Origin of the sequence: Rhizobium sp. AG207R, assembly GCF_027109195.1 — a bacterium.
Lineage (GTDB): Bacteria > Pseudomonadota > Alphaproteobacteria > Rhizobiales > Rhizobiaceae > Rhizobium > Rhizobium dioscoreae.
On sequence record NZ_JAEPVT010000019.1, the window covers coordinates 54759 to 100107 of the forward strand.

Genomic DNA, 45349 nt, shown 5'->3' on the forward strand with positions numbered 1-45349 from the left:
ATCCTGCCGAAGGCGGAATTCGTCGATGAGGCGGCTGCGGCGCTGCATCTGCTCTCCGGGCGCGGCCATGTCGTCTATACCGGCATCTGCCTGATCACGCCGGACCGCAAGGCCCGCCAGAAGGTGGTGGAAACCAAGGTGCGTTTCAAGCGGCTTTCCAGCCGGGATATCGACATGTATCTCGCCTCCGGCCAGTGGCGGGGCAAGGCGGGGGCCTATGGCATTCAGGGGCTTGCCGGCTCCTTCGTGCAGAAGCTTGTCGGTTCCTACACCAATGTCGTCGGATTGCCGCTTTATGAAACCATGCTGCTGCTGGCAGGCGAGGGCTTCGATGTCCACGCCGGATGGCAGGAAGGATAGTTATCATGACGAAAGCTGAAGAGATCAAGGTTGGTTCGAAGGTCGAGCCGCTGCGAAAGACGCGTCCCTGCCCGGAATGCGGCCGTCCTTCGCTGCGTGAACATTATCCCTTCTGCTCGGATCGCTGCCGCTCCGTCGATCTCTCGCGGTGGCTCAACGGCTCCTACGCCATCCCTGTCACCGAGGACGAGACGAAGGCCGACGGCTCCGACCAGGACTGAGTGCATTTTCCAAAGGGGTTCTGCGTCGTGAACCCCTTCATTTTGTTTGCGAATTGGCAAAATTCGATTTCCTGTCAAAAAAGAGTCATTTGCGGCTGGACATGGCCGAACAAGATGCTATAACCCCGCTCGCTTCCGGGGCGAACCAACCGCCCAGCGCCTGCTAAGGCTCTTCCTTTGACGCGAAGCTCGGATGCCCAGATAGCTCAGTTGGTAGAGCAGCGGATTGAAAATCCGCGTGTCGCTGGTTCGATTCCGGCTCTGGGCACCATCTTTTCTCCCCAATCATGCGGACAATGAAGCTTGACGCTGGCTTCGATCAATTCTTCGCCGAGATCGTGTATTTGCAAAAATATGCGGCAATAGGCCGGTTGAGGTTGCATAACCACTGCGTGCGTTGTATTGCTGCAACAATCCTTTGGTTGCGTTTCATTAATTCGGTGCATGACCCCATCAAGATATTGATGACATTTGGAATCAAGCGTACGAATTATTGACAGATCACCTATTGATTCGTAGCGAGTCATACCGCACTTTAGATACAGCGGGATAAAGTGATCTCGTAAAAGCCGGCGTTAATTGCAATAGCAAGCTACCGAGGCGCCATGTTAAACAACGATGTTCTGTTCAACACGTTCGCCCGTACTTTTGAAGCACGGCGCGAAGTCGAGATGTCATTCTCAGAATACCTGGAAGCGTGCCGGGATGATCCGCTCATGTACGCAAATGCGGCTGAGCGGCTACTGGCAGCCATGGGCGAACCACTGCTGATCGATACGGCCAAGGATACAAGGCTTGGGCGTATTTTCATGAACCGGACCATCCGGACTTATCCGGCTTTTTCGGGCTTTTTCGGCATGGAAGAGACGATCGAACGCATCGTCGCCTTCTTCCGCCATGCGGCCCAGGGGCTGGAGGAGCGCAAGCAGATCCTCTATCTGCTCGGGCCTGTCGGCGGCGGCAAGTCATCCCTCGCCGAGCGGCTGAAATCATTGATGGAAGTTCATCCCATCTATGTGCTCAAGGCCGGAAACGAGCTTAGCCCGGTCTTCGAAAGCCCGCTCAGCCTGTTCGATCCCGTCACCATGGGGCCGATGATCGAGGAGCGCTATGGCATTCCGCGCCGGCGCCTGACCGGGCTCATGAGTCCCTGGTGCCTCAAGCGGCTGGAAGAGTTCGAAGGCGATATTTCCCGCTTCCGTGTCGTCAGGATGCAGCCCTCAAGGCTGCGGCAAATTGCCGTCGCCAAGACGGAACCGGGCGACGAGAACAACCAGGACATTTCCTCGCTGGTCGGCAAGGTGGATATCCGCAAGCTCGAAAGCCTCGCGCAGAACGATCCGGATGCCTACAGCTACTCCGGTGCATTGAACCGTGCCAACCAGGGCATTCTCGAATTCGTCGAAATGTTCAAGGCACCGATCAAGATGCTGCATCCGCTGCTGACGGCGACGCAGGAAGGCAATTACATCGGTACGGAAAATATCGGTGCGATACCCTTCTCCGGCATCATCCTGGCGCACTCAAACGAGTCGGAATGGCAGACATTCAAGGCCAACAAGAACAATGAGGCATTCATCGACCGGATCTGCGTGGTGAAAGTGCCTTATTGCCTGCGGGTCACCGAAGAGCAGAAGATCTATGAGAAGCTGATCGAGGAATCCGAGCTCAGCGACGCGCCCTGCGCGCCGTCGACATTGGAGACGCTCGCCCGCTTCACGGTTCTGACGCGGCTTTCTAAGCACGAGAATTCGACCGCCTTCTCCAAGCTTCGGGTCTATGACGGCGAGAGCCTGAAGGAGACTGATCCGAGAGCGCGCAGCGTGCAGGAATATCGTGACTCGGCCGGTGTCGACGAAGGCATGGATGGAGCCTCCACCCGTTTTGCCTTCAAAGTGCTGGCGGCGACCTTCAACTACGATACGACAGAAGTCGGTGCCGATCCGGTGCATCTGATGTACATGCTGGAGCAGGCAATCCGCCGCGAACAGCTGCCGCTTGAAACCGAAAAGCTGTATATCGAGTTTATCAAGAGCGAACTGGCGCCGCGCTATGCGGAGTTCATCGGCAACGAGATCCAGAAGGCCTATCTGGAATCCTATGCGGATTACGGACAGAATCTCTTCGATCGCTATGTCGACTATGCCGACGCCTGGATCGAGGATGTCGATTTCAAGGATCCGGATACCGGCCAGCTTCTCGACCGCGAGCTTTTGAACCAGGAGCTCACCAAGATCGAAAAGCCGGCCGGTATCGCCAATCCGAAGGACTTCCGCAACGAGGTGGTCAAGTTCTGCCTGCGGGCACGGGCGAGCCACGGCGGCAAGAACCCGTCCTGGACCAGCTATGAGAAGATCCGTGAAGTCATCGAAAAGCGGATGTTCTCTCAAGTCGAGGACCTTCTGCCCGTCATCTCGTTCGGCTCCAAGAAGGATGGCGAGACGGAGAAGAAACATGGCGAATTCGTCGAGCGGATGGTCGCGCGGGGTTACACCGAACGGCAGGTTCGGCGGCTTGTGGAATGGTACATGCGTGTGAAACAGGCGGGATGAGCCACCAAGGAAGAAGGAATGCACATTGTTGACAGACGCCTGAACCCAGGCGGAAAAAGTCTGGAAAATCGTCAACGGTTTTTGCGAAGAGCAAAAGCGCTGGTGCAGAGAGCGGTCTATGAATCCTCTCAAAATCGCGACATTCAGGATATTCTGAAGGGTGGCGAAATCAGCATTCCCCTGGATGGAACCGAGGAACCTCGGTTCCATCGCGGCCCGGAGGGCCTGAAGGAACATATTCTTCCCGGTAACAAGGACTTCATCGAAGGCGATATGCTTCCCCGCCCCGAGGGCGGTAGCGGCAAGTCGCGGGCCGGCGGCGATGGAACCGGCGAGGATGCCTTCCGCTTCATCTTGACGCGGGACGAATTCCTCGATCTCTTCCTCGACGATCTCGAATTGCCCGATCTAGCCAAGCGCCGCCTGATGTCGGCGGACCAGATCAATCCGGTGCGCTCGGGCTATTCGGTTACGGGATCACCTGCCAATCTTGCCATCAACCGCACGATGCGGCTTGCCATGATGCGCCGTGTCGCGCTGCATCGCCCGAAGCCGGAAACGGTCGAAAAGCTCATCGAGGAGGCCGAGGAGTGCACGGACGAGAAGCGCCGCGCACAGCTCGAAGACGAGATCAAAAGACTGGAATCGAAGGTCCGGCGCATTCCCTATATCGACCCGATCGATATCCGCTATCGCCGTTTCGAGAACGAGCCGAAGCCGGTGGCGCAAGCCGTCATGTTCTGCCTGATGGACGTCTCCGGCTCGATGACGGAGCACATGAAGGATCTCGCCAAGCGCTTCTACATGCTGCTCTACATTTTCCTGACCCGGCAGTATCGCCGCGTCGAGATCGTCTTCATCCGCCATACCGACGTAGCGGAAGAGGTGGACGAGGAGACCTTCTTCCGCAGCCCGGCAACCGGCGGCACCCAGGTTTCGAGCGCGCTCGAGGCCATGCGGCGGATCGTGCGGGACCGCTTCCCGGCATCCGACTGGAACATCTACGCCGCGCAAGCATCGGATGGTGATAACGCCTATTCCGACAATGCGACGACGGCAGCGCTGATGACGAGCGAGATCCTGCCCGTCTGCCAATATTTCGCCTATCTCGAAGTGGGGGAATCACGCAGCGTCGCGATCTCGTCCGGCTCGGCGATCTGGTCGCTCTACGAGCGGATGCAAGTGGGATGGCCGGTGCTTTCCATGCGGCGTGTCAGCGATCGCAGCCAGATCTATCCGGTTTTCCACGATCTCTTCCAGCGCCGGACGGCGGAAACAAGGAGCGGATAATGGCAAAAAAGGCATCGATGGAGCGGCTTTTCGAAGGCGCGGACTGGGATTTCGCCACCATCCAGCGAATTCACGATGCCTGCGAGAAGATTGCCGTCGGCGAGCTCGGGCTCGATGTTTACCCCAATCAGATCGAGATCATCACCGCCGAGCAGATGCTCGACGTCTATTCCTCGATCGGCATGCCGCTCTTTTACAAGCACTGGTCCTTCGGAAAGCATTTCGCCCATCATGAGGCCTTCTACCGCAAGGGCCTGCGCGGCCTTGCCTATGAGATCGTCATCAACAGCTCGCCCTGCATCTCCTATCTGATGGAGGAGAATAGTGCGACGATGCAGGCTCTCGTCATCGCGCATGCCGCCTTCGGCCACAATCACTTCTTCAAGAACAATTATCTCTTCAAGCTCTGGACCGATGCCGAAGGCATTCTCGACTATCTCAACTTCGCCAAGAGCTATGTGGCACGCTGTGAGGAGCGCTATGGCCATGCCGCCGTCGAGCGCACGCTGGATGCAGCGCATGCGCTGATGTCGCACGGCGTGCATCGCTATGCCGGCAAGAAGACGCCGGACCTGCGCGACGAGGAGAAGCGCGAGCGCGAGCGGCGCGAATATGACGAGAAGATCTTCAACGATCTATGGCGCACGGTGCCGGCCGGATCGGGCAAGAAAACACAGGATCTCGATCTGGAGCGGCGGCGCTCGCTGGCGGGCCTGCCGCAGGAGAATATCCTCTATTTCCTGGAAAAGATGGCGCCGCGTCTGAAGCCCTGGCAGCGCGAGATCATCCGCATCGTGCGGCATGTCGCCCAATATTTCTATCCGCAGAGTCAGACCAAGGTGATGAACGAGGGCACGGCAACCTACGTGCACTATCGCATCATGACCCGGCTGCACGAACTCGGTGGCATCGGCGACGGCGATTTTCTGGAATTCCTGAAATCGCATACCAATGTGGTTTTCCAACCGACCTTCAACGATCCCCGCTATTCCGGCCTCAACCCCTACGCGATCGGCTTTGCCATGATGCAGGATATCGAGCGCATCGTGACGAAGCCGGAGGAAGAGGATCGCCAATGGTTCCCGGAAATCGCCGGCACTGGCGATGCAATGGCGGTGCTGCGCGATCTCTGGGCCAATTATCGCGACGAGAGTTTTGTCGCGCAGTTCTTGAGCCCGCATCTGATGCGCAAGATGCGCATGTTCCAGCTGACGGATGATCCGGAGGAGGAAGAGGGGCTGAGGGTTGCCGCCATTCATGATGAGCGTGGCTACCGGCGCATCCGCCGTGAATTGTCACGGCAATATGATGTCGGCTGGATCGATCCGCATATCGAGATCGTCGATGTCGATCTTGCCGGCGACAGGCGGCTGCTGGTCAAGCATACGGTGCTGAACGGCGCGATGCTCGACGATATGGATGCCAAGCGCGTATTGCAGCATCTGGCTGATCTGTGGAGCTACGACGTGCTGATGCAGGAAGTCGACCGCTCCGGCGCGGTACTTCGCGATCATCTCGTCCATCCGCGCGCCTCGGCGCTTGCGGCATAAGCCTTACGGCTGCTTTTTCGATTGCCGCTGATGGCCGCTCACTTGCGCGCCGTCTTCCGGCCGCAGCTTGAGAAAGCCGGGTATGCCGAGCAGCGGGATCACGGCCATCAGCAAAAATGCAATATGGAATTTCTCCGGCGTCAGCGGCGATCCATCCAAAGTCACCAGACCCAGCAGCATGGCGGCGACGGAGACGCCGAAGCTGACGCTCAATTGCTGCAGCACACCGCCGAGACTGGTCGCGCGGCTGAGTTGAGCCGCCGGAGTATCGGAATAGGATAGCGTATTGGACGTCATGAACTGTCCGGCCCGCGCCAGCCCGAAGATGAAGACATAGACGATGATGAACCAGTGCGGCGTATCGGGTGTGATCAGCGCGAAGCCGGCGACGACGGCGGCACCGAATATGGCGCTCCAGGTCAACATGCGATCGAAGCCATAGAGCTTCAGCAGTTTCGCCGAGACCGGCCGAACGGCGAGGGCGCTCAGGGCGCTGACGAAGGTCAGCGTGCCCGAGACGATCGGGCTCAAGCCGAAGCCGACCTGCAGCATCAGCGGCAGCAGGAAGGGCACGCCATTCAGCCCGACACGACAGATGCCGCCGGCAAGCGTGCCGATGCGGAACGTGCGCAGCTTGAACAGGGTGAGATCCACGGCCGGAGATACCGCCGTTCTGGCATAGCGGATGAAGCCGACCAGCAGCAGGCCGGCGGCGGCAAGCGTCAGGACAATAGCCCATACGGGGATCGTCGGGCGGCCGATATTCTCGATGCCGTATTGCAGCAGCACGCAGCCGAGGCCGACCATGACGAAGCCGGGAAAGTCGAATTTGATGGTCTCGTCGCGTTCGGTATCCTCGACATAGCGCAGCGCCATGGCCATGCCGATCAGGCCGAAGGGCAGGTTCACCCAGAAGATCCAGCGCCAGGACAGATAGGTTGTCAGGAAGCCGCCGAGCACCGGCCCGATGACGGGCCCGATGACGGCGGGCAGGGTCATGTAGGTCATGGCAGTCACGAGCTGGCTGCGGGGGAAACTGCGGATGAGGATGAGGCGCCCGACCGGCGTCATCATTGCGCCGCCAAAGCCCTGCAGTGCGCGCGTGGCGATAAGCATCGGCAGGCTGGTCGTCAGGCCGCAGAGGATCGAGCCGATGGTGAAGATGAAGAGGGAAAGCGTGAAGATGCGCCGGGCGCCGAAGCGATCGGCAAACCAGCCACTCACCGGAATGAACATGGCAAGCGTCAGAATATAGGTCGTGACCGCCAGATTCATGCGCAGCGGCGTCGTATCGAGGCTCTTGGCGATATCGGGAACGGCGGTGACGAGGATGGTCGAATCCAGCTGTTCCATCAGGAAGGCGACGGCGACCACCGCGGGGATGATGTAGCGCAGGCGGGGATTGCGTTCGACCGCAAAAGTCTGGCCCTGCGGATTGGGAGCTATCGAATCCATGAAATGAAATGGCTTTCCAACGTCCGGCTGGGGACCGGCGCGTTTGACGATTTGCATGAATCCCTTCGGAAACCGCCTCGTGTGCTCTCGGGAAACATGGTGCTGGCGGCCGGTGATCCGCCGACCTTCGGAATCGTTGCCTATATGAGCACTACCGATGGCGCAGTGCAACAAAAACCGACGCGCATGAATATTTGACACCGTTTGTAAAATCGGGCGTCCATCCTGGATACGCCCTGCTGCACTGTGCCAACGGCAGTTGTGATCGGACGCTTCGCGGTATGGACCGCGGATTCATTTCTTGCAGTCCCACCTTCGCGACTCAAACATTGTCATCGACCCTCGGTGAAGGCGACGCTTGCAAATCAAAATCCAAACTTCGGACAGCCATGTACCAGAAAGCATAGCCTGCGATACCGCCGCTTATGGTGAGCATAATGACATCAAACCTATTGGAGCTGCTTTGAAAGCCCCATGAATGAGCTGTCCAGTATCCAGCAATAGCTCCAGCTATCGGATAATAATAGGAGGGTCGCCCGAGCAATTCGCCGACGCCGATCGCCACTAGAGCGGCCTTCCACGTGATCAGGAGAGCCATCGGTACCACAGCGAAGCTAATGATGACCAATGCCAGCGGCACAGATATTCCCTCGGCGATTGAGTTAAAATTAGAGGCGAATGAAATCAAAGAATACGAAACGATAGCGAAATATTCAGCAACCAGCAGAGCGAAGATATTCATGAAAATCATCTTCTTGATGTTTGATTTGGTTGCTTTTGGCTCCATCTCTATCTCCGTTTCATCCCATGATGGCGAGTAGCCCGCTGAGCGCTTGCTTATTGGTTGTATTCGTAACATACACCATGAAAGAGCGGCAAATACGTGCATGCCCCGAGATCTAATTGGTCGAGGAGGGCGAGGGGAGGGTCCAGCGTGCCTTGTCGAAGACGATCGCGGTTCGGAGCTGCTCCGGCGAGGTTCTGCGCAATTCCAGTTGCAGGTTGAAATTGTTGTCGCTCTGGAATTCCTTGAAAAAGGCAAGCTTGGCGCCGAAGGCTTGCAGCGTCACGTCCTGCAGCTTGCCCACCGCCTCGAGTGCGGCCTGAAAGTCCAGCCAATGTGTCTCGTTCAGCAATAGGACGACAGTATCGACAAAGGTGCCGGCAACGGCCTTTCCGTCGTCATTGTCAGGCATGATGACCTTGATGCGGATGGTATCGATTTCGCCTGATGGCTTGCCCCTGGCGATGATGAAGAAGGAAGCTGCCCTGGGATCGCCATAGGCGCCCTTCTGGACGGCATAGCTGCACTCCGAAGTGCCGGTGCCCAGTTCGCTTTGCCGCCATTCGCCTACGGACAGGCCGAACTTCTGGAGATCGGCGCAAAGCGTCTGGCCCGATATCCGCCAGCTGCGCACGAAGGCACTCAGCAGCGCGTCGACAGGCTCATCCAGCAGATGGGATCTTTTCTTGACGGATGGCTTGGCGGTGACCGTCGCCGGCTTGACACGGACGCTTGTAGCCGCCGCGGCTAATGTCTTCGGCGCTGCCGCCGCAGGCGTAGCCGCATGGGCCGGCTGCTGTTCTTGCGCAGGCGCGGCGGGCGCTGCTGCATGTTGTTCCGGTTTTGGAAAGAGATTGAGATGATAGCGATCATCCAGCGCCCGCAGATTGCGCATATCGTTGGCAAGGAGCGCGGTTGCCAGGATGATCGAACCGATGACAACGGCGGCAATCCAAAAGACAGCCCTGCTTTTCTTGCGAGGTGGCGCCACCGACATGGTTCAGATCACAGCTACTCCCGAGGAAACTTACCTTGCTGCAATAACTGTATGTTGCGCAGCCATGTTCATGGCTACAGCATATGCGTTTATGAACGATTGATCATTCTAATGTTTCTTTGTCAATTCATGATGTTGCTTAAAGCAGATCGCGACCTTCCGCATCCGGTTCCCGTGTTCCCCGCGTCCGGCTTTTTGCACGTTCTTGGAGCAGTCCGCTCTAGGCGAAATACGCCTTAAGTGCCCTGACGGTGGCGGCATCCGTGCGGCGGACCGATGGCAGAGAGAAGCCGAGAGCGATGACACGCTCATCCGTCTCCGAGGCGGTTGCGGAGCAGGAGGCGTGGATCTCGCTGATCTGCAGGCGCGGCCATAGCTGGCCGACCGTTGCAAGCGTCACGCCGGAGCCGGGCATGATGGAGATGCGGCCGGCGGCGGCTGCAATCGCCTGCTCAAGCATGGCAACGCCTTCGGCCGCAGTCCTTGCGCCGCCGGAGGTCAGAATGCGTTCGAAGCCGAGGGAGATAGCGACATGGACGGCTTCCTCGACATCGGGCACCAGATCGAAGGCGCGGTGCAGCGTCTTGCCGAGACCTTCCGCTTGGGCGGTGAGCGCCTTGAGCGTGTCAACATCAAGTCGCCCATCCGGCAGGGAAGCGCCGAGCACGACTCCCGGCAAACCGGCAGCTCGTGCGGCATCGATGTCGCGCTTCATGACGTCAAGTTCATCCGCCGAATAGACGAAGCTGCCGGCGCGCGGACGGATAATGGCGTATGCAGGGATAGGTATCTTCGCTGCGGCGGCCATCAGCCCGGCACTCGGCGTCAGCCCGCCGAGAGGAAGCGCGCTGCAAAGCTCGATACGGTCGCCGCCACCCTCGACGGCCGCCTTGAGGCCGGCAATATCCTCGACACAGACCTCAAGCAGCATGGGTGCGCTCTCCGGTATATTGCAGGCCCAGCAGGGCGGCGCCGATGAGGCCCGGTTCCAGCTTGCACTCGCTCGGCACGACGAGCGGCCGGCCGAACTTGCGCAGGGTGCGGGCGCGCACCGCCTCGTCCAAACGTGCCAGGAGCGGTTCGACGTTGGAAAGGCCACCGCCGACCGGCACGATCGTCGCGCCAGTTATGTTGACGGTGAGGGCAAGCGGCGAGGCGACCAGATCCACCATGACGTCAATCGTGCGTTCGGCACGGTCTTCGCCCCTGAGCCACTGGCCGATGATCTCCTCGCTGGAAAGTTCCAGCCCGTGAAGCGTCTTGTGCAGGCGTTCGATGCCGCGTGCGCCGCCGACGGTGTCGACGCAGCCCTTCTGGCCACAGCCGCAGACATAGGCGGGAATAGCGACTGGTGGATTGCCGGCGGCGGACGCGATGATGGGGCCGTGGCCCCATTCCCCGGCAAAGCCGCCGGCAGCATTGACCAGTCGGCCATCCGCGACAAGGCCGCCGCCGACGCCGGTACCGAGAATGGCGCCGAAGACGATGCGATGGCCACGGCCCGCTCCGGACATGGCCTCCGCCATGGCGAAGCAATCGGCATCATTGGCGATCAGCACGGGATAGCCGAGTTCCGCCTCCAGATCGGCGGCAAGATGCCGGCCGTGAATGCAGGGAATATTGGCGCAGGTGAGTGTCTGCGTATCAGGATCGACGACGCCGGCGATGGAGAAGGAGAGGCAATCCGGCCTCTCGCCGGCTTCGGCAATCACCTCACGCAAGGCATTGACGAATTCGGCGAAATCGTGCCTGGGCGTCGGGCGCCGCGCCAGCGGCACGATGTCCGTCACGGAGCGGGCAATGCCGCCTTTGATGGCGCTGCCGCCAATGTCGAAGGAAACGATCATGGATACCGACCCGCTGGAAACATGGCGCACTTGCTCGCACCCTTTGCCGGTCTTTGCAAGATCAATCCTCTATGAGGCCAATCCCTGACAGTTAGAGCGTCATCAGCCGGACGGCAGGGTGATCCTGGCTTCAAAGCCATCGGTCCTGCCGGTCGCCGGCGACAGTAGATCGAGATGGCCGCCGATCTGGCCGACGATGCGCTCGACGATCGAAAGTCCAAGGCCGGAGCCTGCTGCTTTCGTCTTGCCGCGCCAGAAGCGCTTCTTCAGGCCGGCGAGATCATGTGCGGAAAGCACGGCGCCGCCGTTGATGACGCGGACGGTGCGGTCGTCGATCCGGACGGTCACTTCATCATCCACCGGCCCATGGATCAAGGCGTTTTCGATGAGATTGCGCATGACGATCGCAAATGCGTCAATATCGACGTTGCGCATCAGTTTCTCCGCCGTTTCATTCTCCAGGAGGACACGGCCTGCCGTTCCCGTATCGCGGTCGTAATCGCCTATGACGGTTTCGATGATGGCCACGAGATCGGCGGGTTTGTCACCCGTGCCGATCCCGGCCTGGGCGCGGGAAAGCTGCAGCAGCTTTTCCGCGAGCCGGCCGAGATTGGAAAGCGATGTCTCGATGCGGCCGGCGCGTTCCGTCAATTGCCCCTGCGGCAGTTCGGCGATCAGCCTCTGGGTCTGCGCAAGAGCGCCTGCAATCGGGGTGCGCAGCTCATGGGCGCTATTGGCGGTGAATTCGCGCTCGGCTTCCAGGGCCAGGCGCAGGCGCTCCAGCAGCAGATTGACGGAGCGGGCGATCGGTTGCAGCTCGAGCGGCAGCGTCTCGCTCACGAGCGGCGCCATGTTGCCGCCGTCTTTGGTGGCGATCTCCGAGCGCAAGCGGTCGATCGGCCGCAGCGATCGGCCGACGATGACGCCGATGGCGATGATGCTGGCGGGAATGAGGGCCAGTAGCGGCCAGAGCAGGGCAACGCCACTTTCGCGCGATGCCTCGCGGCGATTCTTGAAGGCGTCGGCGACGTGCAGGAAGATCGTGCCGTCGGCCGAGGATTCGGTATAGATCCGGTATCGCGATGTATTGTGGAAGCCGATCTTCAGCGGCACGTCATAGGCGGTTGGAGGGGCATCGTGGGAGTGCAGGATGACCTTGCCGTTCCCATCGAGTACCTGATAGGTCAGATATTCGCGGTTCAGCCCCTTGTTGAGTTCTTCCAGGCTCTGAGGATCGCCGGAATGGTCGCGGTTGGCGAGATCGTCGAGCACCAGCGGCAGAAGACGCTCGGCGGTTTCCTGCAATGCGCCATCGAATGTTTCCGAGAGTTCCTTGTTGACGACATAGACACCGATGCCGACCGCAATCAGCCAGAAGACGACGACAGTGCCGGTCAGCGCAGTGATCAGGCGCCGGGTGATGCTGGCGCGGCTGGGCTCCTTGTGTTCGGTCATCGCTCACCCAGGCAATAGCCGACGCCGCGGGCCGTCCTTATGCGGTCCTTGCCGATCTTCTTGCGCAGGCGGCTGACATAGACCTCCACCGTGTTGCTCTCGATTTCGGATCCGAAGGCGTAGAGCGCCTCTTCTATCTTGTCCTTGGAGACGATCGCGCCCGGCCGCGTGATCAGCAGGTCGAGCACGGCCCATTCTCGTCCCGTCAGGATCACGTCCTTGCCCGCCAGCTTGACGCGGCGCTGCGGCTGGTCGATTTCGAGGTCGTCAAACCGGAGGGTCGGCTGCGGACTGCCGGCATAACGCCGGGCGACCGCCAGGATACGGGCCGTCAATTCGCCAAGGTTGAACGGCTTGACGAGATAATCATCGGCGCCGCTGTTCAGGCCTTCGATACGGTCGGAGATCTGATCGCGAGCTGTCAGGATGATGACGGGCGTTTCGTCAGGCTTGCGGCGCAGCCGCTTCAAGAAATCGATGCCGCTGCCATCGGGAAGCTGCAGATCCAGCAGGATGAGGCCGTATTGCACCGCACTGGTGACCTCCTCCGCATCGGTCAGGTTCTTGACCCAATCCACGGCATGAGGGCCTGCCGCGATATGGTCGCGAACCGCGCCGCCGATCGTGTCGTCGTCCTCCACCACAAGAATGCGCACATGCACCTCTCAACCGTTGAACGTACCTCAGTTAATGCCGACGAACCTATCGGGTCAATAACGGCTGAAATAAGCCGCGGCGGGATGCACAGTTCATGGCCAGAGCGGTTCAGTTTTTCACGGAATCTCTGAGCCGCTCTATCCCTTTGCTTTCACGCAATCCCGAACGGAAAACCGCTGCGCACTTTTCCTGGAATTGCTGCAGGCTACCCGCCGAAAACGTTCCCGGCGCCTATGGACAGACAGGAACGCGATGGTTACTTGTTTGCGCGGAGAACAAAGCGGCCGCGAAGTGGCCGCCACAGGCTATCGGAGGAACGTTCATGCTGAAGGGAATTTCGCCGCTGTTGAATGCGGACGTGCTCTATGCGCTGAAATCGATGGGGCATGGCGACATGCTCGTCGTCGTCGACACGAATTTCCCGGCGGAGGCCATTGCGAGCCAGACGGTCCTGGGCGAGCTGCTGCGCATCGACAATGTGCCCGCTGCCGATGCCGTCGCGGCGATATTGTCGCTGATGCCGCTCGATACCTTCATTGATGACGCCGCGACGCGCATGGAAGTTGTGGGTTCTCCAGAGGAGGTGCCGCAGGTCCAGCGGGAGGTTCAGGCGGTGATCGACAAGGCCGAGGGCAAGCATTGGCCGTTGATGCCGGTCGAGCGTTATGCCTTCTACGAGCGTGCCAAGGATGCCTTTTGCGTCATTCAGACCGGCGAGCGCCGCTTCTACGGCTGTTTCACCTTGACCAAGGGCGTCATCCCGCCGGAGACTGCATGATCCGCCACGGATAGTCTGGATCATCCCGAGCAAGGACGCTGTTTCGGTAAAGGAAGGCGATGGCGAAGAAGCTGGATTCCCAGGGGCGGCTTGACGATGCGGCGCGGGCCGGATGGCTCTACTACGTCGCCGGCCGCACGCAGGATGAAATCGCCGTTGCGATGGGAATATCCCGGCAGTCGGCGCAGCGTCTGGTGTCGCTGGCCGTTGCCGAACGGCTGATCAAGGTTCGGCTGGATCACCCGATCGCCGCCTGTCTGGAATATGCGGCGGAGCTCAAGAAGAAGTTCGGCCTGCGCCATGTCGATATCGTGCCGAGCGATCCCGACAGCACATCTTCGACCATTGGCATCGCCGAGGCCGGTGCTGCCGAAATCGAGCGCTGGCTGCGGCGAGCCGACCCCATCGTGCTGGCGATCGGCACGGGCCGCACGTTGAAGGCTGCAGTCGACCAGCTGCCGGCGATCGAATGTCTGCAGCATCGGGTGGTGTCGCTGACGGGCAATATCGGTCCCGACGGTTCCGCTGCCTATTACAACGTCATCTTCAGCATGGCCGACGTCGTCAAGGCGCGGCACTTTCCGATGCCGCTGCCGGTGCTGGTGTCGTCGGCCGAGGAGCGGGAGCTCCTGCATGCGCAGGCACTGGTGCGCTCGACGCTCGATATTAGCGCTCAGGCCGACGTGACTTTCGTCGGTATCGGGGAGATGGGCGTGGAAGCGCCGCTCTGTCTCGACGGCTTTCTCGAGAGGGACGAGATGCTGGCGTTGATGGATCGGGGCGCTGCCGGCGAGATCTGCGGCTGGGTTTTCGATGGCAATGGCAACCTCATGCCCGATGATGTCAATGAGCGCGTCGCCAGTGCGCCCTTGCCGTCGCGCGATACCTGCAGCGTCATCGGAATCGCAAAGGGTCGGCGCAAATTCCAGGCGATCAAGGCGGCCGTTGTCGGTCAGCAGATCAATGGTTTGATTACCGACGAGGCAGTTGCCGAATTTTTGCTCAAGGTTTGAGCAAAAAATTTAACTCATAAAAACAAAAGGATAGGTTGCTTGCTCGGCAATGCAGCAACGAATCTGCATTGACATTTTGTCGCAAGAAGTGAGTAATTGCCCACGAGCAAAGCGAATGCTCATTTTTAATCTTCTGGGAGGAAGATATGAAATTGAAAACTTTACTGCTGGGCGCCTGCTCGGCTCTGATGTTTGCCGGCCTGGCGTCTGCCGAAACCCTCACGATTGCAACCGTCAACAACGGCGACATGGTCCGTATGCAGAAGCTTACGGACGATTTCAAAGCCAAGAACCCCGGTATCGACCTGCAGTGGGTCACGCTTGAAGAAAACGTATTGCGCCAGAAGGTTACGACCGACATCGCTACCAAGGCGGGCCAGTACGACGTGCTGACCATCGGCACCTATGAAGTACCGATCTGGAGCAAGCTCGGCTGGCTTGCCTCGCTCGACAAGCTTTCCGCCGACAAGAACTATGATGTGGATGACCTTCTCCCGGCCATTCGCAGCGGTCTGACGACCGACGGCAAGCTCTATGCAGCGCCGTTCTACGGCGAAAGCTCGATGGTGATGTACCGCAAGGACCTGTTCGACAAGGCCGGCCTGAAAATGCCGGATGCGCCGACTTGGGACTTTGTTGCCGATGCAGCCCGCAAAATCACCGACAAGGACCATGAAGTCTATGGCATCTGCCTTCGTGGCAAGGCGGGCTGGGGCGAAAACATGGCGTTCCTGACGGCGATGTCGAATTCGTTCGGCGCCCGCTGGTTCGATGAAAAGTGGAAGGCACAGTTCGACCAGCCGGAATGGAAGGACACGCTCGACTTCTACGTCAAGCTGATGAAGGATGCCGGACCTCCGGGTGCATCGTCCAACGGTTTCAACGAGAACCTGGCCCTGTTCCAGTCCGGCAAGTGCGGCATGTGGATCGACGCCACCGTTGCTGCTTCCTTCGTTTCCGATCCGAAGGAATCGAAGGTTGCCGACAAGGTCGGCTTCGCTCTGGCTCCGGATAAGGGCCTCGGCAAGCGCGGCAACTGGCTCTGGGCATGGAACCTCGCCATCCCGGCTTCCTCGAAGAAGACCGAAGCGGCGGAAAAGTTCATTTCCTGGGCCACCAGCAAGGACTACACCAACCTGGTCGCACAGAAGGAAGGCTGGCTGAATGCACCTCCCGGCACCCGCACCTCGCTCTATGCGAATGCGGATTACCAGAAGGCAGCGCCTTTCGCCAAGATGACGCTCGACTCGATCAATTCGGCTGATCCGACGCATCCGACTGTCAAGCCGGTTCCCTATGTCGGCGTTCAGTTCGTCGCCATTCCTGAATTCCAGGGCATCGGCACGGCTGTCGGCCAGCAGTTTTCGGCTGCTCTCGCCGGCCAGATTTCGGTCGATCAGGCTCTGAAGGCTGCCCAGCAGCTGACGGAACGCGAAATGAAGAAGGCCGGCTATCCGAAGTAACGGCCTTCGAAGCTAAGGAAAGCAGCGCCCCCTCTCGAGCGTTGCTTTCCCCTAGGCCGCCGAGCGCCGAACTGCCCTTGGCGGCCCTTTTGTTTCAGCCGGTCCGCGGCCACCCCCTCCTTTAAAGATAGGTCGGTACTTGCCATGGCAACGTTGCACACCCGTTCCACCGCACGCGTCATGATGGCGCCTTCGGTTCTGCTTCTCTTTGCGTGGATGATCGTCCCGCTCGTAATGACGATCTATTTCTCGACGCTGAACTACAATCTTCTGAACCCCGGCACGCATGATTTCCTCGGGTTTCTCAACTACGAATATTTCATCACCGATCCGGCCTTCCTCAGCTCGCTGATCGTGACGCTGCTGCTTGTCGGTGGTGCGTTGCTGATCACCGTCATTGGCGGTATTGCGCTGGCTCTCCTTCTTGATCAGCCGATCTTCGGCCAGGGCATCGTGCGCATGCTGGTGCTTGCGCCCTTCTTCGTGATGCCGACGGTCGCCGCCCTCATCTGGAAGCACATGTTCATGAACCCAGTGAACGGGCTCCTGGCACATCTCTTCCGTTTTTTCGGGCTCGATCCGCTGACCTGGCTGGAGACGGTTCCGCTTCTGTCGATCATCATCATCATTGCCTGGCAGTGGCTGCCCTTCGCCACGCTCATCCTGCTGACAGCCCTGCAGTCGCTGGATGAGGAACAGAAGGAAGCCGCCGAGATGGATGGCGCGGGACCGGTTTCGAAATTCATCTACATCATCCTGCCGCATCTGGCGCGCGCCATCACCGTCGTCATCCTGATCGAGACGATCTTCATGCTGTCGGCCTTCGCCGAGATCCTCGTCACCACCAATGGCGGTCCGGGTACGGCGACGACGAACCTCACCTATCTCGTCTATTCGCAGATCGTTCTGTCGCAGGATGTCGGCGGCGCATCGGCGGGCGGCATCATCGCCGTCATCCTCGCCAATATCGTCGCGATCTTCCTGATGCGCGCAGTCGGCAAGAATCTGGAGGCTTGAGATGGCACGCAAAATCACCACACAACGCAAGATCGTTGTATCGGTCGCCGCCTGGGTCGTGGCGCTCCTCATCTTCTTCCCGATCCTGTGGACGATCCTGACGAGCTTCAAGACGGAAGGCGATGCGATTGCCTCGCCGCCGCAATTCCTCTTCTTCCACTGGACGCTGGAGAATTATTTCGAGGTGCAGTCGCGCTCGGATTATTTCCTCCACTTCGGCAATTCGGTCATCATCGCTTTCGGTTCGACCATTCTCGGTCTGCTCATTGCGGTGCCTGCCGCCTGGGCCATGGCATTCTCGCCGACCAAGCGCACCAAGGACGTCCTGATGTGGATGCTGTCGACGAAGATGATGCCGCCGGTCGGCGCCTTCATTCCGATCTATCTGCTGTTCCAGAGCTTCGGCCTCCTGAACAACCAGTTCGCCAGCCGGGTGGGCATGGTCGTCGTGCTGATGCTCATCAACCTGCCGATCATCGTCTGGATGCTCTATACCTACTTCAAGGAAATTCCCGGCGAGATCCTCGAGGCGGCCCGCATGGATGGGGCGACGCTTGCCAAGGAGATCATTTACGTGCTGACGCCGATGGCGATCCCCGGCCTTGCCTCGACAATGCTGCTCAACATCATCCTCGCCTGGAACGAGGCCTTCTGGACGCTCAATCTCTCCGCGGTGGACGCGGCGCCGCTGAGCACCTTCATCGCCTCCTATTCCAGCCCGGAAGGCCTGTTCTATGCCAAGCTTTCAGCGGCATCGACCATGGCGATCGCTCCGATCCTGATCCTCGGCTGGTTCAGCCAGAAGCAACTCGTTCGCGGCCTGACCTTCGGCGCGGTTAAGTAAGGAAGAGAAACATGGGTAGCATTGTTCTCAAACAAGTCTCCAAGGTCTTCGGCGAAGCCAAGGTCATCCCTTCCATCGATCTTGAGATCGACAATGGCGAGTTCGTCGTTTTCGTCGGCCCTTCGGGTTGCGGCAAGTCCACGCTGCTGCGCCTGATCGCCGGCCTCGAAGATGTCTCCGGCGGCCAGATCATGATCGACGGTAAGGATGGCACCAATCTTAAGCCGTCCGAGCGCGGCCTTGCCATGGTGTTTCAGTCCTACGCGCTCTATCCGCATATGAGTGTGCGCAAGAACATCGCCTTTCCGCTGAAGATGGCGAACATGCCGCAGGCGGAAATCGACAAGAAGGTGGCGGATGCCGCACGCGTCCTGAACCTGACGGATTATCTGGAGCGCAAGCCGCGCCAGCTTTCCGGCGGTCAGCGCCAGCGCGTCGCGATCGGTCGCGCCATCGTGCGTCAGCCGGCAGCCTTCCTCTTCGACGAGCCCTTATCGAACCTGGACGCGGCACTGCGCGTTAACATGCGCCTCGAGATCAGCGAGCTGCATCAGCAGTTGAAGACGACGATGATCTATGTGACGCACGATCAGGTCGAGGCCATGACCATGGCTGACAAGATCGTCGTGCTCAACCGCGGCAATATCGAGCAGGTTGGCTCGCCACTGGAGCTTTATCGCAGCCCGCGCAATCTTTTCGTCGCTGGCTTCATCGGCTCGCCGAAGATGAATTTCGTCAAGGGCGCTTATGCGCAGACCTTTGGCGCCGACACGATCGGCGTCAGGCCGGAACACGTGCTGCTGTCGACCACGTCGGGCGATTGGCAGGGCAAGGTTCTCGTTGCTGAGCATCTCGGCTCCGACACCTTCCTGCATATCGATGTCGACGGGATCGGCACGGTGACCGCTCGCGGCTCGGGTGATTTTCCAGCCCGGGCCGGCGATACCGTCTACCTGACACCGGACAAGGCCCATATTCACCGGTTCAACGCCGAAGGGCTGGCGATTTCAGCCTGAAAGCCAAGGCCGTGTGCGCTTGAGCGGGCACGGCCAATGCATCTGTTCCGGTTCGCATCCATCGATCTGCGTGGACCGGTCAAGCATACCAGCCGGTGCGGCGTTCCCGAGCCGTCCGGAGCCAGAGACCTTCAAAAGGACCAGAGACATGACGTGCAAATTATCGCTCGCAACTCTTAAGCAGGCGGCTGCAAAGGCGGCTATTCCTGCTTATGACCGGAAGTCGCTTTCGGCTGGTATCGTGCATTTCGGTGTCGGCAATTTCCATCGTGCCCATCAGGCTGTTTATCTCGACGATCTTTTCAATTCGGGAGAAGCCCATGACTGGGCGATCATCGGCGCCGGCGTGCTGCCGTCGGATGCGGCTATGCGCGAGAAGCTGGCTGCCCAGGATTTTCTGACGACAGTGGTCGAGCAGGACAATAATCGCACGGCCGCGCGCGTGACTGCGCCGATGATCGACATCCTGCCGGTCGGCGATGCCAAGGCAATCGTTGCCAAGCTTGCCGATCCCGCGATCCGCATCGTTTCGATGACGATTACCGAGGGTGGGTACTTCATCGATGCCTCCGGCAAGTTCAATCCCGCCCATCCGGCGATCGTGGCCGATGGGCAGAACCCGGATGCGCCGAAGACGGTGTTCGGCCTGATCGTGGCTGGTCTCAAGGCGCGGCGTGCGGCCGGCCTGCAGCCTTTCACCGTCATGTCCTGCGACAACATTCCCCACAATGGCGGCGTCACCAAAGCTGCTGTCGTCGGCACGGCGCGGCTTTCCGATCCGGCCTTTGCCGACTGGATCGCTGCGCATGTCGCCTTTCCGAATGGCATGGTCGATCGCATCACGCCGGCGACGGGTGCGCGTGAAATCGACTTGCTCAAAGAAGCTTTCGATATCGAGGACAACTGGCCCGTCTATTGCGAAGAGTTCAAGCAATGGGTGCTGGAAGACAATTTCCCCGCAGGCCGCCCACCGTTGGAAAAGGTCGGCGTGACCTTCGTGCCCGACGTGACGCCCTATGAGCACATGAAGATCCGCATCCTCAACGGCGGCCATGCGGCGATCGCCTACCCGGCGGCGCTGATGGACATTCACTTCGTGCATGAAGCCATGGAAGAGCCGCTGATCCGCGCCTTCCTCGCCAAGCTCGAAAATGATGAGATCATCCCCGTCATCCCGCCGGTGCCGAACACAGTGCTTGCGGATTATTTTAAGCTGATCGAGCGGCGCTTCTCCAATCCGAAGATCGCCGATACCATCCCGCGCCTGGCGCAGGACGGCTCCAACCGCCAGCCGAAGTTCATTCTGCCGTCGACGGCCGACCGCCTTCGTCGCGGCGAGGATATTGTCGGCCTATCGCTCGTCTCGGCGCTGTGGTGCCGCTACTTTGCCGGCAAGAGCGACAGTGGCAAGGAGATCGTCTTCAACGATGCCAGCGCCGATCGGCTGCATGAAGCGGCGCTCAAGGCGAAGGACGATCCGAACGCCTTCCTGGTGTTCGATGATATTTTCGGAGATGTCGCCAAATCCGATCTTTTCCGAAAGCGCTTCGCGCATGCACTGAAAACGCTGTGGGAAAAGGGTACCCGCGTCACCCTGCAGCTATACTTGGACAACAAACTCGCGGAGTAATTTTCAAGCGGCCGGACCTCTCCTGTTCCGGCCGTTTTCCATTGCCATGCCGGGTTTCCGGCTGGCGGGACAGCAACAAAATTCAGGTTGGATCTGTGATGGCGGATGCGGGAACAGGGCTCGTAATCTTCGATTGCGACGGCGTGCTTGTCGACAGCGAGCCGCTGTCGGTCGGCGTGCTCATCCAGGCGATGCATGATGTCGGCGTCGAGATGAGCGAGGAGGATGTCTACAGCCGCTTCCTCGGCAAGAGCCTGGCGACGCTCGTCGATACGATGCAGACGGAATTCGACGTCTTCATCGACCAGGCATTTCTCGACCGTATCCGCAACGATCTCTATGAGCGCTTCAAACATGAGCTGAAGCCGATCGATGGCATCAGTGCAACGCTGGATGCGCTTTCGCTGCCGCGCTGCGTTGCCTCGTCGAGCCAGCTTGAGCGCATCCGTCTCTCTCTCGGCGTGACCGGTCTGCTCGACAGGCTAGAACCCAATATCTTCAGCGCCAGCATGGTCAAGCGTGGCAAGCCTGCGCCGGATCTCTTTCTCTATGCGGCGGAAAAAATGGGCGTACCGCCGAAGGAATGCATTGTCGTCGAGGATAGTCCTGCGGGGATCACGGCAGCGCGCGCGGCCGGCATGACGGTCTTTGCCTTCACCGGTGGTTCGCATGCTCATTCGCCGAGTTATCGGGCTGAATTGGAGCAGCTTTCCCCGGAAGTCGTGTTTGACGCGATGCCGGAATTGATACAACTTGTCCGCAACAAGAGATAAGTGGGCGGGACCTCTTTTGCATGCGTGATCACGTGGTTGCGGTCGATATCGGCACAGGCAGCGCACGCGCTGGTGTCTTCACCGCGGGCGGTTCACTGCTGGGTAAAAGTGAACATCCGATCCTGATGAACCGCCCGCGCGAGAACCACGCCGAGCATGATTCCGAAGATATATGGACTGCCGTCTGCACCGCCGTTCGCGGAGCCGTGAAGGCATCCGGCGTTGCCGCATCCGCTATCGGTGCTATCGGCTTCGATGCGACCTGCTCGCTGGTTGTGCGCGATCGCGATGGCGAACAGCTCACCGTGTCCACCGGGGGCGAGAAAAGGTTCGACACCATCGTCTGGCTCGATCATCGAGCGCTGGCCGAAGCGGATTACTGTACGGCGACGAAGCACGCGGTTCTTGAATATTCCGGCGAGTTCATGTCGCCGGAAATGGAAATGCCGAAATTGATGTGGCTGAAGGAGAACCTTCCGGAAAGCTGGGCCGAGGCCGGCTACTTTTTCGACCTTGCCGATTTCATGACCTGGAAGGCGACCGGTTCGCTTGCGCGGTCGCGCTCCACGCTGGTGGCGAAATGGAATTATCTGGCGCACCGCCAACCGGGCTGGCAGGCCGATTTTCTCAACGTGATCGGCCTTGGCGATCTGCGCGAGCGCGGCAGTTTGCCCGACGAAAGTGTTGCAGTCGGTCGATCCATCGGCACACTGACGGCCGAGGCGGCGGAAGCGCTGGGTCTCGACCGTGAATGCCATGTCGGTGCGGGCTTGATCGATGCCTATGCGGGCGCGCTCGGCGCGCTTGCCGGCCATGCCGGCGATGCCGACATGCTGGAGCATCAACTGGCGTTGATTGCGGGAACTTCAAGCTGCGTGGTTTCCTTTGCGCGGGAGCGCAAGCGCAGCACCGGCATGTGGGGCCCCTATTACGAAGCAGTCTTTCCGGGCATGTGGCTTGCCGAAGCCGGACAATCTGCCACCGGTGCGCTCCTCGACCATATCGTCAGCATGCATGCAGCCGGCGGACATCCAACAGCGGCACTGCATGACCGCATCGTCCGGCGGATCGCGGAATTGCGGCTGGAGGAGGGTGCTTCCTTCGGCGGGCGTATCCATGTGCTGCCCGATTTTCACGGCAATCGCTCGCCGCTTGCCGATCCGCATGCATTGGGCGTCATCAGCGGCATGACGCTGGACGCCTCCTTCGATGGTCTTTGCAGGCTGTACTGGCGCACCAGCGTCGGCATTGCACTCGGCATTCGTCATATCCTGGAGCGAATGCGGGATTACGGCTACGTGCCCGACACGCTGCATGTCGCCGGTGGCCATGTGAAGAATTCGGTGCTGATGGAGCTCTATTCCGACGTGACCGGCTGCAAGGTCGTTATCCCGAAGATGAACGAGACGGTCTTGCTCGGCACCGCAATCGCCGCCTCGGTCGCCTGCGGGATTCACGAAAGCCTCGGAGTTGCCGGCGCCGCCATGTATCCGGGCGGTCATGAACGGCTGCCGAATGCCGAAAAGAAGGAACTCTACGATCGCGATTACCGGCGCTTCCTCGCCATGTACCGCCACCGCGCAGAACTGGACGCCATGGAATAGGCGGCTTACCGGAGCGGCGCCTGGGCGAATATACCTTGAAGTTCTTCTATGCGGCGCGTTCTCATTTCCGCCGCTTCACCTGCGGCGTGAGCGACTGAAATCGCGAGATATTCCATCAACGCCATTATGGCTGAAAGGCTTTCGCGGCTATTGGCTCGTTGTGGCGGCAAGGACAGCGTGATGTTTGCGAATTCATGCGCCCATTCCGTGAATTGACCGGTTACCAGCAATACCTTGCAGCCCGCGCGACGAGCCGAGCGCGCCAGAAGACGCGATGTGACGAAACCCGGGGAATCGATGACAACGAGCAGCGCATCCTCGGATGGCTTGCCGAACAGCTCGATATAGCTGCCATTGGCGCCGTCGAGGAAAAGGACTTGATCACGGGCAAAGGTCAGGCGGTCGCGGAAATAGTGGCCGATCCCCGCGAGACTGGGATGGGAGGTGATGAAGACATTGCCGGAGGACAGAATTGTCGCAACCGCGTCGCGCCATTGCGGCTGGCCGGCGAGGTTGTAGATATGCTGCAGCATCTCGACCTGTTCGGCAATTTGCGTTGCGAGCGGGCGACCTTCGCTTGCGTCCTTCTGAAGCTGTTCGAGGATATTGGGCAATTGCGACGTGAGGCTCGGTGCATTTTCTCTGAGATGCACCTTTATCCCATCCAGACCGTGATAGCCGAGCGACCGCAGAAACCGTCCTACCGTCATCGGGCTCAGTTCCAGCCTGTCGGCAACGGAGGAAGCCGTCTCGAACGGTAGTTCATTCAGATGCTCGGAGAAATACTTAGCAATTCTTCGTTCGGCCGGAGTGCCGATCTTTATATATTGTCTAAGTTTCTGACTGAGGTCTTCCAAGTTTTGCGCCCCTTTGGTGGTCTTTTCGATGTTCTGTTGCGTCAATTTCTATGTCAATCAGCCATTCAATTTCGATCGGGTCGCCGATCTTGTTGCGGTTGTTGTTCTTAATGTGGCGTACAGGATATATTAGTGCAAACTGTATTACAATAATTCAAATTTTTAATTGGCACATTCATATATCTGCACGGGATATTGATATCGATGCAACCGCTTCTTAAGTGTCCAACTGCCACCAAAAGAGGTAGACCGAATGATTGGCCTTGCTGCCCGCCTCTCCCTGGAAAATCTCTTTGCGCCGGAGACGCGCAAGGTTTTCTGGAAGGTTCTGGGTCTCACATTGCTGGCGCTTCTCGTGCTCTGGTTCGTCCTGCGAGGCGCCTTCAATTCTTTCGTATTGCCTTGGCTGCAGGGCTTTATGCCGTCCACCTCGGATTGGACGGGTTGGCTTACGCTCTTCCTCGCCATCTTCGCCGGCATCGCATTGGCATTGGCCATGGCGCTGCTGATTTCGCCGGTCACAGCCCTGATTGCCGGACTCTTTCTCGATGATGTCGCCGAAGTTGTAGAAAAGCGCGACTATCCAGGCGATGCGCCCGGAACGGCGATGCCGATCGTCGCGGCGATGAAAAGCTCGGTGCGGTTTCTCGGCGTCGTCATCGTCGGCAATATCGTGGCGCTGTTCCTGCTGTTCATTCCGGGCGTCAACCTGATCGCCTTCTTTCTGGTGAACGGCTATCTGCTCGGACGCGAATTCTTCGAGTTCGCCGCCATGCGCTTCCGCTCACCGGACGAGGCGCGGCAATTCCGCGTCAAACACGCCTTCACGGTCTTTCTGGCAGGCCTGGTCATCGCAGCCTTTCTGGCAATTCCGCTTCTCAATCTGCTGACGCCGCTCTTTGCCGCCGGCATGATGGTGCATCTGCACAAGCTGATTTCGCACAAGGAAGCGAACCCGCGCCTTCGATAGGTTCAGCCTGCCGCTTCAGCCTCGATGATCTGCGCCGGAAGTTCGACCAGGGGAGCGGGGATGTCCCAGGTCTTTTCCGGCGAGCGACAGAGGTCTGCGATCACGCAGCGCTCGCATTCGGGCTTGCGCGCCTTACAGACATAGCGGCCATGCAGGATCAGCCAATGGTGGGCATGGTAGAGATACTGATCGGGGATGATCTTCATCAGCCGCTGCTCGACTTCGTCGGGCGTCTTGCCGGGGGCGAGCAGCAGCCGGTTGGCGATGCGGAAAATGTGCGTGTCGACCGCCATCGTCGCCTGGCCGAAGGCCATGGACAGGACAACGTTCGCGGTCTTGCGGCCGACGCCGGGCAGGGTTATCAGCTCCTCCCGCGTCCGCGGCACCTCGCCGCCGAAATCGGTGATCAGCCTTTCCGAAAGTGCTACGACATTCTTCGCCTTGTTTCGGTAGAGGCCGATCGTCTTGATATATTCGCGGATGCGCTCCTCGCCGAGATCGAGCATCTTCTGCGGCGTGTCGGCAACGGCAAAGAGGGCGCGCGTCGCCTTATTGACGCCGGCATCCGTCGCCTGTGCTGAAAGCGCGACAGCGACGACGAGCGTGAAAGGGTTGACGTGCTCCAGCTCGCCCTTCGGTTCCGGCCGCTGGATGGAGAAGCGGCGGAAGATTTCTTCCAGGTCCGCCTTGGAATAGAGGCTTTTGGCCGCCGGCTTGCGGCCTGCGGTCGCATTTGACTTTTTCACGGTTTGGGCGCTGGATTTGATCTTTGGATTTGCCATAAACGACCTATACTCAAGTCCTATGACGGAACGCAACGCCGATACGGCTGCAGACGGCAACAGGCCGGTTTTTGCCGCCGAATTGTTTCCCCATCGCTCGCTGCCGCGAAAGGGGTTCAGGGTCATGCTGGCCTTGGCGGGCGGCTTCTGTCTCATCTACAGTGTTCTCTTCGTCACGCGAGGCGCCTGGCCGATCGGGATTTTCTTCGGCGCCGATTTCCTCCTGCTCTATGGCGCCTTCTGGCTGAATTATCGATCGGGCCGTGTGCGCGAAGAGGTGACGATATCGCGCACCAATGTTTCCATCCGCAAATTCTCGCCGACGGGCCGCATGGTGGAACATGATTTCAATCCGTTCTGGACGCGCTTCCTCGTTCGCCGCCACCGCGAGATCGGGGTCGTGTCGATGCATGTCCGCGACAGGAGCCACGACACCGATGTCGGCTCCTTCCTCAATCCGGAGGATCGCGAGAGTTTCGCCAAAGCCTTCAAGCGGGCATTGGCGACCGTGACACAACGGATATGAGCGGTCTTCCCAACCCGGCGGTATCACATTTTTGCAGAGAGACCACTTACGCAAGAAACGGGTGGTTTTAGCCCTCTTGCCGTGGTTTTCTCCTTTTCAAGGAGAAAGATCATGAATGCGATTGCACAGCTGAAGAAAGACATCACCCCGGAAGGTCAGGACTACGACACCGTCCGGGAGGTCATCGAGCTCATCACCGAGGAATATCGCGACCAGCCATCGCTGGAGATGCTCGCCGAGAGGCTCGGCCAGTCGCCGACACAATTGCAGAAGACATTCACGCGCTGGGCCGGACTGTCGCCCAAGGCCTTCCTGCAGGCCGTCACGCTCGATCATGCCAAACGCCTTTTGCGCAAGGAGGATCTACCGCTGCTCGAAACGTCCTTCGAGGTCGGCTTGTCCGGCCCCAGTCGACTGCACGATCTTTTCGTCACACATGAGGCGATGTCGCCTGGCGAATGGAAAGCAAGGGGCAGCGGCCTGGTGATGCGCTATGCGTTTCACATCTCGCCCTTCGGCCTCGCTTTGATCATGGTCACGGATCGCGGCCTTGCCGGTCTCGCCTTCAGCGATTCCGGCAATGAGAAGGCTTGCCTCGCCGACATGACCTGCCGCTGGCCGAATGCCGAGTTCATCGAGGATCCGAATGCGACGGCACCTTATGCGGCCCGCATCTTCGAGCGCTCGAACTGGTCAAGCGACCAGCCGCTGCGCGTCGTGCTGATCGGCTCGGATTTCCAGCTTCGCGTCTGGGAAAGCCTGTTGAAGATCCCGATGGGCCGTGCCGTGACCTATTCCGACATCGCAAGGGATATCGGTCAGCCGACGGCCATGCGGGCCGTAGGTGCTGCCGTCGGCCGCAACCCGATCTCCTTCGTCGTGCCCTGCCACCGAGCGCTCGGCAAGAACGGGCAGCTAACGGGCTATCACTGGGGGCTTACGCGCAAACGGGCGATGCTGGGGTGGGAAGCGGGGGATGCTTGAGGGGTGTTCGAAAGTTTTGAGATCGTTGAGGCTCTGATACCCCCTCTGTCCCTGTTGGGACATCTCCCCCACAAGGGGGGAGATCGTTAGGAGTTTGCTGCTCGCCCAAATGAATGTTTAGCTGCTGTAATTTCAGCATGATCGATGTTTACTTTGAAGTGAGAGATTGCTGCGCATTACCAATCTCCCCACTTGTGGGGGAGATGTCGCGAAAGCGACAGAGGGGGGTACGCACCTTCGACCCGCTCGGAACTGGCAGCCGAAACGCCCTCACGCCGCCTTGGCCATGGCCATCTGCAGCAGCGCCTTGGCAGCGCTTTCATCCGTAATCAAAGTATTGCAGCCGATGCGTTTGATGGTGGCGCTGATCGCCTGGGCGCGGTGAGCGCCGCCGGACGAGATCACGATGTGCTTTGCCTTTTTCAGCGTATCGAGATCGACCGACATGACGCGCTTGTTGATCGGGTGATCGACCGAATTGCCGTCGGCATCGAGGAAATTGAACATGGTGTCGCAGACGCAACCCATGTCGATCAATTCTTCCAGCTCGCGCTTCGAGATGAAGCCCTCCGATAGCGAGGTTGATTGCGGGCCGATATCGCCGCAGCTGACGATGGCGAGATCGAGGTTTTCCGCCAGCCGGTAGATGGCTTCAAGACCGCACTTTTCGATGAGATTGCGCTTGGTCTCGACGGAGTCGACCAGAAGCGGCGCCAGGAACATGTAGCATTCGGCACCGAGCTGGCTTGCCAGGCGCCAGGTATAGTCGATCGGGTTTGTCTGGTGGACGGCGACGATGCCGCCGAGCAGGGAGACCACCTTGCAATTGTCGCGGCGGGTCGGGCGGAAGCTCGCGAGCGAAGCGGTCATCGTCCGGCCCCAGCCGACGCCGATCGTATAATTGTCGGGGATGGCCTCCGTCAGGAACTGGCCGAGCGCCAGGCCGACGCTCTTTGCCTGGGCGTTGACATTGCCACCGGCCGGCTCGGGAACGACGATCGCCTCGTCGAGCCCATAGGTGCGCTCGAGCTTGATCGCCAGTTCCACGCAGTCGTCGATGCCTTCGGTGATCCAGATCTGCACCTCGGCGCGGCGCATGGCCTCGTCCAGCAGGCGGATGACCGTGGTGCGGCTGATGCCGAGCTGCTCGGCAACATCCTTCTGCGTCAGGCCCTGATTGTAATAGAGCCAGGCGGCGCGAAGCCTCAGGGAGGAGGTCTCCGAATAGGCGGTATGGGTTCCGCGTCTCAGTTTGGCCACAGGTCCTCCGGCAAGATTGTCGCATGCGCCGTTTAACGTCATGATCCACCTGAGATGCGAAACGGAATGATGACGGATGACAGGAGCAGGCGAGATCGGCTCTTCTGCTGCCGATATTCTATGACATGAAACTTATGTCAATCGAATTGCACAAATGTCCTTGACTTTTCCGTGCGAGATTGCTGATAGTCAGCACTGAGGAATTCGGTCTTGTCCAGTCGAGGAGGACAATGTGCGAGTGCTGCCGCGAGCAAGTGCCAGGCCGGACGGGGAGCCATATAGGGCGCCCGATGCCGGCGGAAAGCTTGTTTTCGGAAGGTTGTCTCCTCATCGCTCGGCCGTTCACCGGAAATGGAACTTTCGCTGTTTTTATCCCGTTACCAAAACATAGGAGAAGGAAGGCCGCACTCCCCTGACGCCTTCGGTCCCGCCCGGCGCAAGACCGGATTTGCCGCCCGATATCTCCCATTCCAATGGGCCTCATTCAACAAGGATACCTGTTATGACTTCCAAGCTTGATCAACTCCGCGCCATGACGACGGTCGTGGCCGATACCGGCGATATCGAGGCAGTCGCTCGCCTGAAGCCGGTGGATTGCACCACCAACCCGACCATCGTGCTGAAGGCGCTCGGCACGCCGATGTTCGCCGATGCGATCAAGGAAGCCGTTGCCTGGGGCAAGAAGCAGGGTGGTGCCTCCGAAGCCGTCGTTGCCGCCGTTGCCGACCGTCTGGCAATCTCCGTCGGCGCAGCGCTCTCCGGTCTCGTTCCCGGCCGTGTCTCGACGGAAGTTGATGCTGATCTCTCCTTCAACACCGAAGCTTCGCTTGCCAAGGCCCGCGCCATCATCGCTGCCTACAAGGAGCGCGGCATCGAGCGCGACCGCATCCTGATCAAGCTCGCCTCCACCTGGGAAGGCATCCGCGCCGCCGAAGTGCTGCAGAAGGAAGGCATCGACTGCAACCTGACGCTGCTCTTCAGCAAGGCCCAGGCGATTGCTTGCGCCGATGCCAAGGCATTCCTGATCTCGCCCTTCGTCGGCCGCATCCTCGATTGGTACAAGAAGTCGACCGGCAAGGACTACACGGCTGAGGAAGATCCGGGCGTCATCTCGGTGCGCGATATCTACCACTATTACAAGGCCAACGACATCAAGACGATCGTCATGGGCGCCTCCTTCCGCAACACCGGCGAAATCGAAGCGCTGGCCGGCTGCGATCGCCTGACGATCAGCCCGAACCTGCTCGACGAACTTTCCAAGGACGAAGGCAAGCTGGAGCGCAAGCTCTCGCCGGAGCCCAAGGGCTCGGTCGAAAAGATCGCCGTCGACGAAAAGACCTTCCGCTGGATGATGAACGAAGACGCAATGGCAACCGAGAAGCTTTCCGAAGGCATCCGCGCCTTCGCCAAGGATCTCGGCACGCTGCGCGCCATGGTCAGCAAGGAACTGCAGCTCGCTGCGGCTTGAAAATGAGATTGGCTCTCTCTTTGGGGAGCTATGATTTGAGAGGGGTGTCGCGGGGATGCGGCGCCCTTTTTATTTGGGTGATAGGTTGAGGCTTTGAGTTTGACGCGCTTACGATACCCGTCTCTGTCCCTTTCGGGACATCTCCCCCACAAGGGGGAGATCGTTAGGGCGCATCGCTAGTTCTACAAAATGAGGCGCGATCGTATCAGCGGATACGAGGCTTATTATCTTTCGATGACGGTGCCGCAGGTTACCAATCTCCCCCCTTGTGGCAGGGCTATCGCATATGGAGGCGGACGAGCACCATAAGCTCCTTCTCCCCGCTGGGGAGAAGGTGGCCCGAAGGGTCGGATGAGGGGGTTATCGATTTGAATTCATGGATTTTTGTGGTCTTGGCGGGCACCCCCTCATCCGCCTGGCGGCACCTTCTCCCCGCTGGGGAGAAGGGGGACAGCGGCGATCTCCGCTCATATGCGATACCCCTGCCCCTTGTGGGGGAGATGTCACGAAGTGACAGAGGGGGGTATCACGGGTGTTGCGTAGAGAACCTAGCAAAGAAACTCCGCCCTGATCTTCTCCGACTGCCCGCCGATCGTCGGCGCCGCCATATCATTCTTGGCTCGAACACCATTCACCCGGATCGGGCTTGCCGTCGTGCGTACCGAGGCGACGTCATCGCGGGTTACCGTCTGCAGCATATCGAGCTTACGGAAAGCCGCGCTTTGCAGCAGTTTCGGCCAGTCAAGCACTTCGGCCGCCCAGATGTCTGCGGGTTCCAGGAGATCGAGCCACTCGCGAACCGTCTTCTCCTGCAGGCGGCTGGCGATCATGGTCTTGATCTCGTCCCGATGCTGGAAGGCATCATCCGGCGTGTAACCGGCAAGAGCGGGCAGATCGAGCAGCGGCGCGAGTTTTTCCAGCGGCATCATCGCCAGTGCCAGCCAGCCATCGGCACAGCGATAGACGCCATACGGCGCCGCGAGATAGGCGTGTGCATTGCGCACGGCGGATTTCTTCGGCAGTCGGCCGCCGTCGTTCAGATGGGTGGTTAGCACTTCGAACTGGAAATCGACCAGCGCCTCCAGCAAGCTCGTCTCCACATGCACGCCGTGGCCGGTGACGCCGCGGCGCACCAGTCCGGCAAGGATGGCCTGAACCAGGAGATTACCGGCCAGCATGTCGGCGACGGCGAGCCCAAAAGGCACCGGCCCGTCATCCGCCTCGCCATTCAGCCACATGACGCCGGAGCGGGCCTGGGCCAGGAGATCCTGCCCGGGGAAATGGCGCCATTCATTGTCGGGGCCATATCCGGTGATGCTGCCATAGACGATGCGGGGATTGATAGCGGCAACGGCGGCATAGTCGAGGCCAAGCCTTTCGATGACGCCGGGGCGGAAATTCTGGATGACCACGTCGGCCTTGGCGATCAGCGCGCGCAGTTCCTGCAGGTCGCCTTCATCCTTCATATTGACGGCAAAGCTCTCCTTGCCGCGGTTGATGGCATGAAACAGCGTGGAGTCGCCGCCGATCTCGGTGTCGCTGAGATAGAGCCGGCGGCAGAGATCACCGCCATCGGGCCGCTCGATCTTGATGATCCTCGCGCCGAGATCGCCGAGCCGTAGCGCCGCCATCGGGCCGGCAAGAAACTGGCTCATATCCAGCACGATGATGCCGGAGAGCAGGCCCTCTTCGTTATCCTTGGTCATGTCGGACTTTCAGCGGCGGCGCGTCCGCGGGCCGGCCGTTCCTGTAGCGCACGGTCTGGATATGCTCGCAATAGAGCACCAATTCGCCTTCGCCCTTGAAGACTTCGTAGGAAGAGCGGATCAGGCCGAGCTCGGCATATTTCGGCTGCTTATCGAGATTTGTGCGGATGGTGTAGATCGTCTCGCCGATGAAGGTAGGCTTGATGAAGCGCAACTTGTCGTATCCATAGGAAAAGGCGTTGACGCAATTGGTGGCGACGAGCCCAAGCCCGGCGGAAAAGACGAAGGCGCCGGCAACGAGCCGCTTGCCGAACAGGCCCTCGGTTTCCGCAAAAATCTGGTCGCTAACGTAAGGATGCATGTCGAGCACCAGCGCGTTGAACTGCTGGGATTCGCCTTCTGAGATCGTGCGACGCAGCGAGCGGATCCTGTGGCCGATTTCGAAATCTTCGTAGAACCAGTTTTCCGCATTCCAGACAGGAATCTCGGCGTGATCGGCCGGCATGGTCTTCGGACAGGTGCTGGATATGCCGACGGTGGCGGTCATGGCATGTCTTTCGATGGAAAACCTCTGATCTCAAAGAGACCAGAGGCGCTTGGCATTGAGGTGATAGAGCCGGCTGCGTTCGTCGGTGCTTACGCCTTGCATCAGCGCGTGAGTGGCTGCGATCCAGGTGGAAAGACTGCCGCCGAGCGTACAGACTGGCCAGTCGCTGCCCCAGATGACGCGGTCCCAGCCGAAGCTTGCGATGCAATGTTCGATGAAGGGACGCAGCGTTTCCGGCGTCCAGCTGTCTGGATCGGCATAGGCGACGACGCCGGAAATCTTAACGGTGACATTCGGGCGCTTCGCCGTTTCCGTGATCCCCGCCGCCCAGCTTTCGCTGAAGCCATCCTTCACCGCCGGTACGCCGCAATGGTCGAGGATGAAGCGGATATTGGGATTGAGGTCGATGAGCGCGAGCGCCTTGGACATCTGATGCGCTAGGACACAGAGGTCGAAGGTGAGCCGCGTGCCGCCGAGCCGCTTCAGGTTCTCGCGGAAGAGGGCGCCCTCGGAGACGTCATCTGGCACGACATGCAGTACACGGCGGAAACCTTTGACGAAGGGATCGGCAAGTACGCGTTCGAGATAGGCGGGGAAGTTCGTGCTCTCAGGACGGCAGGCGGCGATGGCACCCCTGAGGAGGCTACCGGGCTCACGGCTCAGGCCTTTGACGTAATCTGTTTCCCGCTCGATATCATCCTCGGCGACGTCGACCTCCATGTGAAGCGTATCGGCGATCCCAAGCCGCTTGGCCTCGCGCGCATAGTCTTCGTAGAGGCTGTCGCGATTGAGCGCGCCGGCGCCGGCCAGCCAGGGATAGGCGAGACGTTTCCGGTCGACGATGTGCAGATGGCTGTCGAAAAGCATGGCGTTCCTCCCATACCTGCTTGCTCAACATATACTCACAGAAGAATAGTTTATTCAAATAAAAATTATAACTCGGCCTTGTCCACCGTGCCGGCCACGGTTTCGGAGATTTGCTTGGCGGCTTCCCGGACATATTCGACCACCTGCTCGCGCGTAGGTGCCTTCGGGTTCACTGGCTCAATATAGGGGCAGGTGAGGGCGGCAAGGGCGTTGCCGTCCATCGCCAGCACGGGCGCGGAAATATTGTGTACGCCGCTCGTCTGCAGGCTGCTCATGGTTTCGAAGCCCTTTTCACGAATTGCTGCGAGCTTTTCCTCGAGATCGGCAGGCGGCTCCTCCGGATCCTGTTCCTGGCGTCTCTGCTCGTTGATCATCATCTGGCGCTGCTTTGCATCCCGGAATGCCAGAAGAATATGGCCGGAGCCGGTATTATAGAGATTGATCTGCGCGCCGACGCGGATGGAGATGCCCCAATAGGTCGGCGAATCCTGCTGCGCGATGACGACGACGGAGCCGCGATCATAGATCGCCAGATGGCAGGCCTGCTCGGCACGGTTGGAGAATTCGCGCATCAGCGGTGTGGCGAAGGAGACGAGGCGGCGCACCGGCGCATGATAATGCGCAAGGCCGAAGAGCTTCAGCGTCAGATAGAAACGATCGCCATCCTGCCGCTGCACATAGCCGCGCCGTACGAGACGATCGAGCATGCGGTAGAATTCGTTGGGGCTCTTGTTGAGCGCCTTGGCAATCTCGGCCTGCGTCAAGCCGCCGTCGATCGTTGCCAGCAGCTCCAAAATGTCAAGCCCCTTGTCCAGCGCCGGTGCGCGGTAGCGATCACTGTCGTCTTCTATGCTCATCAACAAGTCCCCCATGCGAAGAAACATGAATCATCATTCATATATGAATGAAGGCATTTTACAAGCGCGCGATCGCGGCTTGACGGCCAATGAATAAGATGTTTACTTATAAATCATTGATCCATATTTGGGTCGAGAGGGCAATCGGGCAAGGGGTCCGATCTTAAGGGAGGAAGTTCGATGAGGAATTGGAAGGCCGGTCTTGCTGCCGGCACGATGGCATTGCTTGCCGGCACAGCGGTCTTCGCCGCCGATCTGCCAGGCAAATTTCCGGGCGTGACGATCGACGCCAAACTCATCGGCGGTCAGCAATACGAACCGCTTTACGCGCGCATCGCCGAGTGGGAGAAGGAGACGGGCGCCAAGGTCAACATTCTCTCGAAGAAGAACCACTTCGAACTCGACAAGGAAATCAAATCGGACATGGCCTCGGGCAGCATCTCCTGGTGCGTCGGCTCGAACCACTCGTCCTTCGCGCCGCAGTATCCCGACCTCTACACCGACCTCGGCAAGCTGCTGCCGAAGGAAGAAATCAGCCAGTTCGTCGATTCGACCATCCAGGCCTCGACCATCGACGGCCGCCTGATCATGCTGCCGCGTGCGCAGTTTGACGTTTCGGCGCTCTACTATCAGAAGAGCCTCTATAGTGACGAGGCCAAGAAGACGGCGTTCAAGGCGAAGTATGGCTACGATCTGGCGCCCCCGAAGACCTGGAAGGAAGTCTCCGATCAGGCGATCTTCTTCTCCAACCCGCCGAACTTCTTCGGCACGCAATTCCCCGGCAAGGAAGAGGCGATCAATGGCCGCTTCTATGAAATGCTGGTCGCCGAAGGCGGCGAATATCTCGACAAGGACGGCAAGCCTGCCTTCAACTCCGAAGCCGGGGTGCGCGCGCTCGACTGGTTCGTCAACATGTACAAGGCCAAGGCCGTTCCGGCCGGCACGACCAACTATCTCTGGGACGACCTCGGTGCCGGCTTTGCCTCTGGTTCGATCGCTCTCGATCTCGACTGGCCGGGCTGGGCGACCTATTTCAATGATCCGAAGTCTTCTAAGATCGCCGGCAATGTCGGTGTCGTCGTGCAGCCTGCCGGTTCCTCCGGCAAGCACACCGGCTGGTCCGGCCATCATGGCTTTTCGGTAACCGAAGCCTGCGCCCACAAGGATGCAGCCGCTTCGCTCGTCTGGTTCCTGACGAATGACGACTCGCAGAAGCTCGAAGCCGCCAACGGCACGCTGCCGACCCGCAAGGCCGTATGGGACTGGGATATCCAGCAGGCTGCATCCGACCCTTACAAGAAGGAAGTGCTGAGCACCTTTCAGGAAGCCATGAAGTATGCCTTCCCGGTTCCGCGCACGCCGCAATGGATCGAGATTTCCAACGTCGTCTATCCTGAGCTTCAGGCCGCGATCCTCGGCGACAAGAGCTCGAAGGAGGCGCTTGACGCTGCTGCGCAAAAGGCAACCGATGTCCTGAAGGACGCTGGCGCCCTCTAAGCGGTGCACTCGAAATCCCGCGCGTCTCGGGCGTGCGGGATTTCCGCAAAACTGAGTTCGAGAATGGTTTTCGATCGGCACCGCAAGGGGCCGGTCTGCTCTGCCGGTTTGCTGCCGGCTTCTCGGTCCCAAGCAATCCATTCCACGCAGTCCGGGCCACGCTGCCGAGGAATGCCGACAGGTGCAAACCATGCTCAAAAGAATATCTCCACCGGTCCTGCTTCTTCTTCCGGCGATCATCGTCCTCGTGGCTGTGGTTCTGTTTCCGCTGCTTCTGTCCTTCTATTCCAGCTTCACGCCCTTTCGCCTGACGCGGCCGGCGACGCTTTTCACCTTCATCGGTCTGCGCAACTACATGCGCATCCTGTCGGATCCGGTGTTCCTGGCCGCCTTCGTGCGCACCGTCGTGCTTTTGACGATTGCCCTTAATCTGGAAATGCTGCTTGGTCTCGGATTGGCTTTGCTGGTCAACAAGGCGACCTACGGCAAGCGCGTGCTGCGCACGCTGATGATGTTTCCGATGATGTTCTCGCCCGTTCTCGTCGGCTTCCAGTTCAAATTCATGTTCAACGACAATGTCGGCATCATCAACAATGTCCTGCAGTCGCTAGGGATCACGGAAACGGCCATTCCCTGGCTGATCGATGGCAATCTGGCGCTGTTTTCCATCGTCATTGCCGAAGTCTGGTCGTCGACGTCGGTCTTCGCGATCCTTATCCTCGCAGGCCTGCTCGCCATGCCGCAGGAGCCGGTAGAAGCCGCAAAAGTGGACGGCTGTACCAGCTGGCAGACCTTCCGCTACGTCACCTGGCCATTCCTGATGCCGTTCGCCTTCATCGCCATGACGATCCGTTCGCTCGACGTTGCCCGCGCCTACGACATCGTCAAGATTATGACCGATGGCGGGCCGGCGCGGCGCACCGAGCTGATCTGGACGCTGGTCGGGCGCACCGCCTATGCCGATGCGCAGATGGGGCTCGCCAATGCCATGGCCTATGTCTCGATCATTCTTTCTATCGTCTTCACCGTCTATTTCTTCCGCAAGCTGGCGCTTGCCCGCACCCAGATCGGAGCGGAGTGGTAATCATGGATCGCAACGCTCAACAACGCCTGCAGCGCCGCCTCTGGAAGATCGCCTATCTCATCGGCCTCTTCCTCTCGATGCTTATCATCTGCCTGCCCGGTTTCTGGATCGTCATTAGCTCGCTACGGCCGACCGTGGAAATCATGGCGAAGCCGCCGGTCTGGATACCGCAGGAGCTGTCGCTGGAAGCCTATCGCGCCATGTTCAGCGGCGTCGGGCAGGGCGGCATTCCCGTCTGGGATTATTTCCGCAATTCGCTCATCATCTCCGTCACCTCGACCGCCATTGCGCTCGTCATCGGCATGTCCGGCGGCTATGCCTTCGCTCGCTTTCGTTTCGCAGGCAAGTCGGCCGTGTTCCTCGGGCTGATGCTGACGCGCTCCGTGCCCGGCGTGGCGCTATCGCTGCCGCTCTTCATGGTCTATGCGCGGCTCGGCATCATCGATACGCATTTCGGCCTGATCCTCACCTATGTCGCGCTGAATGTGCCGTTCACGATCTGGCTGATCGACGGCTTTTTCCGGCAGGTGCCGAAGGATCTCGCCGAGGCAGCGCAGATCGACGGCTGCACGCGCTGGCAGGCGTTCTGGCAGGTGGAATTTCCACTCGCCGGCCCCGGCATCGCATCGGCTGGCATCTTCGCCTTCCTCACCTGCTGGAATGAATATGCTCTCGCCTCGCAGCTGACGCGTTCCGTCGATTCCAAGACGCTGCCGGTCGGTCTCCTCGACTACACGGCCGAGTTCACCATCGACTGGCGCGGCATGTGCGCATTGGCGGTCGTGATGATCATTCCGGCTCTCGCTCTCACTTTCATCATTCAGAAGCATCTGGTGTCGGGTCTGACATTCGGTGCGGTCAAAGGTTGATCTCCATGGCTCAGGTTTCCCTCAAAAAACTCGTCAAGCGCTACGGCGCGCTGGAAATCGTCCACGGGATCGATCTCGACATCGCGGACAAGGAGTTCATCGCGCTTGTCGGCCCGTCCGGCTGCGGCAAGTCGACGACGCTGCGCATGATCGCCGGCTTGGAGGATGTGTCCGACGGCACGATCGAGATCGGCGATACGGTCGTCAACGACCTGCCGCCGCGCGATCGCAACATCTCCATGGTGTTCCAGTCCTATGCGCTCTATCCACATATGACCGTGCGCGAGAACATGGGTTTCTCGCTGAAGATCGCTAAGCAGCCGCAGGCCGAGATCGACCGGCGCGTCAACGAGGCCGCTGCTATTTTGAGCCTCGAAGCGCTGATGGATCGCCGCCCGGCGCAGCTTTCCGGTGGCCAGCGTCAGCGCGTCGCCATGGGCCGCGCCATCGTGCGCCAGCCGGAGGTCTTCCTCTTCGACGAGCCGCTATCGAACCTCGATGCCAAGCTGCGCACGCAGATGCGCACCGAGATCAAGAAACTGCATGCCAAGGTGCAGTCGACGGTGGTCTACGTGACGCACGATCAGGTCGAGGCCATGACGCTGGCGGACCGCATCGTCATCATGCGCGACGGCCACATCGAACAAGTCGGCACGCCGGACGAGGTGTTCAAGCGGCCCGCCACCCGCTTCGTTGCCGGCTTCATCGGCTCACCACCGATGAATATCGAAGAGGCGACACTGAAGGCAGGCGAACTCATCTTCAAGAACGGTGATCGTCTGCCGCTGCCGAACCAGTTTGCCGGCAAGGTCAGGGAAGGAGAAAAGGTCGCCTTCGGTCTTAGGCCTGACGATATCTTCCCGACTGGCCACGGCCTGCATTCGGGCGCGGAATCTGCCGTCTACGAGCTGACCCTGCCGGTCGCCATCACCGAACCGCTCGGCAATGAAACACTCGTCTTTGTCGAATTCGCCGGGCGCGAATGGGTGACGCGCATGCTCAATCCGCGCGCGCTGAAGAGTGGCGAGCGGCTGAAGATGAGCTTCGATCTCAGCCAAGCGCATCTCTTCTCCGCCGAAACCGGCAAGAGCCTGGCAAACTGAGGAATAGCTCCCATGGCACGTATCGAGAAAATTGAACTGCGCATGGTCGATCTGCCGCCGAAGGTGAAGCGGACGGATGCGATCCAGAGCTTCGTCAGCCAGGAAACGCCGATCGTCACCATCACCGACAGCGATGGGGCAGCCGGCACCGGTTACAGCTATACGATCGGCACCGGCGGCTCGTCCGTCATGCGGCTGCTGTCCGACCATCTGGTGCCGCTCTTGATCGGCGAGGATGCCGATTGCATCGAGGCGATCTGGCACAGATTGGAATTCGCCACGCATGCTACGACGATCGGTCCCATCACGGCGCTGGCGCTTGCGGCCATCGACACGGCACTTTGGGATCTGCGAGCCAAGAAGCAGAAGCTGCCACTCTGGAAGCTTGCTGGTGGCGCCAAGGATCGGTGCCCGCTCTACACGACGGAAGGTGGCTGGCTGCATATCGAGAAGGAAGCTTTGGTCGAAGACGCCCTGCAGGCGAAGGCCAAGGGCTTTTCCGGCTCCAAGGTGAAGATCGGCAAGCCGCATGGCTCCGAGGATTACGACCGGCTGGCCGCGATGCGTCTGGCACTCGGCTCCGGTTTCGAAATCATGACCGACTGCAATCAGGGCTTCACCGTCGATGAGGCGATCCGCCGGGCAGCACGCCTCAAGGAGCTGGACCTTGCCTGGATCGAGGAGCCGCTGCCGGCCGACGATCTCGATGGCCATATCCGGTTGATCCGATCGACGCCGACGCCGATCGCGGTCGGCGAATCCATGTATTCAATTCGGCATTTTCGCGAATATATGCAGAAGGGCGCCTGCTCGATCGTGCAGGTGGATGTCGCCCGCATCGGCGGCATCACGCCCTGGCTGAAGGTGGCGCATGCCGCCGAAGCTTTCGACATTCCCGTCTGCCCGCATTTCCTGATGGAGCTGCATGTCAGCCTCACCTGCGCCGTGCCGAATGGCAAATATGTCGAATACATCCCGCAGCTCGACGATCTCACCACCAAGGGCATGGAAATCGTCGATGGCAAGGCGGTGGCCCCATCAGAGCCCGGCATCGGTATTGCCTGGGACTGGGATGCCGTAAAGGCGCGCTCGATCGGCGAATTCACCCGGGAAATTCACGGCTGAGGAGGAGCTAACCATGCAGCGGATGGGAATGGTGATCGGCCTGGAGCCGGCCAAGGTCGCGGAATACAAGACACTCCATGCGGCCGTCTGGCCCGAGATCCTGGCGCTGATCTCCGAATGCAACATCACCAACTATTCGATCTTCCTGAAAGAGCCGGAAAACCTGCTCTTCGGCTATTGGGAATATGTCGGCACGGATTTCGAGGCCGATATGGCGAAGATGGCTGCCAGCCCGAAGAACCAAGAGTGGTGGTCCTTCTGCATACCCTGCCAGAAGCCCTTCGAGACCCGCAAAGAGGGCGAGTGGTGGGCCATGATGGAGGAGGTGTTTCATCATGACTGACGTCCAATCAAGGCCCCTCATTCCGCCAGGGGGGAGACTGCGGAGCGGATACCCCCCTCTGTCAGCTTCGCTGACATCTCCCCCACAAGGGGGGAGATTGGTAAATCGCGGCTATCTCTGGCAATCAACAGACATTGAATCTGCTGACACGACAGCTATTCGTTTCCCGAGGTGCTGCGAAACGCTTCAAGCGATCTCCCCCCTTGTGGGGGAGATGTCACGAAGTGACAGAGGGGGGTGTGTAGCTTCCACAACTTCCGAAGCCAATGTTCCTGGCTCCTTTTTCCGGGCAAAAGGTCAACCGGTCTTGGTTTCAGGGAGGATGAGATGAGCTTCGATCCCAAATCCCTGCGCCAATGGTGGCCGATGCCGTCGCATCCTCGCTCCATCGTGATTTTCGGTGCCGGCAGCATCGTCGGTGACGCGCATCTGCCTGCCTATAAACAAGGCGGCTTTCCGGTCGCGGGCCTCTACGATCCAAACACCGAGAAGGCGGTGGCGCTCGCTGCTCGATGGGGTATTCGAGTTTTCGCCTCCGAGGCAGAAGCCCTTGCCGTCGATGGCGCGATCTTCGATCTGGCGACCCCGCCGGCAGCGCATGCGGCGATCCTTTCGAAGTTGCCGCGCGGTTCCTTCGCGCTGATCCAGAAACCGATGGGCAGCGATCTTGCCGGCGCCTCCGAAATTCTGCGGGTCTGCCGCGAGAGGGATATCAAGGCGGCCGTCAACTTCCAACTTCGCTTCGCGCCGATGATGCTGGCGCTCTACGATGCCGTGAACAAAGGGTATCTCGGCGAGGTCGTCGATTTCGATGCGTGGCTGGCGCTTGCAACACCCTGGGGCCTCTGGCCGTTCCTGAAAGACTTGCCACGGATCGAGATCGCCATGCACTCGATCCACTATTTCGATTTCATTCGCGGGCTGCTCGGTAATCCTCGAGGGATCCACGCCAAGACCATCGGCCATCCCAACCATGATGTCGCCCAGACGCGGACGGCTGCGATTCTCGATTATGGCGACAAGGTTCGCTGCATGCTCTCGGTCAATCACGACCATGATTTCGGCCGCAAGTTCCAGGCTTGTGAGTTTCGCATCGCCGGCACCAAGGGGGCGGCCTATGTCAAGCTCGGTGTCAATCTCGACTATCCCAGCGGGGAGCCGGACGAACTTTGGATCCGACCTGAGGGCGGCAGCGATTGGGTCGAGGTCAAGCTGGAGGGCGCCTGGTTCCCGGATGCCTTTGTCAATCGCATGGCAAACCTGCAGCGTTTTGCATCCGGCGAGGATCAGGAGCTGATCGGTTCCGTCGAGGATGCCTGGCAGACCATGGCTCTCGTCGAGGCCGCTTATCAATCGAGCGCCGCGCCGGCGACGCCGATTGCCGAACTTCCAAAGGCTTGAGCAATGGCAGAACAAACCCTCTATTTCGAAGATTATGAAGTCGGCCACGTCAGGGTGACCACGGGACGGACGATCACCGAGACGGATTTTGTTGTCCATGCTGGCCATACCGGCGATTTCTTCCCGCATCACATGGATGCGGAATTCGCCAAGACCTTGCCTGGCGGCCAGCGCATCGCGCATGGCACGATGATCTTTGCGATCGGCGTCGGACTGACGGCCTCGCTCATCAATCCCGTTGCCTTTTCCTATGGCTACGATCGGCTCCGCTTCGTCCGCCCGGTGCATATCGGCGATACGATCCGCACCCGCGTCACCATTTCAGCGAAGGAGGATGATCCGAAACGGCCGGCTTCCGGTCGTGTGGTCGAGCGTTGCGAAGTGCTGAACCAGCGCGACGAAGTCGTGCTTGCCGCCGATCATATCCTGGTCGTCGAGCGCAAGCCGAGCGCGGGGAAGGCATGATGGTAAAACTTAAGGGAATGACCTGGTCGCATCCGCGCGGCTACGATCCGATGATCGCCTGCTCGAAGGTGTGGCGGGAAAAGACCGGTGTCGAGATCAGCTGGGAAAAGCGCTCGCTGCAGGATTTCGAGACTTTTCCGGTGGAGGAGCTTGCCGCGCAATACGATCTCATCGTCATCGATCATCCGCATGTCGGGCAGATCACCCGCGAGAACTGCCTGCTGCCGCTCGATGATGCAGGCTGTGCGGAGGAAATTGCCGCGATCGCCGCCGGCACCGTTGGGCGCTCCTATCCGAGCTACAACTGGCAGGGCCGGCAATGGGCCTTTCCGCTCGATGCGGCAACACAGGTGCAGGCCTATCGGCCCGACCGGCTGAGCGCGCCGGTCAAGAATCTCGCCGAATTCGTGACGCTCGCCAAGGAAGGCAAAGCAATCCTGCCGATGCGGCCGCCGCATTCGCTGATGACTTTCATCACGCTGGCTGCCCACCTCGGCACGCCCTGCAACATCGAAGGGCCGGATTTCATTGCCAAGGCCGATGGCGAAGCGGTGCTCGACTGGATCGCGCAGCTCGTTTCGGGCATGGATTCCAGCTGCTACGAAATGGATCCGATCGCGGTGCTCGACCTGATGGGCCAGCCTGACGGCCCCTATGTGGCGTCGCCGTTCATCTATGGCTACGTGAACTATTCCTTTGCCGGATTCAGGCGGGCGCGGATCGCTTTTGCAGATATGCCCGTGATCGATGAACGCGCGCCGAATGGCTCGGCACTCGGCGGCACTGGCATTGCGGTGTCGGCACGCACGCAAGCGCCTGAAGAGGCGAAGGCCTTTGCGCGCTGGATTGCGAGCGGGCCGGTGCAGGCGGGTGTTTATGCGAGTGGCAATGGTCAACCCGGCCATGCCGACGGCTGGATCAGCGATGCGGTCAATGCGCCGGCGCTCGATTTTTACCGCAACACGCGTGCGACGCTGGAAGGCGCCTATGTGCGGCCGCGGCATGATGGCTACATGGCATTTCAAAGCGATGCATCCGAGATGATTAGCAATGGACTGCGAAGCGGCGAGCGGCATACAGTCCTCATCGACAAGCTGAATCATCGCTTCGCGCAGTCTTTCGAAGCGTAGTGAGGTTGCGCCAACTGATTGTTACTGCATGATCTTATCCGAGTTTCGGCTATGCAGCCGGCGGCATGGGTGGGGTCATGGTTCCCGAAGAAAGGATCAGGATTATGGGTCACGGGTTGGAAGGCAAGAAGGTCGTCATCACGGCGGCGGGGCAGGGCATCGGCCGGGCGTCGGCAGAGCGCTTCATCTCGCTTGGCGCACATGTCTACGCCATTGATATCAACGAGCAGACGCTCTCGACGCTTGATGGCGCGACCAAACATGTGTTGAACGTGCTCGATAGTGCCGCCGTCAAGGCCTACGCGGAAGAGCTTGGCCCGATCGACGTGCTCTTCAATTGCGCCGGTTTCGTCCATGCCGGCACGATCCTGGACTGCGAGGAAAAGGATTGGGATTTCTCCTTCAACCTCAATGCCAAGGCGATGTACACCACCTGCCGGGCCTTCCTGCCGGGCATGCTGGAAAAGGGCAAGGGGTCGATCGTCAACATGTCCTCCGTTGCTTCCAGTGTGAAGGGCGTGCCGAACCGTTTCGCCTATTGCGCCTCCAAGGCTGCCGTGATCGGCCTGACCAAATCGATCGCCGCCGATTTCGTCGCCAAGGGCATCCGCGCCAATGCGATTTGCCCTGGCACGGTCGATAGCCCCTCGCTGCATGAGCGGCTGAAGGCAACCGGTGACTACGAGAAGGCAATGAAGGACTTTATCGCCCGACAGCCGATGGGCCGGATCGCAACTGCCGAAGAGATCGCCGCGCTGGTGACCTATCTCGCCGGCGACGAGGCGGGCTTCACGACCGGCCAGATCCACGTCATCGACGGCGGCTGGACGGGCTGAGGCTGCATTTTGAAGGTAGAAGGCCCCGTATTGCGGGGCTTCCTTTTATTTGCCACTCTCGTCGGCGAAGCGTTGTTTTGAAAGACGATTTGCGATCGGGAGAGCGGCATGGATGCGCAGGGACATTTGCATCATTCCAGATGGCGTGTGCTGTGGCGCAAGCATCATGTCATCCTGATTGCGGTTCTTGCCGGCATCGCCGTCTTTCTGCTTCTGACATCCCGCGAGTTCAATGCCAGCAATCTGCTGATCGCTTGGGATACGACCGCAATCGTCTATATCGTTTACAGCCTGTACAGGATGCTGACGGCCGACCCGCAGCGCATACGCAAGCGCTCGGCCGACCTCGATTTCTCGGATGGATTCCTGCTGTTCCTGTCGATTGCGGCAGCGCTCGCCAGCATCGGCGGCATTGCGCTGGATCTGCTTGGCGTCAAGGACGCCTCACCCGAAATCGCCTTCTACCGCGTGATGATGGCGATCGTGACGATCCTGATATCCTGGACCTTCCTGCATACGCTGTTCACCATCCACTATGCGCACCGGTTCTACAGCAGTCCGGGCAAGGGGCAGGGGCTGAAATTCGCCGAGCCTTTGGAGGAGCCGATCTATTGGGACTTCCTCTATTTCTCCTTCACGATCGGGGTTGCGGCTCAGACCGCCGATATCGGCATTTCCACCGTTTCAATGCGTAAGCTCGCGCTTCTGCACGCGATCCTCTCGTTTCTATTCAATACGACGATCCTGGCGCTCGCCATAAATGTCGGGGCGAGCCTGATCTAGGCCCGCCCCGATGCGCCGATGATCCCTGCCGTCAAACGACGGCATTGCCGGCCATGACGGCCAGGATCAGGAATATCAGGAAGATGATCAGGAAGATGGCGAAGAGAACACGCGCAATGGTTGCGGTTGCCGCGGACACGCCTGAAAAGCCGAAAAAGCCGCTGATCAAAGAAATCACAAAGAAAATGAGAGCCCATTTCAGCATTTAGCAATCTCCTCTGCGTTGTACTTCTTAAAGACGCGGGAGGAGGGTGAATTGTTCCAAAGGCGTTTTGGGGTAATGAGCATTGTTGCCTTCGACGGATGCTGTCGAGTCTGCTGAGGATGCATACCCCCTCTGTCACTTTCGTGACATCTCCCCCACAAGGGCAGGGCTATCGCATATGGAGGCGGACGAGCGCCATAAGCTCCTTCTCCCCTTGGGGAGAAGGTGGCCCGAAGGGTCGGATGAGGGGGTTATCGATTTGAATTCATGGATTTTTGTGGTCTTGGCGGGCACCCCCTCATCCGCCTGGCGGCACCTTCTCCCCGCTGGGGAGAAGGGGACAGCGGCGATCTCCGCTCATATGCGATACCCCTGCCC

At 59.6% G+C, this 45349-nt stretch carries 45 protein-coding genes and 1 tRNA gene (1 of these 46 running past the window's edge); 31 read left to right on the forward strand and 15 right to left on the reverse strand.

Annotated elements, in window-relative coordinates; all coding sequences use genetic code 11:
• From JJQ51_RS31785 to JJQ51_RS31810, 6 genes are all read left to right on the forward strand, one after another.
• Positions 1–360: the 3' portion of a Maf-like protein gene (locus tag JJQ51_RS31785; RefSeq protein WP_095435914.1), read on the forward strand. 261 nt of this gene lie to the left of the window's left edge; only the last 360 of its 621 coding nucleotides appear in the window; the start codon falls outside the window, past its left edge; it ends in the stop codon at positions 358–360.
• A gap of 5 nt (positions 361–365) precedes the next feature.
• The gene (gene yacG, locus JJQ51_RS31790) at positions 366–581 is read left to right on the forward strand and encodes a DNA gyrase inhibitor YacG (RefSeq protein WP_075851761.1); all 216 of its coding nucleotides are present in this window, start codon (positions 366–368) and stop codon (positions 579–581) included.
• A 195-nt stretch (positions 582–776) separates the two neighbouring features.
• Positions 777–852 (forward strand) — tRNA-Phe (locus JJQ51_RS31795).
• A gap of 334 nt (positions 853–1186) precedes the next feature.
• The gene (locus tag JJQ51_RS31800; protein ID WP_069615949.1) at positions 1187–3133 is read left to right on the forward strand and encodes a PrkA family serine protein kinase; all 1947 of its coding nucleotides are present in this window, start codon (positions 1187–1189) and stop codon (positions 3131–3133) included.
• Between the two features lie 18 nt (positions 3134–3151).
• Positions 3152–4423, forward strand: a complete 1272-nt coding sequence (locus tag JJQ51_RS31805) for a YeaH/YhbH family protein (protein WP_113332450.1) — start codon at positions 3152–3154, stop codon at positions 4421–4423.
• Entirely contained in the window at positions 4423–5973 is a 1551-nt protein-coding gene (locus tag JJQ51_RS31810) for a SpoVR family protein (RefSeq protein WP_113389257.1), read from the forward strand. The genes JJQ51_RS31805 and JJQ51_RS31810 overlap by 1 nt, the downstream gene beginning before the upstream one ends.
• 3 nt (positions 5974–5976) lie before the next feature.
• On the opposite strand, the gene JJQ51_RS31815 is transcribed toward JJQ51_RS31810, so the two are convergent.
• The gene (locus JJQ51_RS31815; protein WP_269245785.1) at positions 5977–7428 is read right to left on the reverse strand and encodes a DHA2 family efflux MFS transporter permease subunit; all 1452 of its coding nucleotides are present in this window, start codon (positions 7426–7428) and stop codon (positions 5977–5979) included.
• Positions 7429–7431: 3 nt separating this feature from the next.
• Between JJQ51_RS31815 and JJQ51_RS31820 the strand changes: the two genes are divergently transcribed.
• A complete protein-coding gene (locus JJQ51_RS31820) occupies positions 7432–7626 on the forward strand; it encodes a hypothetical protein (protein WP_113354488.1) in 195 nt (64 codons plus the stop codon).
• A gap of 124 nt (positions 7627–7750) precedes the next feature.
• On the opposite strand, the gene JJQ51_RS31825 is transcribed toward JJQ51_RS31820, so the two are convergent.
• The 6 genes from JJQ51_RS31825 to JJQ51_RS31850 form a co-directional block, all read right to left on the reverse strand.
• On the reverse strand, positions 7751–8215 hold the full coding sequence (locus JJQ51_RS31825) for a hypothetical protein (protein WP_113354489.1): 465 nt from the start codon (positions 8213–8215) through the stop codon (positions 7751–7753).
• Between the two features lie 112 nt (positions 8216–8327).
• Complete coding sequence (locus JJQ51_RS31830) at positions 8328–9209, reverse strand: DUF6030 family protein (RefSeq protein WP_269245786.1); 882 nt, start codon at positions 9207–9209, stop codon at positions 8328–8330.
• 220 nt (positions 9210–9429) lie between these two features.
• Positions 9430–10140, reverse strand: a complete 711-nt coding sequence (locus tag JJQ51_RS31835) for a copper homeostasis protein CutC (protein WP_269245787.1) — start codon at positions 10138–10140, stop codon at positions 9430–9432.
• Entirely contained in the window at positions 10130–11056 is a 927-nt protein-coding gene (locus JJQ51_RS31840; RefSeq protein ID WP_269245788.1) for an ROK family protein, read from the reverse strand. Before JJQ51_RS31840 ends, JJQ51_RS31835 begins: the two co-directional genes overlap by 11 nt.
• Before the next feature lie 102 nt (positions 11057–11158).
• Complete coding sequence (locus tag JJQ51_RS31845) at positions 11159–12511, reverse strand: ATP-binding protein (protein ID WP_269245789.1); 1353 nt, start codon at positions 12509–12511, stop codon at positions 11159–11161.
• Positions 12508–13167 (reverse strand): response regulator, encoded by a 660-nt coding sequence (locus tag JJQ51_RS31850; protein ID WP_069615956.1) that lies wholly within the window; start codon positions 13165–13167, stop codon positions 12508–12510. The genes JJQ51_RS31845 and JJQ51_RS31850 overlap by 4 nt, the downstream gene beginning before the upstream one ends.
• 323 nt (positions 13168–13490) lie before the next feature.
• Between JJQ51_RS31850 and JJQ51_RS31855 the strand changes: the two genes are divergently transcribed.
• The 9 genes from JJQ51_RS31855 to JJQ51_RS31895 all read left to right on the forward strand — a co-directional run bounded on the left by JJQ51_RS31855 (position 13491) and on the right by JJQ51_RS31895 (position 23306).
• A complete protein-coding gene (locus tag JJQ51_RS31855; RefSeq protein WP_113389255.1) occupies positions 13491–13946 on the forward strand; it encodes an RbsD/FucU family protein in 456 nt (151 codons plus the stop codon).
• Positions 13947–14005: 59 nt separating this feature from the next.
• Entirely contained in the window at positions 14006–14959 is a 954-nt protein-coding gene (locus JJQ51_RS31860; RefSeq protein WP_113332443.1) for a sugar-binding transcriptional regulator, read from the forward strand.
• Between the two features lie 146 nt (positions 14960–15105).
• The gene (locus JJQ51_RS31865) at positions 15106–16422 is read left to right on the forward strand and encodes an ABC transporter substrate-binding protein (protein ID WP_113332442.1); all 1317 of its coding nucleotides are present in this window, start codon (positions 15106–15108) and stop codon (positions 16420–16422) included.
• Positions 16423–16566: 144 nt separating this feature from the next.
• Positions 16567–17439: a carbohydrate ABC transporter permease gene (locus tag JJQ51_RS31870; protein ID WP_095435901.1), complete on the forward strand. Its 873-nt coding sequence runs from the start codon at positions 16567–16569 to the stop codon at positions 17437–17439.
• A gap of 1 nt (position 17440) precedes the next feature.
• Positions 17441–18283 carry a carbohydrate ABC transporter permease gene (locus tag JJQ51_RS31875; RefSeq protein WP_113354494.1) on the forward strand — a complete coding sequence of 281 codons (843 nt, stop codon included), beginning with the start codon at positions 17441–17443 and terminating at the stop codon, positions 18281–18283.
• Between the two features lie 11 nt (positions 18284–18294).
• A complete protein-coding gene (locus JJQ51_RS31880) occupies positions 18295–19299 on the forward strand; it encodes an ABC transporter ATP-binding protein (protein ID WP_113332441.1) in 1005 nt (334 codons plus the stop codon).
• Between the two features lie 148 nt (positions 19300–19447).
• Entirely contained in the window at positions 19448–20929 is a 1482-nt protein-coding gene (locus tag JJQ51_RS31885; protein WP_269245790.1) for a mannitol dehydrogenase family protein, read from the forward strand.
• A gap of 98 nt (positions 20930–21027) precedes the next feature.
• A complete protein-coding gene (locus tag JJQ51_RS31890; protein WP_113332439.1) occupies positions 21028–21702 on the forward strand; it encodes an HAD family hydrolase in 675 nt (224 codons plus the stop codon).
• Between the two features lie 20 nt (positions 21703–21722).
• Entirely contained in the window at positions 21723–23306 is a 1584-nt protein-coding gene (locus JJQ51_RS31895) for an FGGY-family carbohydrate kinase (RefSeq protein ID WP_269245791.1), read from the forward strand.
• A gap of 5 nt (positions 23307–23311) precedes the next feature.
• On the opposite strand, the gene JJQ51_RS31900 is transcribed toward JJQ51_RS31895, so the two are convergent.
• Entirely contained in the window at positions 23312–24163 is an 852-nt protein-coding gene (locus JJQ51_RS31900; protein ID WP_269245792.1) for a MurR/RpiR family transcriptional regulator, read from the reverse strand.
• A gap of 253 nt (positions 24164–24416) precedes the next feature.
• Here JJQ51_RS31900 and JJQ51_RS31905 point away from each other — a divergent pair, with 253 nt between their 5' ends.
• Positions 24417–25133, forward strand: coding sequence for a sulfate transporter family protein (locus JJQ51_RS31905; RefSeq protein ID WP_113332437.1), 717 nt, complete (start codon positions 24417–24419; stop codon positions 25131–25133).
• Positions 25134–25135: 2 nt separating this feature from the next.
• On the opposite strand, the gene nth is transcribed toward JJQ51_RS31905, so the two are convergent.
• A complete protein-coding gene (nth, locus tag JJQ51_RS31910; protein ID WP_269245793.1) occupies positions 25136–25915 on the reverse strand; it encodes an endonuclease III in 780 nt (259 codons plus the stop codon).
• A 22-nt stretch (positions 25916–25937) separates the two neighbouring features.
• On the opposite strand from nth, the gene JJQ51_RS31915 reads away from it, so the two are divergent.
• Positions 25938–26441 carry a DUF2244 domain-containing protein gene (locus JJQ51_RS31915; protein ID WP_113354622.1) on the forward strand — a complete coding sequence of 168 codons (504 nt, stop codon included), beginning with the start codon at positions 25938–25940 and terminating at the stop codon, positions 26439–26441.
• 111 nt (positions 26442–26552) lie between these two features.
• On the forward strand, positions 26553–27425 hold the full coding sequence (locus tag JJQ51_RS31920) for a methylated-DNA--[protein]-cysteine S-methyltransferase (protein WP_069615970.1): 873 nt from the start codon (positions 26553–26555) through the stop codon (positions 27423–27425).
• A gap of 270 nt (positions 27426–27695) precedes the next feature.
• Here JJQ51_RS31920 and JJQ51_RS31925 read toward each other — a convergent pair whose 3' ends face one another.
• On the reverse strand, positions 27696–28685 hold the full coding sequence (locus JJQ51_RS31925) for a sugar-binding transcriptional regulator (RefSeq protein ID WP_113333625.1): 990 nt from the start codon (positions 28683–28685) through the stop codon (positions 27696–27698).
• 502 nt (positions 28686–29187) lie between these two features.
• On the opposite strand from JJQ51_RS31925, the gene tal reads away from it, so the two are divergent.
• The gene (gene tal, locus JJQ51_RS31930; protein ID WP_069615972.1) at positions 29188–30153 is read left to right on the forward strand and encodes a transaldolase; all 966 of its coding nucleotides are present in this window, start codon (positions 29188–29190) and stop codon (positions 30151–30153) included.
• Between the two features lie 548 nt (positions 30154–30701).
• Here the strand turns inward: tal and JJQ51_RS31935 are convergent.
• The 4 genes from JJQ51_RS31935 to JJQ51_RS31950 form a co-directional block, all read right to left on the reverse strand.
• Positions 30702–31859, reverse strand: a complete 1158-nt coding sequence (locus tag JJQ51_RS31935; protein ID WP_269245794.1) for a CaiB/BaiF CoA transferase family protein — start codon at positions 31857–31859, stop codon at positions 30702–30704.
• The gene (locus tag JJQ51_RS31940) at positions 31846–32406 is read right to left on the reverse strand and encodes a MaoC family dehydratase (RefSeq protein WP_113354499.1); all 561 of its coding nucleotides are present in this window, start codon (positions 32404–32406) and stop codon (positions 31846–31848) included. The genes JJQ51_RS31935 and JJQ51_RS31940 overlap by 14 nt, the downstream gene beginning before the upstream one ends.
• A gap of 30 nt (positions 32407–32436) precedes the next feature.
• Positions 32437–33273: an amidohydrolase family protein gene (locus JJQ51_RS31945; RefSeq protein WP_269245795.1), complete on the reverse strand. Its 837-nt coding sequence runs from the start codon at positions 33271–33273 to the stop codon at positions 32437–32439.
• A gap of 65 nt (positions 33274–33338) precedes the next feature.
• The gene (locus JJQ51_RS31950) at positions 33339–34130 is read right to left on the reverse strand and encodes an IclR family transcriptional regulator (RefSeq protein WP_095436363.1); all 792 of its coding nucleotides are present in this window, start codon (positions 34128–34130) and stop codon (positions 33339–33341) included.
• 180 nt (positions 34131–34310) lie between these two features.
• Here JJQ51_RS31950 and JJQ51_RS31955 point away from each other — a divergent pair, with 180 nt between their 5' ends.
• From JJQ51_RS31955 to JJQ51_RS32005, 11 genes are all read left to right on the forward strand, one after another.
• Positions 34311–35627 carry a sugar ABC transporter substrate-binding protein gene (locus tag JJQ51_RS31955; RefSeq protein WP_069615976.1) on the forward strand — a complete coding sequence of 439 codons (1317 nt, stop codon included), beginning with the start codon at positions 34311–34313 and terminating at the stop codon, positions 35625–35627.
• 190 nt (positions 35628–35817) lie between these two features.
• Positions 35818–36711, forward strand: coding sequence for a carbohydrate ABC transporter permease (locus JJQ51_RS31960; RefSeq protein WP_269245796.1), 894 nt, complete (start codon positions 35818–35820; stop codon positions 36709–36711).
• Between the two features lie 2 nt (positions 36712–36713).
• Complete coding sequence (locus JJQ51_RS31965) at positions 36714–37580, forward strand: carbohydrate ABC transporter permease (protein ID WP_113389248.1); 867 nt, start codon at positions 36714–36716, stop codon at positions 37578–37580.
• A gap of 5 nt (positions 37581–37585) precedes the next feature.
• Positions 37586–38683 (forward strand): ABC transporter ATP-binding protein, encoded by a 1098-nt coding sequence (locus JJQ51_RS31970; protein ID WP_113333827.1) that lies wholly within the window; start codon positions 37586–37588, stop codon positions 38681–38683.
• Between the two features lie 12 nt (positions 38684–38695).
• Positions 38696–39808, forward strand: a complete 1113-nt coding sequence (locus JJQ51_RS31975; RefSeq protein ID WP_269245797.1) for a mandelate racemase/muconate lactonizing enzyme family protein — start codon at positions 38696–38698, stop codon at positions 39806–39808.
• Between the two features lie 13 nt (positions 39809–39821).
• The gene (locus JJQ51_RS31980) at positions 39822–40151 is read left to right on the forward strand and encodes an L-rhamnose mutarotase (protein ID WP_113354504.1); all 330 of its coding nucleotides are present in this window, start codon (positions 39822–39824) and stop codon (positions 40149–40151) included.
• Between the two features lie 327 nt (positions 40152–40478).
• On the forward strand, positions 40479–41552 hold the full coding sequence (locus tag JJQ51_RS31985) for a Gfo/Idh/MocA family protein (protein ID WP_269245798.1): 1074 nt from the start codon (positions 40479–40481) through the stop codon (positions 41550–41552).
• 3 nt (positions 41553–41555) lie between these two features.
• Positions 41556–42017, forward strand: coding sequence for a MaoC/PaaZ C-terminal domain-containing protein (locus JJQ51_RS31990; RefSeq protein ID WP_113354844.1), 462 nt, complete (start codon positions 41556–41558; stop codon positions 42015–42017).
• The gene (locus JJQ51_RS31995) at positions 42014–43147 is read left to right on the forward strand and encodes an extracellular solute-binding protein (protein ID WP_269245799.1); all 1134 of its coding nucleotides are present in this window, start codon (positions 42014–42016) and stop codon (positions 43145–43147) included. The genes JJQ51_RS31990 and JJQ51_RS31995 overlap by 4 nt, the downstream gene beginning before the upstream one ends.
• 104 nt (positions 43148–43251) lie before the next feature.
• Positions 43252–43983: an SDR family oxidoreductase gene (locus JJQ51_RS32000; protein ID WP_269245800.1), complete on the forward strand. Its 732-nt coding sequence runs from the start codon at positions 43252–43254 to the stop codon at positions 43981–43983.
• A gap of 108 nt (positions 43984–44091) precedes the next feature.
• Complete coding sequence (locus tag JJQ51_RS32005; protein WP_113330574.1) at positions 44092–44766, forward strand: DUF1345 domain-containing protein; 675 nt, start codon at positions 44092–44094, stop codon at positions 44764–44766.
• A 31-nt stretch (positions 44767–44797) separates the two neighbouring features.
• Here JJQ51_RS32005 and JJQ51_RS32010 read toward each other — a convergent pair whose 3' ends face one another.
• Positions 44798–44971 carry a DUF1328 domain-containing protein gene (locus JJQ51_RS32010; protein WP_069615987.1) on the reverse strand — a complete coding sequence of 58 codons (174 nt, stop codon included), beginning with the start codon at positions 44969–44971 and terminating at the stop codon, positions 44798–44800.
• Positions 44972–45349 lie beyond the last annotated feature (378 nt).

Bases quoted from the DNA above. Each gene is read 5' to 3' on its own strand.
- yacG (WP_075851761.1), top strand. From the start codon at position 366: ATGACGAAAGCTGAAGAGATCAAGGTTGGTTCGAAGGTCGAGCCGCTG.
- JJQ51_RS31800 (WP_069615949.1), top strand. From the start codon at position 1,187: ATGTTAAACAACGATGTTCTGTTCAACACGTTCGCCCGTACTTTTGAA.
- JJQ51_RS31805 (WP_113332450.1), top strand. From the start codon at position 3,152: ATGCACATTGTTGACAGACGCCTGAACCCAGGCGGAAAAAGTCTGGAA.
- JJQ51_RS31810 (WP_113389257.1), top strand. From the start codon at position 4,423: ATGGCAAAAAAGGCATCGATGGAGCGGCTTTTCGAAGGCGCGGACTGG.
- JJQ51_RS31815 (WP_269245785.1), bottom strand. From the start codon at position 7,428: ATGGATTCGATAGCTCCCAATCCGCAGGGCCAGACTTTTGCGGTCGAA.
- JJQ51_RS31820 (WP_113354488.1), top strand. From the start codon at position 7,432: ATGAAATGGCTTTCCAACGTCCGGCTGGGGACCGGCGCGTTTGACGAT.
- JJQ51_RS31825 (WP_113354489.1), bottom strand. From the start codon at position 8,215: ATGGAGCCAAAAGCAACCAAATCAAACATCAAGAAGATGATTTTCATG.
- JJQ51_RS31830 (WP_269245786.1), bottom strand. From the start codon at position 9,209: ATGTCGGTGGCGCCACCTCGCAAGAAAAGCAGGGCTGTCTTTTGGATT.
- JJQ51_RS31835 (WP_269245787.1), bottom strand. From the start codon at position 10,140: ATGCTGCTTGAGGTCTGTGTCGAGGATATTGCCGGCCTCAAGGCGGCC.
- JJQ51_RS31840 (WP_269245788.1), bottom strand. From the start codon at position 11,056: ATGATCGTTTCCTTCGACATTGGCGGCAGCGCCATCAAAGGCGGCATT.
- JJQ51_RS31845 (WP_269245789.1), bottom strand. From the start codon at position 12,511: ATGACCGAACACAAGGAGCCCAGCCGCGCCAGCATCACCCGGCGCCTG.
- JJQ51_RS31855 (WP_113389255.1), top strand. From the start codon at position 13,491: ATGCTGAAGGGAATTTCGCCGCTGTTGAATGCGGACGTGCTCTATGCG.
- JJQ51_RS31860 (WP_113332443.1), top strand. From the start codon at position 14,006: ATGGCGAAGAAGCTGGATTCCCAGGGGCGGCTTGACGATGCGGCGCGG.
- JJQ51_RS31865 (WP_113332442.1), top strand. From the start codon at position 15,106: ATGAAATTGAAAACTTTACTGCTGGGCGCCTGCTCGGCTCTGATGTTT.
- JJQ51_RS31870 (WP_095435901.1), top strand. From the start codon at position 16,567: ATGGCAACGTTGCACACCCGTTCCACCGCACGCGTCATGATGGCGCCT.
- JJQ51_RS31875 (WP_113354494.1), top strand. From the start codon at position 17,441: ATGGCACGCAAAATCACCACACAACGCAAGATCGTTGTATCGGTCGCC.
- JJQ51_RS31880 (WP_113332441.1), top strand. From the start codon at position 18,295: ATGGGTAGCATTGTTCTCAAACAAGTCTCCAAGGTCTTCGGCGAAGCC.
- JJQ51_RS31885 (WP_269245790.1), top strand. From the start codon at position 19,448: ATGACGTGCAAATTATCGCTCGCAACTCTTAAGCAGGCGGCTGCAAAG.
- JJQ51_RS31890 (WP_113332439.1), top strand. From the start codon at position 21,028: ATGGCGGATGCGGGAACAGGGCTCGTAATCTTCGATTGCGACGGCGTG.
- JJQ51_RS31895 (WP_269245791.1), top strand. From the start codon at position 21,723: ATGCGTGATCACGTGGTTGCGGTCGATATCGGCACAGGCAGCGCACGC.
- JJQ51_RS31905 (WP_113332437.1), top strand. From the start codon at position 24,417: ATGATTGGCCTTGCTGCCCGCCTCTCCCTGGAAAATCTCTTTGCGCCG.
- nth (WP_269245793.1), bottom strand. From the start codon at position 25,915: ATGGCAAATCCAAAGATCAAATCCAGCGCCCAAACCGTGAAAAAGTCA.
- JJQ51_RS31915 (WP_113354622.1), top strand. From the start codon at position 25,938: ATGACGGAACGCAACGCCGATACGGCTGCAGACGGCAACAGGCCGGTT.
- JJQ51_RS31920 (WP_069615970.1), top strand. From the start codon at position 26,553: ATGAATGCGATTGCACAGCTGAAGAAAGACATCACCCCGGAAGGTCAG.
- tal (WP_069615972.1), top strand. From the start codon at position 29,188: ATGACTTCCAAGCTTGATCAACTCCGCGCCATGACGACGGTCGTGGCC.
- JJQ51_RS31935 (WP_269245794.1), bottom strand. From the start codon at position 31,859: ATGACCAAGGATAACGAAGAGGGCCTGCTCTCCGGCATCATCGTGCTG.
- JJQ51_RS31940 (WP_113354499.1), bottom strand. From the start codon at position 32,406: ATGACCGCCACCGTCGGCATATCCAGCACCTGTCCGAAGACCATGCCG.
- JJQ51_RS31945 (WP_269245795.1), bottom strand. From the start codon at position 33,273: ATGCTTTTCGACAGCCATCTGCACATCGTCGACCGGAAACGTCTCGCC.
- JJQ51_RS31950 (WP_095436363.1), bottom strand. From the start codon at position 34,130: ATGAGCATAGAAGACGACAGTGATCGCTACCGCGCACCGGCGCTGGAC.
- JJQ51_RS31955 (WP_069615976.1), top strand. From the start codon at position 34,311: ATGAGGAATTGGAAGGCCGGTCTTGCTGCCGGCACGATGGCATTGCTT.
- JJQ51_RS31960 (WP_269245796.1), top strand. From the start codon at position 35,818: ATGCTCAAAAGAATATCTCCACCGGTCCTGCTTCTTCTTCCGGCGATC.
- JJQ51_RS31965 (WP_113389248.1), top strand. From the start codon at position 36,714: ATGGATCGCAACGCTCAACAACGCCTGCAGCGCCGCCTCTGGAAGATC.
- JJQ51_RS31970 (WP_113333827.1), top strand. From the start codon at position 37,586: ATGGCTCAGGTTTCCCTCAAAAAACTCGTCAAGCGCTACGGCGCGCTG.
- JJQ51_RS31975 (WP_269245797.1), top strand. From the start codon at position 38,696: ATGGCACGTATCGAGAAAATTGAACTGCGCATGGTCGATCTGCCGCCG.
- JJQ51_RS31980 (WP_113354504.1), top strand. From the start codon at position 39,822: ATGCAGCGGATGGGAATGGTGATCGGCCTGGAGCCGGCCAAGGTCGCG.
- JJQ51_RS31985 (WP_269245798.1), top strand. From the start codon at position 40,479: ATGAGCTTCGATCCCAAATCCCTGCGCCAATGGTGGCCGATGCCGTCG.
- JJQ51_RS31990 (WP_113354844.1), top strand. From the start codon at position 41,556: ATGGCAGAACAAACCCTCTATTTCGAAGATTATGAAGTCGGCCACGTC.
- JJQ51_RS31995 (WP_269245799.1), top strand. From the start codon at position 42,014: ATGATGGTAAAACTTAAGGGAATGACCTGGTCGCATCCGCGCGGCTAC.
- JJQ51_RS32000 (WP_269245800.1), top strand. From the start codon at position 43,252: ATGGGTCACGGGTTGGAAGGCAAGAAGGTCGTCATCACGGCGGCGGGG.
- JJQ51_RS32005 (WP_113330574.1), top strand. From the start codon at position 44,092: ATGGATGCGCAGGGACATTTGCATCATTCCAGATGGCGTGTGCTGTGG.
- JJQ51_RS32010 (WP_069615987.1), bottom strand. From the start codon at position 44,971: ATGCTGAAATGGGCTCTCATTTTCTTTGTGATTTCTTTGATCAGCGGC.